Source organism: Bacteroides pyogenes (assembly GCF_014196225.1).
GTDB lineage: Bacteria > Bacteroidota > Bacteroidia > Bacteroidales > Bacteroidaceae > Bacteroides > Bacteroides pyogenes_A.
In genome coordinates this window covers 1-57,671 of the sequence record NZ_JACIDI010000004.1, presented here as the reverse complement: position 1 = coordinate 57,671, position 57,671 = coordinate 1, and the positions used below count along the sequence as shown (strand labels likewise).

Genomic DNA, 57,671 nt, shown 5'->3' with positions numbered 1-57,671 from the left:
AGAAAGCTTAACAGATGATGAGGCCGGAAAGCTTTGGAAGCGAATCGAAGTTCAAATAGCAGCAGAACAAAAAAAACAAAGAATCAAAAAGCGCTTTACATATGCGGCAAGTATTGCGGCATGCATTAGTGTGTTGATATTAGGAAAATATTTATTCTCACCATCGCAACCTTTATTACACAAAGACATTTTTTCTGCGACTTCAGACAGTATCTCCTATTTCAATATTAACAATGATGTACAATTAATACTCTCGAAAGGAGAGAAAATGAGCATTGCAGGCAAAGAAAACAGCTTGCATTATGAAAAAGGAGGAAGCATATCCATCCAGTCTGACACAACGTATCACAAAGAAGGAGAAGAGGGATATAATCTTTTAATAGTTCCTGCCGGGAAACGTTCTTCCATCACTTTTTCAGACGGTACGCAGATGGCTGTAAATGCCAATACACGTGTAAAATATCCGGTCGATTTTCTAAAAGAGAAAAGAGAAATTTATGTAGATGGCGAAGTTTACCTGCAAGTATCACGCGATAAGAAAAAGCCTTTCACAGTAATAACCAATCAAATGAAGATAGCTGTTTTAGGAACGGAGTTTAACGTTTGCGCTTATGAGCAGAGAAAAGAAAACTCTGTGATTCTTGTTTCGGGTAAAGTAGAAGTGAAAGTCCATAAAAGCTCCAAGTACGTTCTTTCTCCCAATGAAATGCTAATTTATAACGAGAAACAGGAGAATCCTATACAAATAAATACCGTCGATGCAGCAAAATTCATAAGTTGGGTAAAAGGTTATTATTATTTCGAACTGGAAAAAGTAAAAGTGATAACTGAGAGACTTTCTCGATATTATGGACAGCGTATAACAGCGGAACCCGAATTGGGCGATTTCACATGCAGTGGAAAACTGGACTTACGTGAAGATTTGAAAGATGTATTAGAGACATTGAGCAGAACAATACCTGCGAGAATAGAATATAAAGAAGACCATATATTATTAATGACCTATTAAAAATCAATACTATGAACAGAGGACCCTGAAACGACAAACAAAAAAGGGCGGATAATAACAGCCCATTTTTATTATCCGGCCCATGATCAGATTAAACCAATTAAAACAAACTGTTAACCAAATCGTACAAATGTATGGAAAAAAAAGAAACTCTTAGTTCCCGCAGAACCGTTGCGCAAGTTTTATTATCAATAAAAAGTGTTTTTTTATTTTTATTGCTTTTATTTCTCTTCACAACAACCAGCGCTTCGAATATTTACTGGCAATCCACTTTCTTCAATATTCAAATCACACAGAAAAGTGTACACCAAGTTTTTAAAGAAATAGAGAGAAATAGTGAATTCATTATTTTCTACAGGGATGGTGTTGTAGACTTAAATCGAAAAGTAAACATAGATGTCACCAATCAACCTGTCGACAAGGTCCTGAACCAACTATTCGCCAATACCGACAACGATTTCACAATTAAGGACCGTCAGATTATTATCTATAAAAAAAGTGATTCTGACAAAAAAGACTCTTTGCAGCAAGGAGAGGAAAAGAAAAGAATAACCGGAGTCGTGACAGACGCTAAAGGAGAATCCATTATCGGGGTCAACGTAGTGGTGAAAGATCATCCGTCTATCGGAACTGTTACCGATGCAGAAGGACGTTATAAAATAATGGTTCCACAGAACGACAATATAACTTTGCTTTTTTCTTTTTTAGGTTATAATACAGAAGAGGTAAAAGTAAAAGCACGTTCGAACATCAATGTCGTGATGTATGAGGACTTAAAGACACTGGATGAGGTCGTTGTAATAGGCTATGGCAAACAGAAGAAAAACAGTGTAGTAAGCTCCATCAATGCCATCAGTCCGGCAGAATTGGCTGTCTCTTCCAATCGGAATCTTACCAATAACTTAGCAGGACAAGTGCCGGGACTAATAGCCGTTCAACGTTCTGGAGAACCGGGCTACGACAGTTCGGAATTTTGGATTCGGGGAGTAAGTTCTTTTAAAGGTGGTACTAACCCGTTAGTATTAGTCGATGGAGTTCCACGCGACATGCAAGACATCGAGACAGATGAAATAGAATCGTTTACCCTACTCAAAGATGCCGCCGCAACAGCCGTATACGGAGCAGAAGGAGCTAATGGCGTTATTCTAATTACTTCTAAACGCGGTAACTCGCAGAAACCAAGAATATCTTTTCGCGCCGAAGGAACAATTCTGACCCCCACGCGCTTACCCAAGTTTATGAACTCGGTAGAAACATTGGAACTTTTCAACGAAGCACTAAACAATGAAGGCACAGCCAGTATACGCACACCTGAAGACATAGCCAAATACGGACCAGGTGCCGACAGAGATCTTTATCCTGACACTGACTGGCTGAAAGAAATGCTTAGAGAACATACCTATAACATGCGATACACATTGAATGTCAGAGGAGGAAGCGACCGTGCCCGTTATTTCGTATCGGGAGCTTTCTATCAAGAAAACGGTATCTTCAAAGAAAACGAGAAAAACAAATGGGACAATAATATCGGATTGAAGCGCTACAATCTTCGCAGCAACATCGACTTCAACGCTACGAATACTACGCTGGTGAAAGTAGATCTCAGCGGACAATATCTGCAAACGAACTATCCGGGAGTTGCCACCAATCAAATATTCAACGCTATGTGCCGCACCCCGTCTTATTTGTTACCTGCCGTTTATTCCGATGGAACAATTGCCGGGCATCCTCGCCCATCAAGCAACCGTGTCAATCCGTATAACCTATTAGCAAACTCGGGATATACAAAAGAGTGGAGAACCGCTATCCAATCGAAAGTGGAAGTAGAACAAAAACTGGATTTCATCACCTCCGGATTAAAGTGGAAAGGCATCGTAAGCTTCGACGCAGGCATGCAGTACGTAGCCAAAAGGACCATGACACCTAACCAATACGTTGCCACCGGTCGCAACGAAGATGGGGAGCTGATTTTTAATAAAGTAGTGGAAGGAAGCGACGTTTTATCTGAAAGCCTAAGTAATAGCTCGGACAAGAAAATCTATTTCGAAACAGCATTCGATTATAATCGCTCATTCGCAGAAAAACACGAAGTGACGGGTATGTTGCTTTATATGCAAAAAGAAACACAATACCACAACAACGCTCTACCATACCGGAAACAGGGATTAGTAGGGCGTATGACTTACAGCTACGACGGACGCTATTTCGTAGAAGGTAATTTTGGGTATACCGGCTCCGAAACTTTTGCGAAAGGTTATCGCTTCGGTTTTTTCCCGGCAATAGGAATAGCTTGGTATACAAGCAATGAGCCGTATTATCCGGCGGCATTAAAGAAGATCGTCAACAAACTCAAATTTCGCACATCAATGGGCCGTACGGGAAATGACGATACCGGAGGCGCACGTTTCTTGTACAGGGGTACAATGAAACAGAATGCGGGTAGTTACAACATCGGATTCAGCAATTCCGGTCCGCTGGGAGGAATAGGAAACGGCATTGTAGAAGGACAATTCGAATCACCTTTCATCACATGGGAAATTGAAGACAAGCAAAATTATGGAATAGACATAGGCTTGTTCGACAACCGAATCGACTTACAGGTAGATTATTTCAACAATAAACGGAAAAGCATTTTGCTGCAACGAAACACGGTGTTGAACGTCACAGGCTTCCAGCAAATGCCATGGCAAAACTTCGGTATAGTGAAAAATCAGGGGGTGGACGCCAGCGTTATGATTCACGAACAAATAGGGCAAGTAAAACTTAGCGCTCGCGGAAACTTTACTTTTGCACGAAATGAAATCGTAGAATTCGACCAAGTACCACAAATATACCCTTGGCTGGAGAAAAAAGGTACACGACTCAATTCCAATAAGCTTTACATTGCTGATGGACTCTATACTTTCGACGATTTCAATATTACGGGTGAAGGACTGAACCGCACTTATGAGTTGAAGCCGGGTGTAGTAACCGGCCTATCGAGCGGTTTACGCCCCGGAGACATTAAGTATAAAGACCTAAACAACGATGGTCGGATAGACAGTAACGACCAAGTAGAAGATGTGGGTAACCCTACCGTTCCCGAAATAGTTTATGGCTTTGGATTCAACGCGGAATGGAAAGGTTTCTATGCAGGTATCTTCTTTCAAGGAGCAGGAAAAACTTCCACCATTCTGGGTACCGGAGCTTCGGCTACCTTCTTCCCGTTCCAATGGGGAATAGAAGAGTCTGCCGTACGTTCAGTAGTGAGCAACCGCTGGACAGAGCAAAACCCTTCACAGGAAGTAATGTTTCCCCGCATGCATTCCAACGGATTTACAAATAATATTACTCCAAGCACGTGGTGGATGCGCGATGCTGGTTTTCTACGCCTGAAAAATATCGAATTCGGATACAGTTTCGAAAAAAGAACTTTAAAGAAATTGAAATTAGAAGCATTGCGTTTCTATATACAGGGTAGCAATTTGTATGTATGGGATAGCATAAAAATGTGGGATCCGGAGCAAGGGAATAAAAATGGCGGGTTTGCCTATCCTTTGAATCGGACTTTTACTCTAGGACTGGATTTTACTTTCTAAAATAAAAGTATATTATGAAAACATTAAGAAAAATATCTATTATATTGGCTCTGTGCTTATGCACTTCTATTTTCACGGCTTGCAGCGATTACTTGAATGTATCCGATGACTTGGCAGCTGAACTGACTATGAAAGAAGTATTTGAAAACACATCATATGCCCGTCGATTTCATCGAAATATTTACACAGGTATACCTGATGTCTCAAATATCATAATCACCTCAGCATATGCCGGATTAAATGGGTTGGATAATCCGTGGCCTGCTGTTTCCGATGAACTGAAAGCAGCACAGAATAACGTGAAGTCCATTCCTACTGTAGGATATCATGCTGGATCAGCAGCATTAAGTCGCTGGGGACTTTACAAACAAATTCGCCAAGCAAACCAATTTATGGAGTATGCTCGCATAATCCCAGCAAAAGGCGATCAAACAGATTTTATCGACGAAATCGAACTAAGTTCTCTGAAAAATGAGGCCCGATTTCTACGTGCCTATTATCATTTCCTATTGTTCGAGCTATACGGCCCTGTACCTATAATGACCGAAGTAGTATCTCCTTCGGGCACCGACCTTGATTACTACCGGAGTTCCGTTGACGAGGTTGTAGACTTTATCGATAGCGAACTTAATGCTTGTTATGAGCAATTGCCCGAAAAAGAAGTAAACCCTGACGGAACACCTAATCAAGATAGGGCGGGAGCACCGACTAAAGGTGCAGCATTAGCAATTCTTGCAAAACTGCATGTTTATGCAGCAAGTCCCCTGCTCAACGGAGGTTATAGTGAAGCTATTGAACTGAAAGATAACCAAAACAAACAAATTTTCCCAACAGAAAAAAACTCCAAATGGGAAAAAGCACTCAATGCGCTCCAACGTTTGATAGACTATGCACACACAGGTCATTATTCGTTGTACAAAGTAATGAAAGATGGAAAGATTGATCCCGAAGAATCACTCTATTGGCTATTCCAAACAAGTATCAACAACCCAGAAGCCATATGGCAAACAAGTAAAAACAGCTGGGGAAGTTTAAATAATGAAGGGCGTGAACGCAGATGCACACCTCGCGGCATATTCAGCGGCTTCGGTTCAGTAGGCGTGCTACAAGAAGCTATAGATGATTTCTTCATGATTGATGGAAAAAGTATCAAAGAGTCTCCCCTGTATGAAGAAAACGGGATCGATGACGAAGGAGTGCCCAACATGTATAAGAATCGTGAACCAAGATTCTATCAAAACATCACTTACTCAGGAAAAGTATGGCAGAAAACAAATAAAAAAATCTACTTTTACAAAGGTACACCTGACGATAACTCCAAAGCAGACATGAGCTATTCAGGCTATTTGCTCTACAAAGGAATGAACCGTGACCTCCTGAATCAAGGCAGTAATAGTAAATCACAATTCCGCGCAGGAATGCTGTTCAGGTTGGCTGATTTTTACTTGCTCTATGCCGAAGCTCTGAATCACGTCAATCCTGCCGATCCACGAATTATACAATATGTCGACAGCGTTCGTTACAGAGCAGGAATTCCTTTGCTAAAAAATATCAAACCTGAAATTATCGGCAACCAAGAAGCACAAGAAAGGGCTATCCGCCACGAACGCCGTATCGAATTATTCGTCGAAGGACAACGATACTTCGATGTGCGTCGTTGGATGTGTGCCGAAGAAGAAGGTTACAAACAGGGTGGCCCTGTGCATGGAATGGATATGAATGCGACTACACTAGTCGATTTCATGAAGCGAACCGTATTCGAAACACGTATTTTCGAAAAACGTATGTATCTGTACCCTATCCCATTAGACGAAATACAAAGATCAAAAAAACTGATACAAAATCCCGGATGGTAAATACATATATTCTAAAGTTCTAAAAGATTTAAGCTCTTTAAATTAAGAATTTCAACATAAAAGAAGTACCACTTTACCTTGATTTTTATTTTAAGGAAAGTGGTACTTCTATGTCTTTCCAATTATTTTATTTAATTTTTGCAACGAATAATATCCAGTAAAATCAAAACCTCTTTATTGCTTAGATTACAAGCATATCTATTAAAAGCAGGAAATAAGTTTTAAACTTAGCCTCTTAGTTGAAGCAAATAATAATATTTAAGCTTAATTGTCGAGACTTTCGTAAAGGCTCACTAATCAATTGAATAAAAACGAAGGTTTACATATAACCTTAACCCGTCGGCTTCCGGTTCTTCCACCACAAACCGACCCAGACCAATCCTCCGGCAAACAGGAGCAACAAAGACAAATAAGCGATAGTCTCCGTCACATGAAGGCTTTGCGGGTCGAACCACATTTCGACGCGATGTTCTCCGGCGGGCAGATGCATTGCCCGCAATACATAATCGGCTCTGGCGATATCGACGGGATTGCCGTCGACCGTCGCCTGCCAGCCGGGGTAATAGATTTCGGAGAATACCGCCACGCCGTCTTTCGCCGTCGAAGTCTCGTACACCAGGCGATTGGGCTCGTAGCTCACAAGGCGGATGGACGAGAGAGTATCTTTATATCCATCGGTAACGCCTTTCAGCTGATTCCTGAACTTCGTGTCGACCACAGCTGTTTCCGTCGGCACGATATGCGCCAACGCATCAATCTCTTCGTTCGCGTTATCGACATATTGCACTTTATCCACAAACCAGGCATTTCCGTACGCATAAGGGTTCTCAACGGGAACAGTCTGTCCCTGATTTCCGGCAGGGAAAATGAAATACTTCGTATTCAGCATATTCAGCACCCGGAACTTGGAAGCATCCACGCTATCCATCCTGCCGGCTGCGGAAGCAACGGCACGATACGTCTCCTGCATCTCGGGCGCGATGTGACGCTCGATCAGCTCCTGATAGCGACGCAGTTTGGCGGCATGATAACCGCCTACGCTCTTGTGCCAATAGGCCGTGTTGTTTTCGTTGAATGTATTGGTGGCGAAGTTCAGCACGCGATAGTTCAAACCGGAATCCCGGAGAATCAGTTCATCGGTCTGTGTCTTGCGGAATACGTCCGTTTGCCGGGATTTGGGGATAAACTCCTCATCATACAGATACCGTTTGTTGATTCCCCACATGTCGATGAGGCAAAGCAATGCGATGCCCGCCACCGTATAAGCAACCTTCAGCTTACCTTGACGATAGAGAAGCAGCAGTCCGCATCCCAACACGACAATGAACAGGCTGCGCCAGGCATCGGATGTCAGCAAGGCTTCGCGCATCTCATTCAGGTTGGCAAGCACAGGAGCCAACTGCTCGGCAGGTATTCCCTGTTGCAGCGCCGCCATCTCCTGAGCAGGCACGTAGCCGGAAAAGAAAATACCCGGAGCCACTGCCAAAATAAAGGCAACGCCTGCGGTAAGAGCGAAGCTCACTATCAGTCCGGTACGGTTTTCTTTCCATTTCAACGCGTCGGGACGGGTGAATACCTCTTTCAAAGCCAGCACCGCCAGCAAGGGAATGGTAAATTCCGCCACCACCAGGATGGAAGACACCGCCCGGAATTTGTTGTACATCGGAACGTAGTCGATGAAGAAGTCCGTCAGCCCCATGAAGTTCTTTCCCCACGAAAGGAGAACGGAGAAGAGGGTAGCTCCTATCAACGCCCACTTCAACGGACCTTTGACGATGAAACACCCCAGAAAGAAAAGGAAAAGGACAAAGGCGCCCACATACACGGGGCCTGCCGTCATCGGCTGGTCGCCGAAATACTGCGTCAGTTGCGAATACAGTCCGCCGTACATCGGATTCGCCTTTTCCATCGCAGTCTTGCTTTTCGACAGAGGAACCGACGCCCCACCCTTTACGTTAGGTACAAGGAAAGTGAGCGTTTCATCGATTCCATAGCTCCATTGCGTGATATAATCGCGGTTGAGCCCGCTGCTCGTTTGAGCGGCGGCAGCTCCTTCATGCTTCAGCTCGCTTTTTCCCCGCATGGTTTCCTTGCTGTACTCATACGTATGGTACAGGTTCGACAGGTTGGCGCATACGCCAATCAGCCCCGCCAGCACAAGCACGGCGCTCGCTTTGAAAAAATGGGGCAGTTCTTTGTTTCTGTAAGCCTCTTCGAAATAGGCTCCCACCATAAACAAGATGAGAAAAAAGAAATAATAGCTCATCTGAATGTGGTTCGACTGGATTTGAAGGGCGACAAACAAGGCTGTAACGATGCCCCCCAACAGATATTTCTTCCTGTAGGCCAACACCATCCCGGCAATCGTAGGCGGGATATAAGCCAGCGTTACGAACTTCCAGATGTGCCCCGCCGAAATGAGGATAAAGAAGTAGGAGGAAAAGGCCCAGATCACCCCGCCCAAGCCGGACAGCCAGGGCGACAGGCCGAACGCCCGCAACAGGATGTAGAAGCCGAGCATCATGATGAACGTCAGCACCACGTAAGGAGGAAGATAGAGTTGATAGATATTCTCTATCCACTTCAACGGCTTCGTAGAGTCGTAGCTCGGAGACATCTGGTAAGTGGGCATGCCTCCGAAGATGGCGTTCGTCCAACGGGTGCGTTCGCCCGTGCGCTCGAAATATTCCGTGGCTTCCTGCCCGGCTCCGACTCCCGCCACCGAATCGTGCTGAAACAAAACGCGTCCTTCGATATTCGCCGGAAAGAAATAGGCAAAAGAAAGAATGACAAAAGCCAGAACGGCAATCAGGTCGGGAAGGATTCTCTTCATATACACTCGCTTTTTACACATCCTCGTTGAATTAGTATCTATAATGTTCAGCCTTATAAGGCCCGTCCACCGGAACGCCGATATAAGCAGCCTGAGCGGGAGTCAGCTTCGTGAGCTTCACGCCGATCTTCTCCAGATGCAGGCGGGCCACCTCTTCGTCGAGATGCTTCGGCAGGCGGTAAACATCTACTTCGTACTTCTTGTTGAAGAGTTCGATCTGCGCCAGCGTCTGATTGGTGAATGAATTGCTCATGACGAACGACGGGTGGCCGGTGGCGCATCCCAGATTGACAAGACGCCCGTCAGCCAGCAAGATGATGCTATGCCCGTCGGGGAAGAAGTAACGGTCTACCTGCGGCTTGACAGTTACGCGGCGGATACCCGGATAACGCTTCAGGGCGTCTACCTGTATTTCATTATCGAAGTGCCCGATGTTGCATACGATGGCCTGGTCTTTCATTTTCTCCATGTGGTCGATGCGAACGATGTCGATGTTGCCCGTTGTGGTGACAAAGATATTTCCTTCCGTACATGCCTCTTCCATGGTCACCACTTCAAATCCTTCCATGGCTGCCTGCAACGCGCAGATGGGATCGACCTCCGTCACCAGCACGCGCGCGCCGTAAGAACGCATCGAGTGAGAGCATCCTTTGCCCACATCGCCATAACCGCACACAACCACTACCTTGCCCGCAATCATCACGTCGGTAGCGCGCTTGATACCGTCGGCGAGCGACTCGCGGCATCCGTACAGATTGTCGAACTTCGACTTCGTCACAGAGTCGTTTACGTTGAATGCCGGGAAAAGCAGCTTGCCTTCTTCCTTCATCTGATACAGGCGATGAACACCGGTCGTCGTCTCTTCCGATACGCCGCGCACTTCGGCTGCCACCCGGCGCCAGCGGTTTCCATCCTCCGCCAACACTCTCTTCAGGATGGCGTTCAGCTCTATCTCGTCTTCGGCATGCGCCTCTTTGTCGAGTACCGCAGCGTTGCTTTCGGCTTCGAAACCGACATGAATCATCATCGTGGCGTCGCCTCCGTCGTCTACAATGACCGTAGGCCCCTTGCCGCCGGGGAAGCTCAATGCCTGCAACGTACACCACCAGTAGTCCGCCAAAGTCTCGCCTTTCCATGCAAAAACGGGAACTCCCGAAGCGGCAATCGCCGCCGCCGCATGATCTTGCGTGGAGTAGATATTGCAAGAACACCAGCGCACATCGGCTCCCAAGGCCACCAGCGTCTCGATGAGCACCGCCGTCTGGATGGTCATGTGCAGCGAGCCCATGATACGCGCGCCTTTCAACGGTTTTGTTTCTCCGTACTTCTCGCGCAATGCCATCAGGCCCGGCATTTCTTTTTCCGCCAGTTCAATCTCTTTGCGCCCGAAATCGGCAAGACTCATATCTGCCACTTTGTAAGGCAGTGTGGTAAACAATTCTTCTGTAGACATATCGTTTTCTTTTCTTGATTTATATCGTTTCTTTTTTGCGATTATTGCGTCGCTGTGCCGCCAAGTATCTCTTTATACTTCACCGGGTGGCCCAGTATCTTCAATGCCGCCTGCAGGTCGGCGTCATCCCTCAATTGCTGTATGATGCTTCCTCTCTGGTAATAATAACGTTTCACGATTTCGTTGTTTATCATCTTCCTGATGCTCTTCGAGAAATAATCCAAGTCGCGGTCCAAGTCATGGCTCAGCTTCTTTTCCAATGCGCCGAACTCCGCCGAAGCATCTTTCATATATCCTTCGAATTCCGCCGCTTCCTTCAGCGTTTTCAATATCTTTTCGCTCTGCTGGTCGTATTTGAATCCGGCTTTCTTCACCATTGCCTTGAAATCGCCGTAGTCGGCATCGGTTATTTCGAATTTTTCCGGCGCAGCTATCGACGCGTGCTTCAGGCAATAGCGGGTAGCATAATCGAAAATCAGGTTATCGCGCATGAGATAGAACAGAATGTTCGGAAGCTTTTCCTGCTTCACCACCGTGTCGGGCAGAATGCCGCCTCCGTCGCGCACTTCCCTGCCGGCAGCCGTATGGAACACTTTGGTCAGGCTGTCGGGTATGGCTCCCACGCTTCCATCGGGATTGCGATGTTTGTAGTCGATGGCCTGCACGCACCGTCCGCTCGGAATATAATATTTGGATGTCGTCACCTTCATCGTTCCTCCGTAGGGCAGCGAACGCGGCACTTGCACCAATCCCTTCCCGAAGGTGCGGTTGCCCACAATCACGGCACGGTCGAAATCCTGCAAAGCCCCCGAAAGGATTTCGGAAGCCGATGCCGTGGCGCTGCTCACCAATACGGCAATCGGGATATCCGGATCCAGCGGTTCACGCAACGTTTTGTATGTGTTGCCTGCCTGTTTGATCTTTCCTTTCGTGGTGACGATGGTCTTGCCGCGGGGCAAAAAGAAATTGGCTACCTCCACCGCCTCATCCAGCAGTCCTCCGCCATTGGCGCGCAGGTCGATTACAAGCGAAGCCGCCCCTTGTTTCTTCAGGTCGAGAAACGCCTTTTTAAAGTCTTTGGAAGGGTTGCCGGAGAAGGTGCTCAGGTTGATATAGCCCACATTCCCTTCCATCATGGTAGTATAAGGTATAGGAGGAGTCTGAATAGTCTGCCTCACGATTTCGAACTCCATCGGCGTGCGTCCGCCTTTCTCGTTGGGGCGTTCCACCTTCAGCTTAAAGCTCGTCCCAACCTGTCCCCGCAGCATCTGGCTCACTTGGGCGTTGTCTTTCCCGGCGAGGTCTTCTCCATCGATCTCCATCAGAATGTCTCCCGCTTTCAGCCCCGCCTTTGCTGCCGGAGTACCCTCGAAAGGTTCGGCAATCATCGAACGTTTCAACTTCGTGTTGTAAGTGATCAAAGATCCTATGCCTCCGAAGCTGCCTTTTACCATTTGCTCCAATTCACTCTGGTCTTCTTCCGGGAAATACTCCGTATAAGGGTCGAGCGAGAGAAGCATGTGGTCTATTCCCTCGCGGACGGTTTTATCCGGATTGATCGTATCCACGTAGAACATGTCCAGCTCCTTCACTATCGCATTGAAGATATCCAGATTCTTGGCTACCCGGAAAACCCGGTCGTCGCCGCTTTTGAAGCTGAAAAAGACAATAACGGAAATCACGACGGCAACAGCAGCGATGATCCGCATATTCAGCAATTTTTTCATATTTCTTTCCTTAAAATGAGAAGTAAAAATAACTCAATCCGTGGCTATTCCGTCAAGATGCGGTTTATATTTAACTTTATTTCATCCCAGCGTTCCTGAGGCATGGTTGTTCCAACCACCTGAATCACGTTGCCGGAAAGAATCGAACCTATCTTGGCACACTTCTCCAGAGAATAGCCGCACGTCAATCCGTAGAGAAAGCCCGAAGCGAAGTAGTCTCCGGCACCGGTCGTATCTACCACATTGCCCACCGGAATGGCGGAAACCTTAATTTCCTCCGTCCCCTTGCGGATATACGACCCTTTCGCGCCGATCTTGACAACAGCAATGCTGCATTTCTTTCCCATCAGCTTCAACGCTTCTTCCGGTTCTTTGCCGGTAAATGCCTTCGCTTCTTCTTCGTTGGCAAAAACAATGTCTACATATTTATTGATAAGCAAAGCAAAGAACTCCATATCGGCGGCAACGATATTGTAACTCGCCATATCCAGACAAACCTGCAGCCCCTCCTCCTTAGCCAGTTCGATGGCGCGGATAATCATCTCATGATTCTGCACCAGATAGCCTTCGATGAAAAGATATGAATAACCCTTAAACATATCCAGCGTCAGATCTTCCGCCTTCAATGCAGAGGCCGCCCCCAGATACGTGCCGAATGTACGTTCTCCATCGGGCGAAATAAAGGTAGAGGCAACTCCCGAAGGCAATTCCGTAGAAGTGAGCAACTTATCTTCAATGCTGTTTTTCTGCAGATTCTTCCGGAAAAACGCTCCATACTCATCGTTTCCCACCTTTCCGATGAAACCGGTGCCTGCTCCGAGGCAAGCCAACCCCAGGATAGCGTTTCCTGCCGACCCTCCTGTGGCTACATGGGTTTTCATCTGCGAGAACCTGAAATTGATCTGCTGCAACTTATGATCATCGATCAATTGCATGCTTCCTTTGGGCAACCCCATTTCATGCAGAAGCGAATCGTCTTTCAAAGTGGCAAGCACATCTACAAGGGCATTTCCCAATCCTATTATTTTGTCCATTATCCATATTTTTTTGCAAAGATATTGCATATTTCAAAATATCCTATTACTTTTGCAGCGCAATTGAGAAAAACATTCTTCCTTAGCTCAGTCGGTTAGAGCATCTGACTGTTAATCAGAGGGTCCTTGGTTCAAGTCCAAGAGGAAGAGCCAAACGGATTCAATTGCAACATTCTTCCTTAGCTCAGTCGGTTAGAGCATCTGACTGTTAATCAGAGGGTCCTTGGTTCAAGTCCAAGAGGAAGAGCAAAAAAGGTTCGCTTACAAAGCGGGCCTTTTTTATTGCCTTTTCATTCTGCCGCCACAGCCAGCGTCAAGATACTCACGCGAACATTCCCCGCTTCAACCAGCGAACAGGCACACGCTGCCGTGGTAGCGCCGGTGGTCAGTACATCGTCTATAATCAGCACATGCTTTCCTGCAAAACGCCCGGGACGAACGACACTGAAAATCCCATCCACATTCTCCCAACGTGCGAAAACCGATTTGCCGACCTGCGTTGCCGTATGCTTGCAGCGCACCACCGAATCCGTTTCGACAGGCAGGCCCGTCACACCGGATACGCCGCGCGCTATCCATTCGCTCTGGTTGTATCCTCGCGCCCGATGCCTCTTCCGATGAAGCGGCACCGGAACTATCACATCTATTCCCGAGAAGAAGCCGGAGCTTAGCAGTTCGGACGCCATGCAACGCCCCATCGCTTCGCCTGTCTCTTTCTCTCCGCGATACTTCAGACGATGCAGAATGTGCCGGTAGTCGCTCCCTTTGCGGTAGAAAAAGAAAGAGGAAGCCCGCTCCACCGGTATCTTTCCCCAGAAAAGCCGTTCTGCCGGATTGTCTTTACGAAGATGATAGCCCGTGCGGGGCAGATTGATGTTGCACATCGTGCAAATGCACGCTTCGCCCTGCGCCAACGGACCGCCGCATACCACGCAGCAGCGGGGAAACAAAAGGCTCACAAAAGCTGCAAGCCACTTTTTGATGACGGACGTACATGTTATCATAGCATTCATGCCTGCGATTTCTTATTTTCTGTCATTTTCCGATTCATCGACTTCCGGCTTATATTCCACCGTAAAAGTAGTGCGCCCCGGACGGCTTTCCGACAAATAGAAAGCGCCTTCATGCCTTTGGATTATTTCACGACACAGACTAAGCCCGATTCCCATTCCCTCCTTCTTCGTAGAGAAAAATGGAACGAATATCTTCTCCCGTATTTCATCCGGAATGCCCGGCCCGTTGTCTGTAAAAGAGATAAGAAGCGGATCCGTACCGTCGATACGCACGAGTATCTCTCCCGCATTGTGTCCGGAGAGTGCCTGAACGCTGTTTTTCAACAAGTTCAGAAAAACCTGCGACAATTGTTTCTTATCGCCCGATACGAAGACTTCGGACGAAGCGTTTAGGGTGAAGCGAATCTGCTGTCTTTCAAAATCGGGTTGCAACAGATACGACAGCTCGCGCAACAAGCCGGTAAGCGAAAAGCGTTCTTTCCGGGGTGCGGGCAAACAGGAAAACTTTCGGTAAGAAGAGGTAAATTCCAGCAACCGCTCGCTTTGCTCACGGATAACAGAAAGTCCCCGCATGGTTTTTTCATCCACGCCCGGACGCGAAGTGAGCGTCTGCGACAAGGACACGACGGGAGCTATGGCGTTCATAATCTCATGCGTAAGCACACGGGTCAGCTTATTCCACGAGTCGCTCTCCTTATCGCTCAGCTGGCGGCTGATATCTTTGATCGACAATAGGGTAACAACCTCCTGCTCCAGCATCATTGTGTTCAACGAAAGAGAGAGCTGCCTGTGGTGAACGGATGTCAGCAGGCAAGAGCGCAACTTCTTATCCTTCTGCCTCACATACTTGCCCAATTCCGGGTAAAGACGTTCCAGCTGATGAAAAAACACCAGCTGCTCTATGCCCAGCAAACGAAGCGCGGAGGTGTTCGCCAGAATAATCTTTCCCTCTCCGTTCCAAGCCAAAGCCCCGTCGGGGAGTTCCTCAAAAAGAGAAAAGTAAAACCGCTCCTGTTGCCGCACTTGTTTCTTCATGCTGCCCAGCAAGTCGTTGACACGATTCAGAGAACGGCAAAGCTCATTCATATCGGCATCAGAAGAAGATCCGTCGAAACAAAGCGTATATTCTTTATCTTCTATGGCGTCGAAAAACAGCTTCAGCTTCATCTGAAACGCATTCAGCCGGCGCACCAAAGCAGCCGCCAAGAACAAAGAAGAGACGATCAGGAGAATACCTATTATTATAGCCCGCTGCGTAAACACCAGATACATACCGCAAAAGGCCGCCGCCGATATCAGCGACACATACCCCAGAATCATTCCATATACCCGTCGGTTGAACTTCATCGTCAGCTTTAAAGTTTGAAACGTTTGATTTTGTTGTACAACGTCTGCCGGCTGATACCCAGCTGCCCGGCTGTGGCGGTGAGGTTGCCGTCGTTCTGCCGGATTGCCGTTTCGATGGCGCGACGCTCCACCTCCTCCAGATTAGGCACTGTCGCAGACAATGGCGGAATCCAAGTCTGCTTCACGAGGACATCTTTCGGACGGATCACGTTGTCCTCACACAAAATCACAGCTTTCTCGATGGTGTGCTGAAGTTCGCGGATATTTCCCGGCCAATGATAAGCGCATAATTTTTCGAGAGCATGTTCGTGCAGCGACAAATCTTTCCGTTGATATCCGGCGGAATAATGCTTCAGAAAACAATCGGCAAACAGAGGAATATCCTCCGCCCGCTCCCTCAAAGGGGGAAGTACCAGATGAATGGTGTTCAGCCGGTACAGCAAATCTTCACGAAACGTACCGTCATGCACCATCTCATCGACAGGGCGATTGGTGGCGGAGAGAAGACGGATATCCACAGGGATTGCCTTGTTGCTGCCTATACGAGTCACACGACGGCTTTGCAACACTGTGAGCAACTTAGCCTGAGCCGTCGCAGACAGATTGCCTATTTCATCCATGAACAGGCTGCTGCCCGATGCCGCTTCGAACTTTCCCGGACGGGCCTCATAAGCATCGGTAAACGCGCCCCGTTCATGTCCGAAAAGTTCGCTTTCAAATAAACTCTCGCTGATAGCGCCCATATCCACAGTCACCATTTCGCGCCTGCTTCGTCCCGAAAGGCGATGGATTTCGCGCGCCAGCATCTCTTTTCCCGTGCCGTTTTCTCCGGTTATCAATACATTGGCATCGGTCGCCGACACCTTACGCACTACCTTCATCAACTGTTGCATGGCAGCAGATTTCCCGACAATCATCTCCGACTTACACGAAGAAACCGCCGGCACTTCTTTCCTCTTTCGGCTGTCGAAAGCTTCCTTCACTTTCTCTATCAGCATTCCATTGTCCCATGGTTTCAGCAAAAAATCCGCCGCTTTGTTCTTCAATGCTTTTACGGCAAGCTCCACATCCCCGTAGGCCGTGAGCATAATCACAGGAAGGTCCGGCGCCTGCTCGTGAATCCGGCTCAACCAATAAAGCCCTTCGTTGCCGCTGTTGATACCCGCCGAGAAGTTCATATCGAGAATCACCACGTCTACCTGCTCTTTCTGAAGCACAGGCAATATCCTGCCCGGATGAGCTACTGTCTTTACATCGCTGAATTCCGTTTCGAGCAGCATTTCGAGCGAAGCAAGCACCCCTTTATTATCGTCCACGACGAGAATGGTTCCTTTTTTCATCATTTTTTGCGTTTTCAGCCGTAAAGATATCGGCTTTTCAAAGGTTCTCCAAGAGTGGCGTCCAATTATTGGACAGTTTTCTCCAACTTCTTCGGATTGTATTTTAATTTATATTCACTCCGGACATAGTGCCTTTTGCAAAAATAGACAAAATAGTCTGAATTGACAGAGCATTACAGACAAATCCGCATTGAATCGCTCCCCCAAAGAGACACAATGGACTTTAGAAAAAAAGGCCGCGGGCTTTGAAACAAAGGCGGCGGGCTTTAGAAAAAAGGCGGCGGGCTTTGAAATCAAACACGCTGATGTTTGAAATGAAAGGCGGCGGGCTTTGAAAGGTAAAGAGCCATAGAGTTTGCACGAATAAAGGGAAGCGCTTTTCAAGCTTTGCTTTAAACCTGAAATGATCCTAATTTGTAAATATAATATACCTATCCAATCCTTGTTTGCAAAACATTTCTTGTGTCAGAATCCGCCGGTTTTCGAGGTTTTTAAAAACGTCAAAACGCCAAAACGCCCTTATGACTGTTTTAAAATGACACCTTCCATTCAGAAGAAGGGATAAATAATTAATTATCAGCAAATAGCAGAACAAATCAGCCTTATAAAAGAAAGATTTCGCACTTGGCTTTTTGACGCGACAGCATCGGATGATTTGACGGTCCAAACAGGGAGAAAGCGAATAAAAAAGAACATTGTATTGTAAATATTATTCACCTTTTAATAAAACAGCTTTTTTGCGCAATATATTATGGCATTTTTATCCGAATTTTCAACAAACAGTTCCAAAGAGAAGAGGCAATGGATCACATAAATCCGACTTTTCAAACGCCCCCTGCATTCAACTGTTGCATAAAAAAACAGTTATAAGGGCGTTTTGGCGTTTTGACGTTTTCGAGAGAGAATATTTTTGCAGACCACGCTTCGTCTATTTATTTATAAACAACTGATAATCTTATATATAAAAAGAAAATCAATCGCTTGGTCAGCTCTTTCCTTCACTTATTCGGGCAAAAAGTAGACGTAAACAGGTTTCCCGATAGGTCCGTTCGAACAGGCGTCGAAAACAAAATTGAAGAGAGCGGAACGGGACGTTTACCGGCAAAAAACAATTAAGAAAACTCATGACAATATGAGCAATAAATGAACTCCCGTAACCCCTCCCCAACTTTTCAGCCGATAACTTTTTTATCCGGCGAAATTATGTAAGGCAGGAAGGCAGGCTCCTGTCTTGGAAAAAGCATAAAGAAACAGCATTTCCTCCATCGCTTATTGATCTGCTGAAGCAACTATCGAAAGCGACATAAAAAGAGGAAATCGGTTTCATCCCCCCATGCAGTTTATGGAAAACAAAGGACGACTAATACTCATCGTCTCATTCCTGGACGACGGAGCGTCTAAGATTTGGACATTCTGCAAACCATACAAAATAGTAACAGTCTAATTATCAAACAGAAAACGATTTCGGCACACCGCTTGCTTCTCTTTTTCCGGAATGACAATAAAAACAACAGGAATATAATGAATAAATGCTTATCGATTGTGTGTTTATGGTTGGGTGCGGCGACGTCCCCGAACTTGCAGGGACAAGCCACACCGGACGACTGCATCCGCTATGCCTGGCAGCACAACCTGTCTATCCAAAGACTGCAGATCGCTACAAAAGGGGCTCGCACCGATTATGTGTCGGCCATAGGGAAGTTTCTCCCGCAAATATCGATGAAAGGGGAAGTGGGAAGATACACCGGGCGTTCCATCGACCCGCGTACCAACGGCTATACATCCGAAGCTTACAATCAGGGAACAGCCGGACTGGAAATCACTCTTTCTCTGTTCGAAGGATTCTCGCGCATCAACCTCCTGAAGTTGAGAAGCCTCAACTGCGAAGAGAAGAAGTGTGATTTGGACGCAAGAAAAAACGAGCTGGGCATCCAAATCACAGAGGCTTATTATAAGGCTGCACTGAACGAACAGCTGTACTTGCTTGCCGAAGAACAGTTGGAGTTGGGAAATCAGTACCTGAAACAGGCGCACGCTTACTACGAGCTGGGACTGAAGTCCGCCGCGGATGTCCGGGAGATAGAAGCGCGGAGGCAAGGAGACCTCTTGCGCTACACCGCTTCTCTGAACAACCGGCGGCTTTCTTTGCTTTACCTGAAAGAGTTGATGGGCATGGAGGCAACAGACTCGCTCGGCATTATCCCCATAGCGGCGGACAGTCTTCCTCCCCGCTTGCAAGAGACCGATCCGGAAACATTATACCGGCAGGCCGTGATCGTGCTGCCTGAATACAAAAGCATGGAGATAAAAGAGCGCGCCGCGCGCAAAGATTACGCGATGACCCGGGGAGAGTTCTTGCCTGCCGTGTACGCGCGCTTCTCCCTAAACTCCGATTATTACAACTCGCTGTATTCTCTCCGCCAGCTGCGCGAACATCGCAGCAATTACATCGGGATAGGTTTCTCTTTTCCTCTATTCACCGGATTGGAGCGATATACGCGGCTCAGGAAGAAACGGTTGAACATGCTGCGCATGCAGAATGACCTCACGGAGAAGCGACTCAGGCTGCGCACGGAGACGGAACGCCTGTCGCACAGTTTGCGCACGGCTTGGGAAGAGCATCGGCAACTCTGCTTGCAGGCGGACGCGGAGCGACAAGTGCTGCAAGCAACGAAGAGGAAATGGGAGGAAGGAGCATCCTCTACACTGCAACTGATGGAAGCCCGTAGCCGGTGGTTGTCCGCCCGCAGCGAACAGGTGCGCGTACAGGCTCAATACGAGTTGCTCAGGCGATTAATCGCTTATTATCAAACAGGAACTTTTATACATACCGATCATGAATAACGGAATGGATACGAAAATAGAGCGTAAGCGGCAACGTTTCCCGCGCCGGAAGATCGTAAGCGGAGCAAGTATTCTGGCAATAGCCGGATGCGCCCTTTATCTTTTCTTCCGCGACAGCGCGGCCTCGCTTACCGTAGAACGCAGCCGCATCACTGTGGGAAGCGTCGAGAAAGGAGAGTTCAACGATTATATCCAAGTCATCGGCCAAGCGGTGCCTGCCCGCATGGTCTATCTGGACGCCATCGAGGGCGGAAAAGTGGAAGAACGCCTGTACGAAGAGGGAGCCGTCGTCAGGCAGGGGGATGTCATCCTCCGCTTAAGCAATCCGTTGCTCAACATCGGCATACTGCAAAGCGAAGCGGATCTCGCCTATCAGGAGAACGAACTGCGCAACACCCGCATCCGCATGGAGCAGGAGCGGCTCAGCCTGAAGCAAGAGCGCATCGGCATGTGGAAAGAGTATCTGATGAGAAAACGCAGGCGCGAACAATGCCGAAAGCTAATGAATGAAGACCTCATTGCACGCGAAGAGTATCTCCGGGCAAACGAGGCGTTCGACGCCATACACCAACAGCTTGCCACGCTCGACGAACGCATCAGGCAAGACAGTCTGTTCCGCCTCGCACAAGTAAGCAGCCTCGACGAGAACATCCGTCACATGAAGCAGAGCCTTGTACTGATTCGCCGGCGGTTGGAGAATCTGAAAGTGAAAGCGCCCATCGACGGACAGGTGGGCAATCTCGACGCACAGATCGGGCAATCGATCGCTCCCGGTGAACACATCGGGCAGATGATAACTCCCGATTTGAAGATTCAGGCGCAGATCGACGAACATTACGTAGAGCGGGTAGTTGCCGGACAGCCTGCCGATTTCACACGCGACGGCAACGCATACAGGCTCGAAGTGACGAAAGTGTATCCGGAAGTAAAAGCAGGACAGTTCCGAACCGATCTCGCCTTCACTTCCTCTCGCCCCGAGAATATACGGGCAGGACAAACGTACCACCTGAATCTGCAATTGGGCGCTCCCACACAAGCGCTTTTGCTGCCGCGCGGCAGTTTTTTCCAAAGAACAGGCGGACGCTGGATTTATGTTCTGGACAAAAGTGGTACATTTGCCCTCAGGCGGGAGATAAAGACAGGCAGGCAGAATCCCCGGTATTACGAAATCTTGTCGGGCCTGGAGGAAGGAGAAGAGGTGATTGTTTCAGGATACGAGTCTTTCGGCGATTACGAGAAAATAAAACTAACTTTTTAAAACATATCCAATGATTAAGATAGAAAATCTCTCTATGCTCTTTGCCACAGACGAAGTGCAAACCAAAGCATTGAACAATATTAACCTGGAAATAAAACAAGGAGAGTTTGTTGCCATTATGGGTCCGTCGGGCTGCGGAAAATCGACGCTGCTCAACATTCTCGGCACGCTCGATACTCCGACTTCGGGCTCTTACTCATTCAACGGCTACCGGGTGGAGGGCATGAACGAGAAACAACTGACTGCCTTGCGGAAAGGGAACATCGGATTCATCTTCCAGAGTTTCAATCTGATAGACGAACTGACCGTGTATGAAAATGTGGAACTGCCGCTCATATATCTCCATGTGAAGCCGGCAGAACGCAAACGAAGGGTGATGGAGGTATTGGACAAAGTCAGCCTGACCCACCGTGCCGGGCACCTGCCGCAGCAGCTTTCGGGCGGGCAGCAGCAACGCGTAGCCATCGCCCGTGCCGTAGTGACGAACGCTCCGCTGCTGCTTGCCGACGAACCTACGGGTAATCTCGACTCCACCAACGGGATGGAGGTGATGGAGTTGCTCCGCACGCTTAACAACCGGGGCACTACGGTCGTCATCGTCACTCACTCGCAGCGTGACGCCATGTATGCGCACCGCATCATACGCCTGCTCGACGGAAAGATTATCGCGGAGAACTTCAACCACCGTCCCGATACGGACGATAAAAGCGAAATGTTATGATACGGAGCTATTGGAACAGCGCAGTGCGCCGGCTGACGAAGCGAAAAAAATTCAGTTTCATACACATCCTCGGACTGGCATTGGGAATGGCTTCCGCCTTGCTCATCCTTACCTATGTGGCATTCGAGTTCAGCTATGACGGGATGCACCGGAAAGCCGCCCGCATCTACCGGGTGGAAAGCACTTTCCGTGAGAACGGGGTGCTGACGGACTATTGGGCAACGAGTTCGTTCGGGTACGGATCGGTCATGAAAGAGAACCTGCCCGGAATAGAAGACTATACCCGCATAGGAAGCATCATACAGCCCGAACAGCTGGTCAGCCGCAATGACCTCACGATGCGTGAGAGCGGCATCGCTTATGCCGATGAGGGTTTCTTCCGAATCTTCGATTTCGAGCTGGAAAGAGGCGATCGGAAGTTCTGCCTGTCGCGCCCCGGACAAGTAGTGATAACGGAGCATATCGCCCACAAATACTTCAACGACGAAGACCCGGTGGGGAAAATACTGGTATTCAGCAGCAACGTAGGGAGAGCGACATGCGAAGTCACGGGAGTCATGAAAGAGATGCCTCACAACTCGCATATCCGGTACGACATACTTATCTCCTACAAAACCCTCCCCACATGGGTACAAGAGTATTGGTACAAGCACGAAGCATACACATACGTACAGCTCGACTCTCCGGAACGTGTGGCGGAGATAGAACAGGCATTCCCCCGACTGGCCGAAAAATATAAGACCGAGGAGGCATTGAGGAATAAGACATGGGGAGTACGGCTCACCCCGCTCAAAGAGATTCATCTGAATCCGCAGACCGGCTATGAAGCCGAACAGAAAGGAAACCGCTCCATCCTTATCGCCCTCATCTTCGCAGCCATTTCCATCCTTCTCATCGCATGGATCAATTATGTGAACCTCACGGTGGCGCAGTCGATGGAACGGGCAAAGGAAGTCGGCATACGCCGAATGGCGGGCGCTTTTCCCCGACAGCTTGTCGGGCAGTTTCTGTTCGAAGCGTTACTCATGAACCTGATTGCCCTGATACTGGCAGCCGGACTGGTAGAAGCGGTACTTCCCGCTTTCAACAATCTGGTAGGGCGCACCGTAAGCTTCCGCATCTGGTTCACCGGCTATTGGGGTATTGGCGTCGTGTTTCTTTTGGCAGCCGGCATCTGCCTGTCGGGTTATTATCCCGCACGGATATTGCTTCGCTATCGCCCCGTCGTATTGCTGAAGGGCAAATTCCTGAACAATCGCCGGGGCAACCGCATTCGCGAGCTTCTTGTCGTAGTACAATACGCCGCTTCCATGATTCTATTGTGCGGCACACTGGTAGTATTCGCGCAACTCAGCTTTATGCGCAGCCGTCCGTTGGGAGTGAACACCGAACGCATTTTGGCAGTCAAATATCCTGCTCCCTCCGAAGGGATGCCGCAAAAGATAGAAGCCTTGCGAAAAGCGCTGAAACAGATTCAGTCTGTCGACAGAGTTACTTCGTCGGGCGCTGTGCCAGGCGAAGAGGTGGCCACGTTCCTATCCAACCACCGCACCCGGGATGCGCTCAAGCAAAACCGGCTGTACGAAATGCTCAGTTGCGACGCCGATTATATAGACACGTACGGACTGGAAGTGATAGCCGGGCGCGGGTTTTCCGAATCATACGGCAACGATGTCGACAAGCTGGTGGTCAATGAATCGGCTGTCCGCACCCTTGGCTTTGCGACCAACGACGGAGCGCTGGGAGAAGAGATAACGGTAGAAGGCGCGGAATCGCCCATGCAAATCATCGGTGTGATAAAAGACTACCACCAACAGTCGCTGAACAAAGGCTACACCCCTATCATGCTGATTCATAAAGACAAAATAGATTGGCTGCCCCAACGCTACCTCTCCATCCGCTTTCATCCAGCAGATCCCGCCACAATCGTAGCGGAAACGGAGAAGAGATGGAAAGAGTATTTTGCCGATTCGAGTTTCGACTCTTTCTTTCTCGACCGGTATTACGACCGGCAATACAAGAGCGACAAGGCTTTCGGCATTATTATGGTCGTCTTCGCAGGCCTGGCTATCTTTGTTTCCTGTCTGGGACTGTGGGGACTGGCGGTGTTTTCATGCACCATCCGCACCAAAGAGATGGGCATCAGGAAGGTACTGGGCGCTTCCCACGGGAGATTGTTCCGCCAGTTGGGAGAAACTTTTCTCTTTCCCATCCTCACGGCTGTCTGCATCGGCTTTCCGGTGGCCTGGTTCGGCATGGAAGCATGGCTGGAACATTATGCGTTCCGCACGGAAATGAAACCTTGGTTTTTCTTGTTGCCCATCGGGCTCTTGCTGCTCATCTCGTTCGCCACTGTATTCCGCCAGGTGGTGAAAGTAGTGGCGGGCAAGCCTGCGCGCTCGCTGAAATACGAATAAGTACCCAATCGGTTAATGGAAATTCCGAACTGCCGGACCTGTCAAATATACGCTCCGCTGTATATATATATACATCACAATCGCATCTTCGGTGGGAGGCTCACTCCATGCCAAAGATGCGATTCAACGGTTACCGTCAAGGTAATTCTACCGCAACTCCTTTATTTATTTTTTGCAGCAGCTTTTCTTTGCGCCGGCATTCTTAGGACACTCTTTCTTGCAATCCTTCTTCGTGCACTCTTTCTTTGCGCAATCTGACGGATTCTTGCAGCAGTTGCCCGTTGCTTTCGTGCATTCGGCCTTCGTCTTTGTGCATTCCTTCTTCGCACAGTCTTTCTTCTTTACTTCTTTCTTGCAGCACTTGTCGGCCTTTTTGTCGCACTGCTCTTTCTTTGCGTCGCACTTCTTCACGTCCTGAGCCTGAAGGTTGGCTGCTCCGAAACACATTACAGCCGCAAGGCCGGCAGCAAAAATAAACTTTCTCATACCTTTTTCTTTTTTTGATTTTACCAATAATAAAATTAACCGGACAGCCTTAGAGATGCCCTGTAGGAAAAAACGTTTTTTACCCCCAAATATGTTGCGCACAAAATCTTATTATTTGTTAAGACAAAAACGAACTGAACAGGCAAACGAGGCCCAATTGCGTTGGAACCTCCAATTGAAAACGGTTCACTGCTTGCCGGCAAACGATATCTGTGCACAAAAAGAACATGCCACCCCGATACAGGCCCAAAGAGCTGAATGCTCAGAAAGCATGATTTGCCTTTTTCGGGCAACAATCGTGAAGCACGTCAGGAGAAAAAAGGAGGCGCCTTCGCATACGGCTAAATCACTCCGCGTATACGGTCGTCGAAAGCCGAAAGCGCAGCCTTGGCTCCCTCGCCCATCGAAATGATGATTTGCTTGTAGGGCACGGTCGATACGTCGCCGGCGGCATAGATGCCCGGCACATTGGTGCGGCAGTGCGAATCGGTCACGATTTCTCCCATGCGATTGGTTTCCACCACATCGCGAAAAGCGGCGCTATTGGGCGAAAGGCCGATCTGCACGAACACGCCGTCCAGCTCTGCCAGACGCTCTTCGTCCGTGCGGCGGTCTTTGACGCGCAATGCCGTGAGTTTGTCGCCATTGCCCACCACTTCCGTGGTCTGCACGTTGACAAACACCTCTACGTTGGGCAGCGTTGCCAACTTCTCCTGAAGTACGCGGTCGGCCTTCAGCTCGCCCATGAACTCAAACAACGTCACCTTCGAGCAGATTCCCGCAAGGTCGATGGCAGCCTCCACTCCGGAGTTCCCACCACCTACCACAGCCACGTGCTTGCCTTTATAGAACGGCCCGTCGCAATGAGGGCAGAAGGCTACTCCCCGTCCGATATACTCCGCTTCGCCGGGCACATTCAGCCTTCGCCAACCCGCTCCCGTGGCAATGATCAGTGCAGGAGCCAGCAGCCGCTCGCCTACTGAGGTAACAATTAGCTTGTCTGCTTTCGCCGCCTGCGGACTTTGATCTGCCGCTCTATCTGCGGAAGCAGACGCCCGGTTTTCCGGCTCCACCGTTTCCACGCTCTCGATGCGGCGATGTTCGAGCAAATCTACCGGATAATGCGACAAATGCGTACGCAGGTTATCGGCCAATTCCCTACCGGTCGTTTCGGGTACGGAAATCAGATTCTCTATGCCTACCGTTTCCTTCACCTGACCGCCGATGCGTTCGGCAACCATAGCCACCTTCAACCCCTTGCGCGCGGAATAGATGGCGGCAGACACCCCCGCCGGACCGCCTCCTGCTATAATCACGTCGTATCTCTTTTCTGCCGTATCTGCGAGAGACGGTTCTGCTCCATAGCGTTCTTCGAGCTTCGCCAGCAGTTCGCCCAACTCGCCGCGCCCTACATGCAGCAACTTTCCGTCGGCAAACACCGAAGGCACACCCTGTATCTTCAGCGCGTCCACCTCTTCCTGATAGAGAGCGCCGTCTACCATCTGATGAGAAATGGAGGGGTTCAGCACGCTCATGAGATTCAACGCCTGCACCACATCGGGGCAATTGGTACACGTAAGAGAAACGTAGGTCGTCAGCGCTACAGGTCCCTTCAACGCTTTTATCCGCTGCGCCACAGCCTCATCGGGAAAGTTCTTTCCCTTTCCGTCCAGATTGAGGACAGCCAGCAGCAAGGAAGTGAATTCGTGTCCGTTGGGAATGCCCCGGAAGCTGATGCCCGAAGGCTCTCCGTTTTTCAAGATATCGAATTCCAGCCGGTCGGACTCCTGTACGTGGCAACTCAGCCGCTCGGAACAAGCCGCCACTTCCTCCATCATTTCTATCAACTCTTCGCGGCTCTCATGCCGGGCAGACACCCTGATGTCAAAAATGAAATCGGACTCCAAGGCGGCGAAGATGGTCTTTAACTGTTCTTTCAATGCAATATCTAACATATCTGTTGCGCTTTATCGAAAAAAGGCCGGCAGCGTCTCGCGCCATCGACCTTTTCTCACATTTACATGATTACCTGTTATCAAATCTTACCAACCAAATCGATGCTCGGCTTCAAGGTAGATTCTCCTTTTTTCCATTTAGCCGGACAAACTTCTCCTTCGTGGCTTGCCACAAACTGGGCAGCCTCTACTTTGCGGAGCAGCTCGGAAGCGTCGCGGCCGATGTTGTTGTCGTTCAGTTCCACCACCTTAATCTGTCCTTCGGGGTTGACAACGAAAGTGCCGCGGTAAGCGATACCCTCCGATTCGATGTACACGCCCAACGCACGGCTCAGCGCACCTGTGGGGTCTGCCAGCATGGGGTATTGAATCTTACGGATGCTTTCGGAAGTGTCGTGCCAAGCCTTGTGCACAAAGTGAGTATCCGTGCTTACGGAGTAAACCTCTACGCCCATCGACTTGAACTGTTCGTATTTCTCAGCCATATCCACCAACTCGGTAGGGCATACGAACGTGAAATCGGCAGGGTAGAAGAACAGGATGGCCCATTTGCCTTTCAGGTCGTTGTTGGTCACTGTCTTGAAAGCGCCGTTATGAAAAGCCTGTACGCTGAATTCCGGGAGATAAGAGTTTAAAATCGGTTCCATAATCTTTTTATTTTTTAGAGTTCTACTTACATTTATTTTTTTATCCTGATGCAAAGATAACAAGCAGAAAACCTTTATCGAAGAAAAAGCCAATCGAATAAATCTATCCTCCGATAGATACGATTTATTAAAGAACGCGGATTAACACAGCCTTATGCGATTCGGTAGCGAATCGTCGGGTAATGCTGTATCAATCCGCATTTGTCTGCCGTCTATGATCGAACTCCGGCTACACCTTTCGGATCCAGGCGGGTAGCAGATCAGTAACGGTTGCGGTTGTATCCGCCGCCGTTTCCGCCACGCGAGCCATATCCTCCGCCGCTTCTTTCCGTACGGGGACGCGCCACGTTCACGTTGATCGTTTTACCGTCGAAATCGGTTCCGTTCAATTCGGATATTGCCGATTCGCCCTGCACGTCGTCCGGCATTTCAACAAACCCAAACCCGCGCGATCTGCCGGTTTCTCTATCAGTGATAACGTTAGCAGAAGCCACTTCTCCATACTGCGCAAATAACTCCTGTAAACTTTCACTCACCGTGCGAAAGTTTAGATTTGATACATAAATGTTCATCTTTTTTTCTTTGTTGTTTATTATTAATTATCGGTTACCTTTGTCGACAAGAACGATGTTGACGGCATTCATGCCCTTCTGACCGCGTCCCAGCTCGAATGTAACCCTATTTCCCTGTTCGATGGAAGCCGGTGCGTTGCTGATGTGAAAAAAGTATTTCTCCGTGCTGCCGAGGTCTTTTATAAAACCATAGCCTTTACCGGAGTTGAAATGTTCCACACGCCCCTGCATCACTTCCTCTTCCACCTCTTCCTTGACAGGAGTAGAAACCGCTATGTCTTCCACATCGATCTCCTGCCTCTTGCTCATGTCCGGAGGCGTACTCGTAATATTTCCGTTTTCATCCACGTAGGCAATCATATCCTCGAAAGAAGCGCTTCCTTCGGCTTTACGCTCTTCTTTACGTCGCTGCTTCTCCAGTCTTTTCTGTTGTTTCAGTTTTTCTTTCTCTCTTTTATTGAATGATATCGCCATTGGCTCTCCTTTTCCTGTTTTATGTATTCGTAAATTACGCCGATACCGGCACTACCTTCAGCTTTTTCCCGATCAGCTTCTGAATGCTTTTAAGTTTCGCGTCCTCATCCTGCGAGCAGAAAGTCAGGGCGGTTCCGCTGTTTCCGGCACGACCCGTACGGCCGATACGGTGCACATACGTTTCCGCCACATCGGGCAGATCGTAGTTTATCACCAGTTCCAGATGAGCTATATCGATTCCCCTTGCGGCAATGTCGGTGGCTATAATCACGCGCGTCTTTCCCGATTTGATGTTGCCCAACGCCCGCTGTCTGGCCACTTGCGTTTTATTTCCGTGAATGGCTTCGCAGCCGATGCCTTCTCTTTTCAGAATTCTGGCGATTTTGTCCGCCCCGTGCTTGGTGCGCGAGAAAACCAGCACAGTCTTTTCCTGTTCTTTCTGCAACAGATGAACAAGAAGTTTGCTCTTCTGCGGCTTCTCCACCCAATACAGATTCTGCCTGATGGTATCCACCGTAGACGAAACGGGAGCTACTTCCACTTTTACGGGACGGTGCAGCATCGTCGCCGCAAGATTCGCGATGGCATCGGGCATGGTTGCCGAGAAGAAAAGCGTCTGACGCAGCTTCGGCAGCAAGGGAATCAGGCGTTTGATGTCGTGCACAAAGCCCATGTCGAGCATGCGGTCGGCCTCATCGAGCACAAAGTGAGCCACAGCGTCGAGCGTCACATACTTCTGCTTTATCAGGTCGAGCAGGCGTCCCGGAGTGGCGACCAGCACATCGACTCCCGCTTTCAGTTTCTCTACCTGGCCGCTCTGTTTCACGCCACCGAATATTACGGTATGCTTCACATCGGTATGCCGGGCATAATCTCTGAAGCATTCGTCTATCTGAATCGCCAGCTCGCGTGTAGGAGTCAAAACAAGCGCGCGTATCTTTCTCTTTCCCGTTGTTGCGGGTTTCCGGTTGAGCCATTGAATGACCGGTATGGCGAAAGCCGCCGTTTTACCCGTACCTGTCTGGGCGATGCCCAGCAAGTCGCTACCGGACAGGGCAACCGGTATAGCCTGTTCCTGAATAGGTGTCGGCTTTTCGTATCCTTTTTCGGACAGAGCCTTCAATACAGGCTCCTGTATGTTTAATTCTTTAAATGTCATAATGCTGCTGTATCGATATACAGTCTTTTTAATTTACAGATTGATGCAGGCAAGAGAGAAGCGCGAAAAACGAACACAACGGAATGGGATGATGTACTTTCGCAACCTGCCGGCTTATATAAACAAGGAAGTTAATTGTGAAGTCGGTTTGACGATGAGAAGCGCTGCCAAACAACGGCAGATCGAAACATGGCTAAGGAAGATACAATATAAACTCAATTGTTTTACGGCACAAAGGTAGACAATAAATCGGACTATCCGGCCATATTATGTTATTTTATGAGAATAACCGGTGTTTTTCCACCCAACATACCAAATATGCAAGCATATCTTTTCGCAAGTCGCCTTTTCCTCCTATTTTTGTCCTGTCAATACAAAAACGTTCTCTTGACTATGAAACATCCTCTCTCACAATTCGGATATTGCCCCAAATGCGGCTCCGCAGATTTCGAAACCAACGATGAGAAATCGAAGAAGTGTGCCGGATGCGGCTTCGTATATTACTTCAATCCCTCCGCCGCCACCGTAGCCCTGATTCTCAACGAACGGCAGGAACTGCTGGTTTGCCGGCGCGCGAAAGAACCCGCCAAAGGAACCCTCGACCTTCCCGGAGGCTTCATCGATATGGATGAAACGGGCGAAGAAGGTGTTGCGCGCGAGGTGCGGGAAGAGACAGGACTCGAAGTGGAACAGGCCTCCTACCTGTTCTCGCTTCCCAATATTTATATCTATTCGGGGTTTCCCGTACACACGCTGGACATGTTTTACCTTTGCAAGGTGGCAGGCGACGGTCGGCTCTCTGCCATGGACGATGTGGAAGAGGCTTTCTTTATCCCGATCGGGCAAATACGGGCGGAGGAGTTCGGACTCGATTCCATACGAAAAGGACTTAAAAAATTCTTATCGGGCGGTCTATTCGTTAATTTATAACAAATAGCCGATACATATTCCCCTTTTTGGGTTTTATTAAGTCAGGGAATACTTAATTTACCATCCGGAGATTCTTCCGACGGAAGATCCGGTTTTATTTAGTGCAAACACTTCGATTATGAAAAAAGAAATTATCCGGCTTGTGTGTGCTGCCCTGTTCAGTGTATCTGCAACGGGCTTTGCGCAGACAAACGAAAAGATCACTTCCCCTTATCATTTATATAAAGAAGGGAAAGCCTTGTTTCACGAGAAACACTATGCCGCCTGTGTGCCGGCATTGAAAGCATTTGTAAAGCAGATGCCTTCGGAAGAGTATCGGCAGGATGCCGAATATATGCTGGCGGCAGCGGCTTATGAACTGCAAGACAAAAACCGTATCGGGATTCTCAGGAAATACCTGAACCGCTATCCCGACACGCCACATGCCAACCGCATCTACGGACTGCTCGCTTCGTGCTATTTTTACAACGGAAACTACGATGAGTCGCTGGCGCTTTTCAATGCTACGCGCCTCGAACTGCTACCCGACGAAGAACGAGGCGAACGCACCTACCAGTTGGCAACGGGGCAGCTGAAAACGGGTAATCTGAAAGAGGCGGCCGTATGGTTCGAAACCTTGCGGAGCACAAGCTCCCGCTATTCGGAAGACGGCAACTACTACCTCTCTTATATCCGCTATACACAAGGAAGATACCGGGAAGCTCTGGACGGATTTCTCGCTCTGCAAAACAACGCCAAGTACAAGGCACTCGCACCTTACTACATCGCAGAGATTCACATCATTCAAAAAGAGTACGACAAAGCGTTGAAGGTGGCGCAGAATTATCTGTCGGCTTATCCCCGGAACGAGCATACCGCCGAGATGCACCGCATCTCGGGCGACGCTTATTATCATCTCGGGCAATACCAACGGGCAACCGAAGCGTTCGGCCTTTACTTAAACCGACATCCGGACACTCCTCGTCGCGACGCGCTTTACCGCTTAGGCATCTCCTACTATCAAACGGGAGTTTACTCGAAAGCGGCGGAAGCGTTGGGCAGAACGACCGCAACGGATGATGCCCTGACACAGAACGCCAATCTGCATCTGGGGCTTTCGTACCTGCAACTGGCGGAAAAGAACAAGGCCCGCATGGCATTCGAACAGGCGGCTGCATCGGATGCCAACCGGCAAATCAAAGAACAGGCGGCATACAACTACGCGCTGTGTCTGCACGAGACTTCCTACTCCGCTTTCGGAGAGTCGGTGACAGCGTTTGAGAAGTTCCTCAACGACTTCCCCACATCTCCGTATGCCGAAAAGGTAAGCGGATACCTGATAGAAGTGTATATGAACACACGCAGCTACGAAGTCGCCTTGAAATCGATCGACCGCATCGCCCGTCCGAGCGCACGCATGCTGGAAGCGAAGCAGAAGATTCTGTTCCAGCTCGGAACGCAGGCGTTTGCCAATGCCGACTTCGAACAAGCTCTCCAGTACCTGAACCGGTCGATTGCTCTCGGACAATATAACCGCCAGACAAAAGCCGACGCTTACTATTGGTGCGGAGAGTCGTATTACCGCCTCAACCGGATGACGGAAGCCGCCCGCGACTTCAACGCCTATCTGCAACTGACCGCGCAAACCGACAGCGAAACGTATGCGCTCGCCAATTATAATTTAGGTTATATCGCTTTTCACCGGAAAGCCTACACGGAGGCCAAAGATTATTTCCTGCGGTTCGTCCGGCTGTATAAGGCAAACGACCGAACTGCCCTGGCAGACGCTTACAACCGGCTCGGCGACTGCCACCTGCACGTGCGCCGCTTCGAAGAGGCCAAGCAATACTACTCCCAAGCCGAACAGATGAACACTCCCTCAGGCGATTATTCGTTCTATCAGCTTGCGCTTGTGTCGGGGTTGCAGAAAGATTATGCCGGAAAGGTGACGTTGCTGAACCGCCTCACCGGCAAATATCCTTCTTCTCCGTATGCCGTAAACGCCCTTTACGAGAAAGGCCGCTCGTATGTATGGATGGACAATCAGAACCAAGCTATCCAGTCGTTCAAAGAGTTGCTGGCCAAATATCCCGAAAGCCCGATGAGCCGGAAAGCTGCCGCCGAAATCGGACTGCTGTATTACCAGAAGGGAGATTACAGCCAAGCCATCGATGCTTACAGGCAAGTGGTGGAGAAGTATCCCGGAAGCGAAGAAGCACGAATGGCGATGCGCGATCTGAAATCCATTTATGTCGACCTGAACCGTATCGACGAATTCGCCGCGCTGGCAAACTCAATGCCGGGACACATCCGTTTCGATGCCAACGAACAAGACTCACTGACGTATGCCGCTGCCGAAAAGACATATATGCGTGGCAGACCGGAAGAGGCAAAGAACAGCCTGAACCGATACCTGCAAGCATTTCCCGAAGGGGCTTACAGCCTGAACGCCCATTATTATCTCTGCCGCATCGGACAGGAGCAGAAGAATTACGACATGGTGTTGCTGCATTCGGGCAAACTGCTGGAATACCCGAACAACCCGTTTGCTGAGGAAGCCCTCATAGCGCGTGCGGAAGTACAGTTCAACCAAATGCAGATGGCAGACGCGCTGGCGAGCTACAAGATGCTGAAGGAAAAAGCGAGCACTTCGGAACGCCGCCTGCTTGCCGAGACAGGCATCCTCCGCTGCGGGCATCTGCTGAAAGAGGACGCGGAAACCATTCATGCCGCTACCGCCCTGCTCGCCGAAGCCAAACTTACTCCCGAATTGAAGAGCGAAGCGCTCTATTACCGGGCAAAGGCATACCTGAACCGGCAAGCAGGCAAGAAAGCGACGGACGACTTGAGGGAATTGGCGAAAGACACCCGCAACCGGTATGGCGCGGAGGCCAAATATCTGTTGGCTCAATCGCTTTACGACGCGAAGGAATACGCCGCCGCCGAAAAGGAGCTGCTCGACTACATCGACCAAAGCACGCCCCACGCCTATTGGCTGGCACGGAGTTTCATACTCCTTTCGGATGTGTATGTCGCCACGGGCAAGCCGGTCGACGCGCGCCAATACTTGCTGAGCCTGCAACAAAACTACCGGGGGAATGATGACATCGGGAGAATGATCGAGAGCAGACTGAAGAAACTAACCCATTAAAAGAACCGACACGATGATGAAAAGAACTCTTTATATACTCGGAGGAGCGGCATGTGTCATGCTGCTGCCCCATAGCCTCCGGGCACAGAACGTACAACCGAAGGATACGACCGTGAGCCGCACCGTGGTTGTAGAGCAGGAATACAATCCCGACATACTCGATGCCGCGAAAGTGAACGTGCTTCCCAAAGTAGAAGCGCCGACGGTGGGAAAGAAGAGCGCGGAATACGCCACCACGCTTTTCCCCGCCACTTCCATCCCGGGATTTTCCATGAACCCTTATTCGGGAGAAGAGCTGCAACCGGCTTTCACACCCGGATACGTGCGCGCGGGATACGGCAACTATGGCAATCTCGATCTTTTTGCCAACTATCTGTTCCGTCTGTCCGGTAAGGACCGGCTGAATATCGGGCTGCAAGTGGATGGGATGAACGGAGAACTGGACAAGCTGTCTCAGGCGAACCCGGAAAGGAAGAAATGGGATGCCCATTACTACCGTACACGAGCGGGAGCGGATTACACGCACCTGTTCGACAGGTTCGAGCTGAACGCGAACGGTAACTTCGGACTGAGCAATTTCAATTACCAACCGGGGGGCATTCACGGCAAACAAAAATTCACTTCGGGGGATGTGCAGACAGGTATCCGCTTCACCGACGAAACCGCTCCTTTCCGTTTCAACGCCACAGCCGGAGTATTGATGTACGAACGCCGGCAAAACGGACCGAAACAGCCGGGGAATGAAGACTATGCCATCAAAGAAACCATCCTGCGCTTTGCGGGAGGTGTGACGGGGATGATAGGCGACCGACGGAACATCGGTATCGGTTTCGAGCTGAACAACTTTCGGTACGGAGGATACACGAAAGATCCGCACACGCAGGAAACATTGCTGAAAGGGTATACCGCCCTTCAACTAAACCCGTCATACGAGTTGGATACGGATGACTGGCGACTGCACCTGGGCGCGAAGGTCGATCTCTCTTTCGGTTTCGGAAGCTCGTACCGCATTGCTCCTGACGTAGATATACAATACGTGTTTGCCGACAGCTACGTACTGTACGCACGGGCAACGGGCGGACAGCGGATCAATGATTTCCGCCGGATGGAGCAGATCAATCCGTACAGCGAACTCCCGGTATCGATGGAAGCAGCGGGCGAACCGCGCATCGCCCAGCTTCGGGGCACTCATGAGCAGGTGAACGGATCGTTGGGATTCAAAGCCGGTCCCTATCCCGGACTATGGTTCCATGTGTACGGCGGTTACCAACGGCTGAAGGACGAAATCTTCACCGAATCCGTCACCATCCCTACCGGTGCGGAAGAGGCTTCTTTCTTCCATTTCGGACAGGCCGACGCCAACAACTTCTATGCCGGCGGAGAGGCGACATACGAATACAAAGACCTGTTTGCCGTATCGGCACGATATACCTACCGCAACTGGAAATGCCGGACGAACGAACACCTTTTGGCAGTGAAACCTGCCGGAGAACTCTCTTTCAATACGCTGTTACGCCCCATTGCCAACCTCACCCTGAAGCTGGGCTATACCCACATCGGGCGCAAAGAGGTGAAGAATTACATGAAGATGCAGGCGGTGAACGACCTCCATGCTGGAGCCGACTACAACCTGTTCAAAGGCATCAGCGTTTATGCCCGGGCGCACAACCTGCTGAACAAGAAATACCAGTATCATCCGGGTTATTCCGCCGAAGGGTTGAACGTTCTGGGAGGATTGAGCTTCCGCTTTTAAGCACAGGGGTTTCCACAGTCGACAAGAGGTCACTTGATGCGCGCGCAAAACCGAAGAAAGATGAACCGGAATGTTGATTCCGCAACAGGGATATACAAGCGCTCCGGTAAACATATATAGTCAGCGTGGTAGGCATATATACTCATGTATGGTAGATATATATGGCTACCACGGTGAGTATATATGGCCACCGAGGCGAATATATATTGAACGGTTCGGTAGGCAGATAAACCGGCATGACACGCCTTATTGCAACCCTCTTATACCTTATACAGCTCCTAATGAAATTCCTGTTGCTTGTTTACCATGAACTTCGTCTTATTGCAACTTTCACACCGTTTCCTAAAAGAAAGTCTTGCAACTGTTTATCATGAACTTCGTCTTAGCGCAACCCTCTTATACAACTCCCTCCCCCGAAAAAGCTTTTCGCAAGAAGTGTTTTCGGAATAAAAACAGTTGAAAAGGAACTTTTTTGATAAAAAAATCAGTTTCTCCGCTTATTTATTAAGGTAAGAGAATCTTTTTTCCTACTTTTGCAGCCGATTATTGCAATACAAGCTATTATAAAAGAAAGAATTATGCAGAAAAACCTTGTCATTGTCGAATCTCCGGCGAAAGCCAAAACGATTGAAAAGTTTCTTGGAAAAGACTTTAAGGTGCTTTCCAGCTACGGACATATACGCGATTTGAAGAAAAAAGAATTCAGTATTGACGTAAAAAAGAACTTTAAACCGACTTATGAAGTTCCGGAGGACAAAAAGGATTTGGTAGACACGCTGAAAGCAGAAGCCAAGAAGGCAGAAACCGTATGGCTCGCATCCGATGAGGACCGCGAAGGAGAAGCCATTTCGTGGCATCTGTACGAAGTGCTTAAGCTTAAACCGGAAAACACAAAGCGAATCGTCTTTCACGAAATTACCCAGGCAGCCATTCTCAAAGCCATCGAGCAACCGCGCAGCATCGACCTCAATCTGGTGAATGCCCAGCAGGCACGCCGCATATTAGACCGCATCGTAGGTTTCGAGCTCTCGCCCGTGTTGTGGAAAAAAGTACGCCCCTCGCTGTCGGCAGGCCGTGTACAGTCGGTGGCGGTGCGCCTTATTGTGGAACGCGAACGTGAGATACAGAACTTCGAAGCGGAAGCCTCTTATCGCATCACAGCCACTTTCCTCGTACCCGACACGGACGGCAAAACGGTAGAAATGAAAGCGGAACTGGCACGTCGTATCAAGACAAAACAGGAAGCCAAAGCTTTCCTCGAAGCATGCCGGGGAGCCACATTCTCCATCGAAGACATATCCACCCGCCCTGTGAAGAAAACGCCTCCGGCACCGTTCACGACTTCTACCTTGCAGCAAGAGGCGGCGCGTAAACTGGGTTACACGGTGGCGCAGACCATGTCCATCGCCCAGCGGCTTTACGAGTCGGGACTGATCACCTACATGCGTACCGATTCCGTGAACCTGTCGGAATATGCCATAGCCGGAAGCAAAGAGGCTATCGCCCGGATAATGGGAGAGAAATATGTGCACACGCGCCATTTCCAGACGAAAACCAAAGGAGCGCAAGAGGCCCACGAAGCCATCCGTCCCACATACATGGAGAATCAGACCATCGACGGAAAGTCGCAGGAAAAGAAACTCTACGACCTGATCTGGAAGCGCACCATCGCTTCGCAAATGGCGGACGCGGAGCTGGAAAAGACCACCGCTACCATTGCTATCAGTAACAATAGCGAGGTGTTTGCGGCTACCGGAGAAGTGATTAAGTTCGACGGATTCCTCCGCGTATACCGCGAATCGTATGACGACGAAAACGAGCAGGAAGACGAAAGCCGCCTGCTGCCGCCACTGAAGAAAGGTCAGCCTCTTGAACCGGGCTCCATCGTAGCGACCGAGCGTTTCACCCAACGCCCGCCGCGATATACGGAAGCAAGCCTTGTACGCAAGCTCGAAGAACTGGGCATCGGCCGCCCGTCTACTTATGCCCCTACCATCTCCACCATCCAGCAGCGCGAGTACGTGGAAAAAGGAAACAAAGAAGGCGAACAGCGAAAATACTACGTGCTCACCCTCAAAGACAACCGGGTGAAAGAAACCAGCCATACGGAAACCACCGGCGCGGAAAAAGCGAAACTCTTCCCCACAGATACCGGAACTGTGGTGAACGACTTCCTGACCGAGTATTTCCCGGATATCCTCGACTACAATTTCACCGCCAGTGTGGAAAAAGAATTCGACGAGATAGCCGAAGGCGAAGCCCAATGGACTTCTATCCTTCAGAACTTCTACACCCAGTTTCACCCCTCGGTGGAAAAGACACTGGCCATAAAGACAGCGCACAAGGTGGGCGAACGTATCTTAGGCGAAGAGCCCGGAACCGGCAAAACGGTATCGGTGAAAATCGGACGTTTCGGGCCGATGGTGCAAATAGGAAGCGCAGAGGATGAGGAAAAGCCCCGCTTTGCCCAGATGAAGAAAGGACAGTCGATAGAAACCCTTACGCTCGAAGAGGCGTTGGAGTTGTTCCGGTTGCCGCGTCATTTGGGAGAGTATGAAGGAAAGCCGGTGACTATCGGCGTGGGTCGCTTCGGCCCTTACGTACTTCACAACAAAGTGTATGTCTCGCTGCCCAAAACACTCGATCCCATGGAAGTGACTCTGGAAGAAGCGGAGCAGGTCATTCTGGAAAAACGGGCAAAGGAAGCCGAGCGTCACATCAAGCAGTTCGACCAAGAACCCCAACTCGAGATTCTGAACGGAAGATACGGGCCTTATATCGCTTATCAGGGCAAAAACTACAAGATTCCGAAAGAGTTAGTCCCCCAAGAGATGACACTGGAAGCCTGCATGGAGGTAATCAAGCAGCAAAGTGCAAAGGCATCTGCCTCTCCGCGGGCCAGACGTACGGCCAAAAAGAAATAAGAGCATCCCCTTGCTTTATCACTACGTTACTGCAAACTTGCAACGCTCATTCGCGTCGGGACAGTAGAGTAGTGATAAAACAAGGGGATTCTTCATGTGTTTTCCCCGACGAGAAAGTTGATTTTCACCTTATTAGCAATAACGGTCGAGCTATTCTTCACGTATCTTCCCTGATGCAAAAGCCAAAATTATATGCTTAATCCCCTTAGTTTGTCGGGTGAGCCATAATTACCCCCTACAGACAAGGTTTGTGGCCATGGATATTTTTTCCATCTATCCTCCCCCGAGGCGTGCTCTTTCTTTCCCATACCGGTAGTGTCCTGTTATTTTAAACCGGAACAGACAGTCTTCCAACACCTGTCCCGCACCGATATTATGAACAATCAGGAAGCGCCTCCCGTCTATCGACTTCTTATTCACCACCAGCCCGATATGCGTCATCCCGTTATCGAGCACCCATGTCACAATATCTCCGGGCCGATAAGCGGAAGAATCGGAAGAAACCTTCAAAGCTTCGCCCTTACGCGCAAAGAAAACCCTCAGGTTAGGTACGCGCCGGTGATCGATATTCGTATCGGTATGTTTCATTCCCCAAAGGCGGGGATACTTCCCGAAATTGGCTTTCATATCTTCATGTACTTCTTTCTGCAAATCAATGCCGAGTTTACGATAAGCGCGAATCACGACATCGGTACATACGCCTCTGCCGGCTGGTACATCTCCATTCGGATAGTCGATCCGCACATAAGCCGGATCATAAACCACACGTTCCTTCGTAAGCAGAAGCGCCGCATCGGAGAGCTTCTCTCCGAAAGTCTTCTGCTGTCCGAATGCCGTGAGAGAACCCAGACAGATAAAAATTACGACTATAAAACGCCTCACACACATAATGCTATGCTATTTAAATGCTATGCTATTTAAATATTTATATCTGCAAACATAATCTTTCCGGCCATACTTTCTCCGGAATTCTCCTTTTTTAACTTTCAATGCAGTGTCGGCTCATCCTGAGCGTTCTACTTTTAGAACTTACAGATACGCCTCCTTTGAGAAATATCTTATTCCGGACTAATACCTTGATTCTCTCTCAAAGCGCTTCTTTATTTTCATAAAAAACGTATAAATAATAGTTTTATATAAAAATACATTTAAAAGAAACGCCTGTTATAATAGCATAAGCAACAAATCAGTTACATTTGCAACGAAATTAAAGAATAATTAATTAAGAAAAAAGAATGAAGAATTTAAAGATGATTTATGTAAGTGCTTTTACTTTTTTGGCACTTAGTCTGAATGTAATGTTATCCTCCTGCGGAAAAGGTGGAGTAGGAATTGATGAAAAAGAGTTGAATGAAAAAGAATTGAACAAGAAGGTTGAAACAGAAAACTCTCAAGAGTTGGAGCAAGGAAAAGAAGAAGATACAGAAAACAATAAAGACAACCGGAATGAGTGGAGGGCACTCTATCCCAACATTGCACCGTTTATCGACCATTCGCAAGAATTGCAGCGTGGCTTGCTATCAGAAAGTTCGATTAGTAAAGAAGAATTGCTTAAGGTAATTCAAGAATGGGAAGACCTGAATGAGGAAATGAAGAAGCTTCAGCGACCGCTACCCCTTTTTCCCGAATATTCGGTGCAGATCAAACGCTGGATTGCCGTTTCCATAGCATATTCGGAAAAAGAATATAACGCCAAATATGAGACATCGGACGCTTCTTCAATCATAAGTTCATATAAAGATTTTCACGATGCCGTCGTATATGCAAAAATCAATTTCTTATTTGTAAAAGCTCATCAGATCAAGGAAACATTGGCAAACTCTCATCCGGACTTATCGACTTTGGCACAAAACTTTATCGGGAAAATTAAGGATGTCGAATACGTGAAACATGAAGGAACCAAGTTTGTGAAGGTAAAAAAAGAAGAGGAATTAGTGAAGCTATTCAACGATTCCTTTGGAAAGCCTTATAACCAAATGATCGAACAAGTAAAAGCCGGATTGAACAACAAGCAATAAGCTTCTGTCGTTATGAGTAGGAGCAAAAAGAGAAGAACTCACAGATTGAACAACGAGCAATAAGCTCCTGCCGTTATGAGTAGGAGCAAAAAGAGAAGAACTCACAGATTGAACAACAAGCAATAAGCTCCTGTCGTTATAGGTAAGAGCAAAAAGAGAAGGGCTCACAGATTGAACGACGAGCAATAAGCTCTTGTCGTTATAGGTAAGAGCAAAAAGAGAAGAACTCACAGAGCGAACAACGAGCAATGAGTTCCTGTCGTTATGAGTAGGAGCAAAAAGAGAAGAGCTCACAGATTGAACAACGAGCAATAAGCTCCTGCCGGCGTATATGAGAGAATGATTGGGCGGAATTCTCCGAAAGGATTCTAAAAGAAAGTAACTCTTGCTTTCACAATCACCGTGAAGCTATAAAACCTTCGGAAGCAGGCTTTCCGGAAATCCGGAGCTTTTGGAGAAGCTTTCCATAATACCGTTCAATCAGTATCTACAAACCTTATCACAAACGCGGGTTGACATGTATGTATACAAATAGAAACTCTCTGTATACATGCACGTTAACTCGCGTTCGGCATAATAAAAAATGATTCTTAATTTGCCGGATGCACTATCTTTTCAGACCGGTAATAGGTTTAAAAACAAAAAACTTTCTTATTTTTGTATGAACCATTGCCAAAGAGTCAACCGACAGTCCGGAATCGTATCGAATCGCGTTATTCTCCCGACTCTCCAACTTGATAGATCCGCGGTTGGAGAAATCATGGGATGTTTCATTGCCCGTTTAATGATAAAAGCCGATAATCGGTGTGACCTGTTCTACAGCTTCAGAATTCTTATGCCTTATAAACAAAATGAATCACTTAATACTTAAAATACTTTCTCTTCTTCTGTTGCTTGGCGGAAGTGCAGGGATACTCCGGGCACAACCTCCTTACTACTATTACAAACAGCTCGGTATAGGTGAAGGCCTTTCGCAATCGAGAGTACAATGCATACTGAACGACCACAGGGGCTATCTATGGGTCGGCACGGAGTCGGGGCTGAACTGCTACGACCGCGACCATCTGAAACAATACCTTCATCAGCCGGGAAACGAGAAAACCCTTCCGGCCAATAACATATTCTTCATCGCAGAAGACTCTCTCTACAACCTTTGGGTAGGCACAACCACGGGAATCTGTCTGTACGACAGGGAGAATGACTGCTTTAAGACCTTGCGGAACAACGGCAAGCCCGTTTTTGTCGCCTCCTGTCTCCGGGTAGAAGGCGGAATGCTACTGGCCGGGTCGGGATCCATCTACAAGTATGCCTACGACAACAAAGAGATCGAAGCTTTATACTATGCCAGCGATCCCGCTTTCTATACCCCTTTTTGGCAGATGGAGCGTTGCGACAACGAGCAAGTACTGCTCAATTCGCGCTGGCACGGCATTTATTCGTTCAACCTGAAAACTCATGAGCTTAAAAAAATCGACTCCTTTACGGAAAAGAATTACACCTGCATGTACCTCGACTCGCGGAAAAGACTTTGGATAAGCTCTTATGGCAACGGACTGTATTGTTACGAAAACAACAAATTGCTGAAACACTTTACCACATCGAACTCTCCGCTGACGTATGATGTGATACACGATATCACGGAAAGGGAAAATCAACTCTGGGTGGCGACAGACGGCGGGGGAATCAATATTATCTCTACGAACGACTTCTCATTCACCCATATCCACCGGATGCAGGACGACGTGCATTCATTCCCCGCAAACACCATTTATCGCCTTTACTCAGACCCGGCGAACAATATGTGGGCAGGTAGCATCCGGCACGGACTCATCGGTATAAAGAACGTATATGCGCGCTCCTTCCGGAACGTACCTTTCGGCAATCTGTACGGACTGAGCAACCAGACCATCAACAGTTTTTTTCAGGATGAGGAAGGGATGATCTGGATCGGAACGGATGGCGGCGGCATCAACCGTTTCGATCCGGTAACAGAAACATTCAAGCACTACCCTGCCACACAACACGAAAAAGTTGTCTCCATCGTAGCTTATACGCCCGACGAGCTACTGTTCTTTTCTTTCAACAGAGGGCTGTTCGTTTTCAACAAACATACTGGGCAGATGCGCCCTTTCATACTGATGAACAAAGAGATGAACGATAAAACCTGTATCAACGGCTTTTCCGTCAACATTGAAAGAATAGCGAAGCATAAGATTCTCTTCAGCGCCCAGCACATCTTCGTGTACGACACCCGGACCCGGAAGTTCGACATCGTAGCCAGTATGAGAAAGGACTATGAAAGAAACTCACCATTGGTTATCAAGACTGTCGGAACCCAAACATATCTTTCCGATTTAAAGAATATTTGTGTGTACGACTCTTCGGATAAGAGTTTCCAAACAATTTATCGGGGAGAACACATCATCAACGACGCATGTATGGACAGCAACGAAATCTTTTGGCTGGCTTCTGCCGAAGGGTTGGTACGCTACAATCCCCAAACAGGAAAAAGCGAGTTGATACAAACCGGCTTGTTTCAGGAAGCCACTTCGGTGGTGGCCGACAGTCGGAACCGGATATGGATCGGAACAAGACGCCATTTGTATGTCTACTCTTCGCTTACCCATAATTTCGTCAAGCTGGACGAGGTAGACGGGGTGTTGCCGAACGAATACATTTTCCACGCAACCCTTCCGGCTAAGAATGGGGACATCTTTATGGGAGGCACTACGGGCATGACGGTGATAAACGCCTCCGTTCACTTCGACGCCGATGCCGGGCATGCGATAGAACTGCTGGATGTGCTCTTGAACGGCTTGCCGGTATCGCTTGGTGAGGAATCCGGCAGAACTTCCGGAACCATAGAGATTCCCTGGAACTTTTCTTCTTTACAGTTGAAGGTGTTGCTGAAAGAAGATGATGTGTTCCGCAAGAACATCTTCCGCTTCAGTATCGACGGGCTCGATCCGGGCTTGCCGATATCCGGGTCCAACTCTCTGGTCATCAATCACCTTCCCATAGGAGAGTATGCCATAAACGCCTCCTATTATACACGAAGCGGCGAATGGAGTCCGAAACAGCAGGTTCTTTATCTCATCGTCACTCCTCCCTGGTGGAAGACAGGATGGTTTTATGCAGCATTAATCTTGCTGACCGCCCTGCTGGTCTACGGCACCGCGTATTTCTTCTACCGAAAGAAAAGAACCCGGCAAAAACAAGAAATCATTCGGCTGAAAAACAAAATGTATGAAGAGAAAATCAATTTCCTCACAAACATCAGTCACGAACTTCGCACTCCTCTCACTCTGATTTGCGCACCCTTGAAGCGAATCATCGACCGGGAGCCGGAAAATAAGAGCATGGAGAATCAGCTGGTCCCTATCTACAAACAAGCCCGGCAGATGAAGAATATCATAGATATGGTACTGGACGTAAGAAAACTGGAAGAAGGAAAGGATGTATTGCATATCCTGCCTCACCTTCTGAACGAATGGGTACGGTCGGTCGGCGATAAATTCGCTCTTGAATACGAAGTGAAAGGCATCAAGCTGGTTTATGAGTTGGACGAGCGGATAGGTAAAGTTCCTTTTGATAAAAACAAGTGTGAGTTCGTTCTTTCCAACTTCCTGATGAATGCGTTGAAGTTCAGTGATTCAGGCAGCACTACCACGTTGGTCACCACTCTTTCGCAAGAGGGAGACCGGGTACGGGTTTCCGTAAAAGACGAAGGAATGGGACTGAATATGGTAAATACGGACTCTTTATTTTCCAGCTTCTATCAAGGGGAACATGACAAGGGTGGCAGCGGCATCGGATTGTCGTATGCAAAAAGTCTCATAACCCACCACAGAGGACATATAGGCGCGTTGAACGCTCCCGGAAGAGGCGCCGTGTTTTACTTCGAACTGCCTGTCGTAACCCATGCGGGCGAAGCGGCAATCAACGCTTTTGCGGAAACGCCGTCAGACGTCGAAACGAAAGAGCCATACGACATAGACCTTGCCTTTTTACGAAAATTCGCCGTATTGATAGTCGAAGATACGGCTGAATTACGAGGTTATCTGAAGGATACGCTGAGCGATTACTTCGACCGTGTATATACCGCAAAAGACGGTAAAGACGGACTGGAACAAATCAAAGAGCGATTGCCGGATATCATTATCAGCGATGTAATGATGCCCCGCATGAACGGCTTCGAGCTCTGCCGGCAAGTGAAGACGGACCTCGACATCAGCCATATCCCTTTTATCTTATTGACAGCTTACCATGATTCGCAAAACATGTATACCGGCTACAAAACAGGAGCCGACGCTTTTCTGCCGAAACCTTTCGAGGCAGACGGCTTATTGGCCTTGATCAACAATCTGCTGAAACAACGCGAACAAGTCAGGAAAAGATATAAAGAGAACAACCTGCTCACACATAAAGAGATGAGCTTCAGCAATGCGGATGAGAGCTTTCTTTTGAAGCTCGACACCCTTATAGCAGAACACATGAGCGACCCGAAACTCAACGTCGCCTTTCTGGCCGCCAACATGTGCGTCAGCCGTTCCCTGCTGTTCAACAAAGTCAAGGCCATCACGGGAATGGGCATCGTGGATTATGTGAACAAGCAGCGCATTGAAAAATCAATCGTGCTGCTCACAACAACCTCGATGAATATTACCGAAATATCGGAAATGACGGGATTCTCCTCCTTGCGCTATTTCAGCAAGGTTTTTAAATCGATGAAAGGAGAAACGCCCTCCGCATACAGGAAACAAGACAAAAAGGAATAATGAGAAAAGGCTTCGAACGGCAAGAGATACATCCTGTACGCAAACCACGAAACAGTAAGGCCGGGATAAATGTCTGTGAGGATGACCTCGTCAAGCAGAGTACGCTAACCACGAAACAGCAAGGCCGGGAAATGGCGGAAAGTATGCACAGATTTGTGTTTCAACCGAAAAAAGTCGTTATCTTTGCATGTTTGTAACTCGGAAACAACAAAATACACACTCAATAAATGGAAAAGCAATTCAAAAGAACCACCGTGACATCGGCACTTCCGTATGCCAACGGTCCCGTTCACATCGGTCATCTGGCCGGTGTATATGTACCCGCGGATATCTATGTACGCTATCTGCGCCTGAAGAAAGAAGACGTGTTGTTCATCGGCGGATCGGACGAGCACGGAGTGCCCATCACCATCCGTGCCAAGAAAGAAGGAGTCACGCCGCAAGATGTGGTAGACCGCTATCACACGCTCATCAAGAAATCGTTCGAAGAGTTCGGAATTTCATTCGATGTATACAGCCGTACTACCTCGCCGACTCATCACCGGCTGGCTTCGGATTTTTTCAAAACATTGTACGAGAAAGGCGAATTCGTTGAAAAAACATCGGAACAGTACTACGACGAAGAGGCGGGTCAATTTCTTGCCGACCGCTACATCATCGGCGAATGCCCGCACTGCCACTCGGAAGGAGCCTACGGAGACCAATGCGAAAAGTGCGGAACTTCTCTCTCGCCTACCGATCTGATCAACCCCAAAAGCGCCATCAGCGGAAGCAAACCGGTGATGAAAGAGACCAAACACTGGTATCTCCCGCTCGACAAGCACGAAGGATGGCTCCGCCAATGGATACTGGAAGACCATAAGGAATGGCGTCCCAACGTATACGGACAATGTAAGAGCTGGCTCGACATGGGCTTGCAACCGCGTGCCGTGAGCCGCGACCTCGACTGGGGGATTCCTGTTCCCGTAGAAGGCGCCGAAGGAAAAGTGTTGTATGTATGGTTCGACGCACCTATCGGATACATTTCGAATACGAAGGAGCTGCTTCCCGACAGCTGGGAGACTTGGTGGAAAGACCCTGAAACACGCCTCGTTCATTTCATCGGCAAAGACAATATCGTGTTCCACTGCATCGTGTTCCCTGCCATGCTGAAAGCCGAAGGAAGCTACATTTTGCCGGACAATGTGCCCAGCAACGAGTTCTTGAATCTGGAGGGCGACAAGATCTCCACCTCACGCAACTGGGCTGTATGGCTGCACGAGTATCTGACCGACTTCCCCGGCAAGCAGGATGTGCTTCGTTATGTGCTCACTGCCAACGCTCCGGAAACAAAGGACAATGATTTTACGTGGAAGGACTTTCAGGCCCGCAACAACAACGAGCTGGTGGCGGTATACGGCAACTTCGTGAACCGTGCCATGGTGTTGACACAGAAATATTTCAACGGATGTGTGCCGGTCTGCGGCGAACTGACGGAGTACGACCGGGAAACACTGAAAGAGTTTGCCGACGTAAAAGCCGAAGTGGAGAAACTGCTCGATGTATTCAAGTTCCGCGACGCGCAGAAAGAGGCCATGAATCTGGCACGTATCGGGAACAAGTACCTTGCCGATACCGAACCGTGGAAGCTGGCTAAAACAGATATGGAGCGTGTGGGCACCATCCTGAACATCTCTCTGCAGTTGGTTGCCAACCTTGCCATCGCTTTCGAACCGTTCTTGCCTTTCAGTTCGGAAAGACTTCGCAAAATGCTGAATATGGACAATTTCGAATGGGGCGAACTCGGACGAAGCGACCTGCTGCCGGTGGGACATCAGCTGAACAAGCCGGAACTCCTGTTCGAAAAGATCGAAGACGCTACCATCGAAGCGCAAGTGCAAAAACTGCTCGATACCAAAAAAGCCAACGATGAAGCCAACCATAAAGCAAATCCCGTAAGGGCAAACATCGAGTTCGATGATTTCCTGAAGCTGGATATCCGCGTGGGAACAGTGCTCGAATGCCAAAAAGTGCCGAAGGCGGACAAGCTGCTTCAATTCAAGATAGACGACGGGCTGGAGACGCGCACCATTGTTTCGGGCATCGCCAAATATTACGCTCCGGAAGAACTGACAGGCAAGCAGGTTTGCTTCATCGCCAACCTGCCGCCGCGCAAACTGAAAGGTATTGTCAGCGAAGGAATGATTCTGAGCGCCGAAAATCACGACGGCAGCCTGGCCGTTATCATGCCGGGAAAGGAGGTAAAGCCGGGCAGTGAAGTAAAATAACGAAATGACGGAACAGTCACTGAAACAAAAAACAGCCAGAGGACTCTTCTGGGGAGGATTCAGCAACGGCGTTCAGCAATTGCTGAATCTTCTCTTCGGTATTGTTCTTGCCCGCCTGCTGGACGATACCGACTATGGAATGATCGGCGTGCTTGCCATCTTTATGGCTGTGGCAAACACGCTTCAGGAAAGCGGATTCACCGCCGCCCTCGCCAATAAGCGAAACATTACCCACGAAGATTACAACGCTGTCTTTTGGTTCAGCCTGCTCATGGGAACAGGCATGTACATCGTACTGTTCTTCTCCGCTCCGCTGATAGCCCGCTTCTTCAAAGCCCCCGAACTGGTTCCGCTTTCCCGCTACCTGTTTCTGGGTTTTGTTTTTTCAAGTTCCGCCACAGCGCACAGCGCCTACTTATTCCGGAATCTGATGGTGAAGCAGAAAGCCATCTCACAGATTCCTTCCCTCATCCTGTCGGGAACGGTCGGCATCCTGATGGCATACCACGGAATGTCTTATTGGGGCATCGCCACACAAAGCCTCGTTTATATCGGAACCATCAATCTTTGCTTCTGGTACTTCTCTCCGTGGAGGCCAACTTTCAAAATAAACTTCCGCCCGATTAAAGAGATGTTCGGATTCAGCAGCAAGATTCTTGTGACGAACATCTTCCTTCAAATCAACAACAACCTGCTTTCCACCATATTGGGACGCTTCTATTCGAAAGCGGAGGTGGGAACCTACACCCAGTCGAACAAATGGACAGCCATGGGGTTCTCACTGATCGGAGGCATGGTAAACAGCGTCGCGCAACCCGTACTCGCCGAAGTATCCAACGACAACGAGCGGCAGCAGAACGTGCTGCGGAAGATGTTGCGCTTTACCGCGTTCCTGTCTTTTCCCGCCATGTTCGGACTGGCGCTGATTTCGGAAGAGTTCATCATCATCACCATCACCGAGAAATGGGCTGCCTGTATTCCCGTTCTTCAAGCGCTTTGTTTATGGGGCGCATTCGTTCCCGTCACCAACCTCTATTCGAATCTGATCCTCAGCAAAGGGAAATCCGATATTTACATGTGGAATACCATCGCGCTGAGCCTGCTTCAGTTAGGCGTGATGCTTGCCGCCCACCCCTACGGCCTTCAAACAATGATTCTCTTGTTTGTGCTCATCAATGTGGGATGGCTGGGCGTCTGGCAATATTTCGTATGGAAACTCACCGGGCTCAGCGTATGGAAAGCGATGAAAGACATTCTTCCGTTCGCGCTGATTGCCGCCGCCACGATGATTGCCACCTATTATATCACGATGTCCATCGGCAACAGATACCTGATGCTGGGAGCTAAAATACTGACGGCGGCCGCCATCTACACATTCGCCATGTGGATAAGCCATGCAGCCATCTTCAGAGAGGTAATAGCCTACATCCGCCGGAAAAGCCCGGTATAAATAAACGAACCGGAACGATCCGATCGAGCTCCGGTTCCATTCAATCAATCAGTAAAAGAAGAAAGGAAAAGCCATGCCAACCGTTCAGAACTACATCGCCACCTGGTTTTACAAAGAATCGAAAGAGGAAGCCAGTTTCTATCCGCAAGCCGGAAAAACCGGAGATTCGGAGCTGGTGCATTCCATCTACATGCAGATACAGGTCCCGTTCTTTACCACGTTCAGACATTACAACCCGGACGCGAAGCTGCTGTTCTTCACCAACGTAGAGCAATTGCCTCATTATCTGGACGAACTGTTTGCCGGGCTCGATGTCGAAATCGTTCGCCTTCCTTACCGGTGCATCCCCCCAAAAGGATGGTACAAAGCATGGAGAAACCAGTTCTACCTGTACGATATATGGCAATATATGGGCGGGCGGATGCAGGCGGCCGACAACCTGCTGATATGCGATGCCGACTGTCTGTGCACCACCTCCCTGACGCCTTTGTTTGAAGAAGCCTCCGCTTGCGGAAGCGCGCTGTACGAGTTTACAACCGATGCCGGGACGATGGTAAACGGCATCACGCTGAAAGAGATGAACGAGCTTTACGAAGCCTGCTACGGCGAGAAGCCCTCGACTCCCCTGTACTATTACGGCGGCGAGTTCATCGTTCTTCGCGGCGACAAGGTGAAAGCGGTGAATGAAGCTTACCGCCCGCTTTGGGAATACAACCTGCAACTCTTTGCCGATGCACGCCCGAAGCTGAATGAAGAGGCTTTGTTCTTCAGCGTATTGGCAGAGCGCCTCCACATCCGCAACGACATTGCCAACCGATACACCAAACGTATGTGGACTTCCCCCCGATTCAACAATGTGAAAGAGGGTGACGAATCGCTTGCCGTATGGCATCTGCCTTACGAGAAGAAGCGCGGGCTGTATTATCTTTACCGGCTCTTGCGCAAGCAACCTCTCATTGCCGACGAAAAAGCCTTTTGGAAAAAAGCCGCTTTCTACACCGGCATTCCGAGAATCAGCGCGCGCAAGAAGCTGAAAGACCTGCAAACCGCTCTGTGGCAAAAAATAAGATTCTAACAACGAAAAAAGAAAAATGAGAATACTCGCAATCATCGTATCGTACAACTTCGAACGCTGGATAGACCGATGTCTGGGAAGCATCCGCGAAAGCGAACACCCCGCCGACGTGGTGGTGATAGACAACGCTTCGCACGACCGCACGCCGGAATTGATAGCCGCCCGCTATCCGGAGGTGCGCCTCATACGCAGCCCGAAGAATCTGGGGTTCGGGAAAGCCAACAACATCGGCATGAAGATTGCTCTCGAAGAAGGGTATGACGCTGTTTTTCTGCTGAATCAAGACGCCTGGGTAGATAAAAAGACAATCGGGACACTGGCACGGATGCTCCGCCGTCAACCGGCATACGGCATACTCTCTCCCGTTCATCTGACGGGCAACGGCGACAAACCCGATCCGGGATTCGCCCAATACGCCCGGATTTTCTCCTTAGAAGATTTGCCCAAAGAAGAAAAAATAACCGACGTCCCCTTCGTCAATGCCGCTTTCTGGATGATTCCGGCCGATGTGCTACGCACCGTAGGCGGTTTCTCTTCGCTGTTTTATCATTACGGCGAAGACAAAGACTACATCAACCGCCTCAGCTTCCACGGTTACCGGACAGGCTACGTGCCTACCGTATGCGGTTGCCACGACCGCGAATACAGAGAAGTCACCCGCAAGGCCTTTCTCCGCTCCGAACAAGTATATCTGCTTTCGGAGTATGCCAACATCAACCATTCTCTTGGGAAAGCCTTCGGATACGGAGTGTTGGCAGGAATAAAAAAAGCGGCGGAAGCGCTCGCCAAAGGGGAGTTCTCCAATGCCGGAGTCTTTCTCTCCATCAGCGGTGAACTGCTTCTCCGGAGCAGAGCAATCATGCAGGTGCGGAAAGCCGTGCGTCAACCCTCTCCTCACTTCATACGGCAGGCAGAACTTCCGTCGTCCTGCTCCGATGAAGGCAAAAACGAAGAATCCACCTTGTCGAACCCGAAATATAAAAACCGATGACGACTCTATCTCCCATCCTTCTGTTTGTCTACAACCGCCCCGAACATACGCGCCGTTGCATTGCCGCGCTGAAAGCAAACGCTCCGGCGGCACAAAGCATGCTGTTCGTCTACTCCGACGCCGCACGCTCACCGGAAAACCGCGAAGCGGTGGAAGCCACCCGTCAGTTCATTCGCAGCATCGACGGATTCGCGTCGGTCACTATCATCGAACGGACAGAGAATTGGGGCTTGGCAAAGAACGTGATAGACGGGGTGACGACACAGGTGAAACGCTTCGGACGTGTCATCGTGCTGGAAGACGATTTAATCGTGGCGCCTTACTTCCTGCAATTCATGAACGACGCGCTGGAAACCTATCGGGACGAACCGCGCGTGGGACACATACAAGCCTGCGATTTCACCAAAGAACCTTCGCTGCCCGATACCTTTTATATCAAATGGACGGGAAGCTGGGGATGGGGAACTTGGGAAAGGGCGTGGCGGCTCTTCAACCCCGACGGGAAAGAACTGCTGCGCCAACTGGAAGAGCGGAAGCTCACCCGCACGTTCGACTTCGACGGTACGTACGGATTTACACGCATGTTGCGCAGGCAGATAGAAGGAAAAAACAATTCATGGGCCATCCGCTGGAACGCCAGCCTGTTTCTCGCCGACGTGCTATCGCTCAATACCGGTCGCTCTCTCGTACGGAACATCGGGTTCGACGGCAGCGGAACGCACTGCGGAAGTGAAGGACTATACGACTCCGACCTTTGGATGCAGCCTTTGCCGGTAGAGAAACTGCTTCCGGTGGAAGAGAACAAGGAAGCCCGGAGGGTATTCGCCCGCTACTACCACCGCACCAATTCGTTCCTGCCCAAAGCCATCAGAAGGATAAAACGAACGCTGAAAGGAGATTTCGGGGCGTAAAACTCTCGATTAAGCATAAAAAAGAGTACTTTTGCCTAAACTTTCTTCCGAACATTATGAGGGTACTCATCATCAATACGTCCGAACGGACAGGCGGCGCGGCGGTAGCTGCCGGTCGTCTGCTGGAAGCGCTGAAGAACAACGGCGTAAAAGCCAAAATGCTGGTACGCGACAAGCAGACCGACCGCCCCAGTGTGGTGGAGATTAACCGCAATTGGTTGCAAGTATGGCGGTTTGTGTGGGAACGTGTCGTGATCTGGAAAGCCAACCGCTTCCGGCGAAACAACCTTTTTGCGGTGAGCATCGCCAATACGGGTACGGACATCACTTCGCTGCCGGAGTTTCAGCAAGCCGACATCATTCATCTGCACTGGATCAATCAAGGGATGCTTGCGCTGACCGATATTCGCAGCATATTGGAAACGGGAAAGGCGGTAGTGTGGACGATGCACGACATGTGGCCCTGCACGGGAATCTGCCACCATGCCCGCGAATGCACCCGTTATGAAGAAGAATGCCGGCACTGCCCTTTCCTGTATGGAGGAGGAAGCAGGAAAGACTTGTCGACACGCATATTCCGGAAAAAGAAAAAGCTGTACGAAGCGGCTCCCGTCACATTCGTCGCATGCAGCCGTTGGCTCGAAGAGAAAGCAAAAGCGAGCGCACTGCTCGCAGGTCATCGCATTGTCAGCATTCCGAACGCCATCAATACGAATTTGTTCAAGCCGCACGATAAGAAAGAAGCCCGCCGCAGATGCAACCTTCCTTCAGAAGGGAAACTGCTCCTTTTCGGTTCCGTAAAGATTACCGACAAACGAAAAGGGATAGACTATCTGATCGAATCGTGCAAGCTGCTGGCCGAACAGCATCCCGAATGGAAGGAGTCGCTGAATGTCGTTGCATTCGGCAACCGGTCGGAAGAACTTCAAGACCTGCTCCCTTTCCGTGTACACGCATTGCCGTATGTGAAAAACGAACACGAGCTGGCGGATATTTACAATGCCGTCGACCTCTTCGTGACTCCTTCGCTCGAAGAAAACCTGCCTAACATGATTATGGAAGCCATGGCGTGCGGCGTGCCCTGCGTAGGATTCAACACGGGAGGCATCCCCGAGATGATAGACCACCTGCACAACGGATACGTGGCGCAATACAAATCGGCGGAGGACTTCGCCAACGGCATTCACTGGGTATTGACGGAGAAGGACTACGCCGAACTCTCCGCACAGGCGTGCCGGAAGGCAATGGGCAACTATTCGGAAAGCGCGATAGCCAAAAAGTACATCAACATATACAACCAAATAACGGGACAACATGAGTGACAACCGGACTAAAGCCCCCATATTCTCCATCATCACGGTGACCTACAATGCCGGACAGGTGCTGGAACCGACCATACGGAGCGTAATGTCGCAGACGTATCCGCACGTGGAGTACATCATCGTAGACGGGGCTTCGAAAGACAATACCCTCGCCTTGATAGAGAAATACCGGGAGCGGATACAGACCGTGGTAAGCGAACCGGACAAAGGCCTGTATGACGCAATGAACAAAGGAATCGCCCTTGCGCACGGAGATTATCTCTGTTTCCTGAACGCGGGCGACTGCTTTCACTCGGAGCATACGCTGCAAGAGATGGCGGACAGCCTGCCCGACGGAGCGTTGCCCGATGTGTTATATGGAGAAACCGCCATTGTAGACGCGAACCGGAATTTCCTGCACATGCGCCGTCTGTCGGCTCCCGAACGGCTTACATGGAGAAGTTTCAAGCAAGGAATGGTGGTTTGCCATCAGTCCTTTTTCCCGAAACGCGCGCTGGCGGAGTCGTACGATCTGAAGTATCGCTTCTCTGCCGATGTAGACTGGTGCATCCGCATCATGAAGAAAGCCCGACTGCTGCATCATACGCACGTCATCATAGTCGATTACCTCGACGAAGGAATGACTACCCGCAACCGCCGCGCTTCGCTGAAAGAACGTTTCCACATCATGGTGAAACATTACGGATGGGCGAGCACGCTGGCGCATCACGCATGGTTCGTGTTGCGGGTAATCGTCAAAAGGAAGTAGCGCAAGCTCGGCGACGAAAGCTCATCTGCTTTTCCGAATGCCCGGTTTAGGAGACATCAAAGGCATCGCGTCGCCCATCAAGTTCCCCAACCGCAGTGTTCCTTCTATGGCAACAGGATCGACCTCAGTTCCGCCATACCTTCCGAAGCTCCTTTGGCTATCACGTGCACCCTTCTCGACGAATGCGTATCCACCGGCTTAGGGTCGATGAGATAAACTTCCGCTTCATGCGGGACATAATGCAGCAGACCGGCGGCGGGATACACATTGAGCGACGTGCCGATGATGACGAACACGTCGGCTTTCTCCACATAGCGAATGGCGGTCTCTATTTCGGGCACGGCCTCGCCGAACCACACGATAAACGGTCGCAGTTGCGTTCCGTCGCCCGCAAGGTCGCCAATCTTCACTTCATACTCCTCAGGCTTCAGCTCCTTCACGTAACGCGGATTATACGGGTCGCGGCTCGAACACACCTTCGTCAGCTCGCCGTGCAGATGAATGACGTGAGAGCTTCCCGCCTTTTCGTGAAGATTATCCACGTTCTGCGTCACCACCGTCACACGGAAGTCCTTCTCCAATTCCGCCACCAGCTCATGCCCCCGGTTCGGCTTCACCTCGAGCAACTGCTTCCGGCGTTCGTTGTAAAAACGAGTCACCAATGCCGGATCGCGGGCATACCCCTCAGGCGTCGCCACCTGCTCCACCGGATAACGGTCCCACAATCCGCCCGCATCGCGAAACGTACTTATTCCGCTTTCGGCGCTCATCCCCGCGCCCGACAAAACAACCAGATTTTTCATAAACAATCCTCCTGCATATTTATTGCGACATTCATTCTACACGCGAAGCTCCGCGCGCCTTCACGGCAGGCTGACCTGCCGAACGCTCACCGCCTTTGTCGGAGCACGGGCGCGAAACCATACAAATATACGCAGAAAAGGCGGAAAAAAGAAACACTTTGCGCCTTATCCGTTTCCGCCGCAACGGCCGTTCGCCTGCTTAACAAACAGCTGCTATCCGAAGTTCCAACTGCTGCTACCGATACATTCGTCATCGAATCCATCTACACTGCCTATACCCTTTTCAACATCATCCGGTTGCTACCAATATATCCGTCATTGAACAGCTTTTGTCCGAGAACGTTCGCTTCCTTAACCAACAGTAGCTATCCGAAGTTCCAACAGCTGCTATTCAATATTCCCAAAGTCCTCTTTCAATGTTTCAGCAATCCCTCTTCGGTTTCCACAGAAATGCTCGTGGCTTCCGCAGGAACGCTCGTGGGGTTCCGCCAGTTCACAACGGAAATCAATACCGTCTTCACCTCGTTTCCACAGGAATACTCATAGAGTTCCGCAGGAACGCTCTTCAATATTCCCAAACTCCCCATTCTGTGTTTCAAAAGTTTCCCATTAGTGAAACAAAAGTTTCCCATTGGGGAAACTTTATTTTCCCAAGCGGGAAACTTTTGTTTCCCCAGTGGGAAACTCGACGGGCGCTATACATACAGCAACCTGTGCATAGCAGCTTAGTATGATTGGGCATACACGGCGGAGTTTTATTCCGTCTCGATTTGCAAGCGGGCGACAGCGGAACATCAAGCAGCAACTCGACGGAGTGGGTTTTATTCCGTCTTGATTTGCAAGCGGGCGACAGCTATTCATTGTTGCGAAGTATATCGTAGTATGTTTTATTCCGTCTTGATTTGCAAGCGGGCGACAGCGCACGCAAGACGCAAATGCGAAGGGAACCAACTTTTATTCCGTCTTATTTGCAAGCGGGCCCGCCTGCGGCTAATGCGGTTTCCATTCAAGGGGGGGGCTCTTTTCTCCTTTCGGGGCGAAATAGCGAACGAAAACCCACGAACTTTCGGCGATATAAGAAATTTTAAAGACCAAATGCCGAATCATTCAAATAAAACATGTACTTTTGTCGTTCGTAAATTTGCAACCGATTGAAAGTTAAAACCATGAAGGCGAAAACTTCAATCTACAACAACAACAGAAAATGGATAAATTCAGTTATGCAATCGGGCTCGGTATCGGGCAGAACTTATTGAGCATGGGAGCCAAGGGCATCGAGGTAGACGACTTTGCACAGGCGATAAAAGACGTATTGGAGCACAACCCGACAGCAATCAGCCATCAGGAGGCCCGCGAAATAGTAAACAAATACTTCGAAGAATTGGAAACGAAGGTGAACGCCGCCAACATCGAACAAGGAAAGGCTTTTCTGGAAGAGAACAAGAAGAGGGCCGGCATCGTGACCCTGCCCAGCGGATTGCAGTACGAAGTAGTCACCGAAGGCAAAGGAAAAAAGGCAAAGGCTACCGACAAGGTAAAATGCCACTACGAAGGAACGCTGATAGACGGCACACTGTTCGACAGCTCGGTGAAGCGCGGACAACCCGCCGTGTTCGGGGTAAACCAAGTGATTCCGGGATGGGTGGAAGCCCTCCAACTGATGCCCGAAGGTTCGAAATGGAAACTTTACATCCCTTCCGATCTGGCTTACGGAGCGCAGGGAGCCGGAGAAATGATCCCCCCGCACAGTACCCTGATATTTGAAGTCGAACTAATAGAAGTATTATAATATAAAACAAAAATTCTAAGCAACATGAAAAAAACCAGCATTTTTATGGCAATCGCAGCCGCAGCGGGACTCGCTTCCTGTACGGCTCAATCTCCGAAAGCAAACCTGAAAACAGACATCGACTCATTGTCTTACTCTATCGGTATGTCGCAGACACAGGGCCTGAAAGGCTATTTGGTCGGCCGGTTGGATGTAGACACTGCTTACATGGCAGATTTCATCAAAGGCTTGAACGAAGGAGCTTCTAAAACCAGCAAAAAAGACGTGGCTTATATGGCAGGTCTGCAAATCGGGCAGCAAATCAGCAACCAGATGATGAAGGGCATCAATCAGGAGCTGTTTGCCGGAGATTCTACCAAGACCATCAGCAAAGAGAACTTCATCGCAGGTTTCATTGCCGGAACGTTGGAGAAAACCAACGTAATGACCATGGAAGCCGCACAAGAATACACCCGCACGGCAATGGACGCCATCAAAGAAAAAGCGATGGAAGAGAAATATGCCGACAACAAAGCCGCCGGCGAGAAATTCCTCGAAGAGAACAAAGCCAAAGAAGGCGTGCAGACAACCCCGAGCGGATTGCAATACAAAGTAATCACCGAAGGTAAGGGTGAAGTTCCCGCAGACACTTGCAAGGTAAAGGTACATTATAAAGGTACGCTGATCGACGGAACAGAGTTCGACAGCTCTTACAAACGCAACGAACCTTCTACGTTCCGCGCCAACCAGGTAATCAAAGGATGGACGGAAGCCCTGACGATGATGCCCGTAGGTTCTAAATGGGAACTTTACATCCCGCAGAATCTGGCTTACGGATCGAGAGAGTCGGGACAAATCAAACCGTTCTCTACGCTTGTGTTCGAAGTGGAACTGCTGGGAATCGAAAAAGAGAAATAATAAAAACGGTTCCAGATAAGAACGAAACGAAGGGGCCGTGTCAAAACATGGAATTGGGAGAAGTTCCCTTTCATATTGATAACTACCACCCTTTCTAATCAAATAAAACAATCGCTATCATTGAGTTTTTAGCTCTTTGATAGCGATTGTTCTTTACAAATG

38 protein-coding genes and 2 tRNA genes (1 of these 40 running past the window's edge) are annotated in these 57,671 nt (G+C 49.3%); 24 read left to right on the top strand and 16 right to left on the bottom strand.

Going from position 1 to position 57,671, the window contains the following annotated elements; genetic code table 11:
• The 3 genes from GGR07_RS03685 to GGR07_RS03675 all read left to right on the top strand — a co-directional run.
• Positions 1 to 1,009, top strand: the 3' portion of a protein-coding gene (locus GGR07_RS03685; RefSeq protein WP_256680547.1) for a FecR family protein. The gene continues 191 nt to the left of window position 1, outside the view; only the last 1,009 of its 1,200 coding nucleotides appear in the window; its start codon lies beyond the left edge, outside the window; the stop codon is at positions 1,007 to 1,009.
• Between the two features lie 134 nt (positions 1,010 to 1,143).
• Entirely contained in the window at positions 1,144 to 4,587 is a 3,444-nt protein-coding gene (locus GGR07_RS03680; protein WP_051990559.1) for a TonB-dependent receptor, read from the top strand.
• A 14-nt stretch (positions 4,588 to 4,601) separates the two neighbouring features.
• Positions 4,602 to 6,443 (top strand): RagB/SusD family nutrient uptake outer membrane protein, encoded by a 1,842-nt coding sequence (locus GGR07_RS03675; RefSeq protein ID WP_122056463.1) that lies wholly within the window; start codon positions 4,602 to 4,604, stop codon positions 6,441 to 6,443.
• A gap of 331 nt (positions 6,444 to 6,774) precedes the next feature.
• Here the strand turns inward: GGR07_RS03675 and GGR07_RS03670 are convergent, their stop codons facing one another.
• From GGR07_RS03670 to GGR07_RS03655, 4 genes are read right to left on the bottom strand one after another with little or no spacing between them, the layout of a single operon-like run.
• Positions 6,775 to 9,276 (bottom strand): YfhO family protein, encoded by a 2,502-nt coding sequence (locus GGR07_RS03670; protein ID WP_034542770.1) that lies wholly within the window; start codon positions 9,274 to 9,276, stop codon positions 6,775 to 6,777.
• A 31-nt stretch (positions 9,277 to 9,307) separates the two neighbouring features.
• A complete protein-coding gene (gene ahcY / locus GGR07_RS03665; protein WP_122056462.1) occupies positions 9,308 to 10,729 on the bottom strand; it encodes an adenosylhomocysteinase in 1,422 nt (473 codons plus the stop codon).
• Between the two features lie 41 nt (positions 10,730 to 10,770).
• Complete coding sequence (locus tag GGR07_RS03660) at positions 10,771 to 12,456, bottom strand: S41 family peptidase (protein WP_034542715.1); 1,686 nt, start codon at positions 12,454 to 12,456, stop codon at positions 10,771 to 10,773.
• A gap of 44 nt (positions 12,457 to 12,500) precedes the next feature.
• Positions 12,501 to 13,490: an adenosine kinase gene (locus GGR07_RS03655; RefSeq protein ID WP_021645956.1), complete on the bottom strand. Its 990-nt coding sequence runs from the start codon at positions 13,488 to 13,490 to the stop codon at positions 12,501 to 12,503.
• A 76-nt stretch (positions 13,491 to 13,566) separates the two neighbouring features.
• Here GGR07_RS03655 and GGR07_RS03650 point away from each other — a divergent pair.
• Both GGR07_RS03650 and GGR07_RS03645 read left to right on the top strand, forming a co-directional pair.
• Positions 13,567 to 13,643, top strand: a tRNA-Asn gene (locus tag GGR07_RS03650).
• Positions 13,644 to 13,663: 20 nt separating this feature from the next.
• Positions 13,664 to 13,737, top strand: a tRNA-Asn gene (locus GGR07_RS03645).
• Positions 13,738 to 13,780: 43 nt separating this feature from the next.
• Here the strand turns inward: GGR07_RS03645 and GGR07_RS03640 are convergent.
• Genes GGR07_RS03640 through GGR07_RS03630 form a run of 3 tightly spaced genes read right to left on the bottom strand, consistent with a single transcriptional unit; the run spans position 13,781 to position 17,190 of the window.
• The gene (locus GGR07_RS03640) at positions 13,781 to 14,503 is read right to left on the bottom strand and encodes a ComF family protein (RefSeq protein WP_034542713.1); all 723 of its coding nucleotides are present in this window, start codon (positions 14,501 to 14,503) and stop codon (positions 13,781 to 13,783) included.
• 12 nt (positions 14,504 to 14,515) lie between these two features.
• On the bottom strand, positions 14,516 to 15,850 hold the full coding sequence (locus GGR07_RS03635; protein WP_122056461.1) for a sensor histidine kinase: 1,335 nt from the start codon (positions 15,848 to 15,850) through the stop codon (positions 14,516 to 14,518).
• An 8-nt stretch (positions 15,851 to 15,858) separates the two neighbouring features.
• Positions 15,859 to 17,190 carry a sigma-54-dependent transcriptional regulator gene (locus GGR07_RS03630; RefSeq protein WP_034542766.1) on the bottom strand — a complete coding sequence of 444 codons (1,332 nt, stop codon included), beginning with the start codon at positions 17,188 to 17,190 and terminating at the stop codon, positions 15,859 to 15,861.
• Between the two features lie 1,521 nt (positions 17,191 to 18,711).
• On the opposite strand from GGR07_RS03630, the gene GGR07_RS03625 reads away from it, so the two are divergent.
• From GGR07_RS03625 to GGR07_RS03610, 4 genes are read left to right on the top strand one after another with little or no spacing between them, the layout of a single operon-like run.
• Positions 18,712 to 20,034 (top strand): TolC family protein, encoded by a 1,323-nt coding sequence (locus GGR07_RS03625; protein WP_122056460.1) that lies wholly within the window; start codon positions 18,712 to 18,714, stop codon positions 20,032 to 20,034.
• A 4-nt stretch (positions 20,035 to 20,038) separates the two neighbouring features.
• On the top strand, positions 20,039 to 21,292 hold the full coding sequence (locus GGR07_RS03620; RefSeq protein ID WP_034542765.1) for an efflux RND transporter periplasmic adaptor subunit: 1,254 nt from the start codon (positions 20,039 to 20,041) through the stop codon (positions 21,290 to 21,292).
• 10 nt (positions 21,293 to 21,302) lie between these two features.
• Positions 21,303 to 22,013: an ABC transporter ATP-binding protein gene (locus GGR07_RS03615; protein WP_021644881.1), complete on the top strand. Its 711-nt coding sequence runs from the start codon at positions 21,303 to 21,305 to the stop codon at positions 22,011 to 22,013.
• Complete coding sequence (locus tag GGR07_RS03610) at positions 22,010 to 24,430, top strand: ABC transporter permease (RefSeq protein ID WP_021644882.1); 2,421 nt, start codon at positions 22,010 to 22,012, stop codon at positions 24,428 to 24,430. Before GGR07_RS03615 ends, GGR07_RS03610 begins: the two co-directional genes overlap by 4 nt.
• A gap of 165 nt (positions 24,431 to 24,595) precedes the next feature.
• On the opposite strand, the gene GGR07_RS03605 is transcribed toward GGR07_RS03610, so the two are convergent.
• The 6 genes from GGR07_RS03605 to GGR07_RS03580 all read right to left on the bottom strand — a co-directional run bounded on the left by GGR07_RS03605 (position 24,596) and on the right by GGR07_RS03580 (position 29,723).
• Positions 24,596 to 24,916 carry a hypothetical protein gene (locus GGR07_RS03605; protein WP_034542763.1) on the bottom strand — a complete coding sequence of 107 codons (321 nt, stop codon included), beginning with the start codon at positions 24,914 to 24,916 and terminating at the stop codon, positions 24,596 to 24,598.
• 341 nt (positions 24,917 to 25,257) lie between these two features.
• A complete protein-coding gene (gene ahpF, locus GGR07_RS03600; RefSeq protein ID WP_021644884.1) occupies positions 25,258 to 26,871 on the bottom strand; it encodes an alkyl hydroperoxide reductase subunit F in 1,614 nt (537 codons plus the stop codon).
• An 80-nt stretch (positions 26,872 to 26,951) separates the two neighbouring features.
• Positions 26,952 to 27,518 carry an alkyl hydroperoxide reductase subunit C gene (gene ahpC / locus GGR07_RS03595; RefSeq protein WP_039972510.1) on the bottom strand — a complete coding sequence of 189 codons (567 nt, stop codon included), beginning with the start codon at positions 27,516 to 27,518 and terminating at the stop codon, positions 26,952 to 26,954.
• Between the two features lie 260 nt (positions 27,519 to 27,778).
• On the bottom strand, positions 27,779 to 28,090 hold the full coding sequence (locus GGR07_RS03590; protein WP_021644886.1) for an RNA recognition motif domain-containing protein: 312 nt from the start codon (positions 28,088 to 28,090) through the stop codon (positions 27,779 to 27,781).
• 27 nt (positions 28,091 to 28,117) lie between these two features.
• Positions 28,118 to 28,564, bottom strand: a complete 447-nt coding sequence (locus GGR07_RS03585) for a cold-shock protein (RefSeq protein WP_021644887.1) — start codon at positions 28,562 to 28,564, stop codon at positions 28,118 to 28,120.
• A gap of 34 nt (positions 28,565 to 28,598) precedes the next feature.
• Positions 28,599 to 29,723 (bottom strand): DEAD/DEAH box helicase, encoded by a 1,125-nt coding sequence (locus GGR07_RS03580; RefSeq protein ID WP_021644888.1) that lies wholly within the window; start codon positions 29,721 to 29,723, stop codon positions 28,599 to 28,601.
• Positions 29,724 to 30,116: 393 nt separating this feature from the next.
• Between GGR07_RS03580 and GGR07_RS03575 the strand changes: the two genes are divergently transcribed.
• From GGR07_RS03575 to topA, 4 genes are all read left to right on the top strand, one after another.
• Positions 30,117 to 30,653, top strand: coding sequence for an NUDIX hydrolase (locus tag GGR07_RS03575; RefSeq protein WP_034542708.1), 537 nt, complete (start codon positions 30,117 to 30,119; stop codon positions 30,651 to 30,653).
• A gap of 118 nt (positions 30,654 to 30,771) precedes the next feature.
• Positions 30,772 to 33,783, top strand: coding sequence for a tetratricopeptide repeat protein (locus GGR07_RS03570; RefSeq protein ID WP_034542706.1), 3,012 nt, complete (start codon positions 30,772 to 30,774; stop codon positions 33,781 to 33,783).
• Between the two features lie 16 nt (positions 33,784 to 33,799).
• Positions 33,800 to 35,536: a TonB-dependent receptor gene (locus GGR07_RS03565; protein WP_122056683.1), complete on the top strand. Its 1,737-nt coding sequence runs from the start codon at positions 33,800 to 33,802 to the stop codon at positions 35,534 to 35,536.
• A 578-nt stretch (positions 35,537 to 36,114) separates the two neighbouring features.
• Entirely contained in the window at positions 36,115 to 38,460 is a 2,346-nt protein-coding gene (gene topA, locus GGR07_RS03560) for a type I DNA topoisomerase (RefSeq protein WP_039972512.1), read from the top strand.
• A gap of 273 nt (positions 38,461 to 38,733) precedes the next feature.
• Here topA and GGR07_RS03555 read toward each other — a convergent pair whose 3' ends face one another.
• Positions 38,734 to 39,342 carry a DUF1287 domain-containing protein gene (locus GGR07_RS03555; protein ID WP_034542762.1) on the bottom strand — a complete coding sequence of 203 codons (609 nt, stop codon included), beginning with the start codon at positions 39,340 to 39,342 and terminating at the stop codon, positions 38,734 to 38,736.
• A 353-nt stretch (positions 39,343 to 39,695) separates the two neighbouring features.
• Here GGR07_RS03555 and GGR07_RS03550 point away from each other — a divergent pair, with 353 nt between their 5' ends.
• From GGR07_RS03550 to GGR07_RS03510, 9 genes are all read left to right on the top strand, one after another.
• Positions 39,696 to 40,478 carry a hypothetical protein gene (locus GGR07_RS03550; protein WP_021644897.1) on the top strand — a complete coding sequence of 261 codons (783 nt, stop codon included), beginning with the start codon at positions 39,696 to 39,698 and terminating at the stop codon, positions 40,476 to 40,478.
• An 851-nt stretch (positions 40,479 to 41,329) separates the two neighbouring features.
• Positions 41,330 to 45,256, top strand: a complete 3,927-nt coding sequence (locus GGR07_RS03545) for a two-component regulator propeller domain-containing protein (RefSeq protein ID WP_021644899.1) — start codon at positions 41,330 to 41,332, stop codon at positions 45,254 to 45,256.
• Between the two features lie 227 nt (positions 45,257 to 45,483).
• Complete coding sequence (gene metG, locus GGR07_RS03540) at positions 45,484 to 47,523, top strand: methionine--tRNA ligase (RefSeq protein ID WP_034542703.1); 2,040 nt, start codon at positions 45,484 to 45,486, stop codon at positions 47,521 to 47,523.
• A 4-nt stretch (positions 47,524 to 47,527) separates the two neighbouring features.
• Entirely contained in the window at positions 47,528 to 48,973 is a 1,446-nt protein-coding gene (locus tag GGR07_RS03535) for a lipopolysaccharide biosynthesis protein (RefSeq protein ID WP_021644902.1), read from the top strand.
• Positions 48,974 to 49,046: 73 nt separating this feature from the next.
• Complete coding sequence (locus GGR07_RS03530; RefSeq protein WP_034542700.1) at positions 49,047 to 50,048, top strand: hypothetical protein; 1,002 nt, start codon at positions 49,047 to 49,049, stop codon at positions 50,046 to 50,048.
• Positions 50,049 to 50,064: 16 nt separating this feature from the next.
• The gene (locus GGR07_RS03525; protein WP_122056459.1) at positions 50,065 to 51,039 is read left to right on the top strand and encodes a glycosyltransferase family 2 protein; all 975 of its coding nucleotides are present in this window, start codon (positions 50,065 to 50,067) and stop codon (positions 51,037 to 51,039) included.
• Positions 51,036 to 51,950 (top strand): glycosyltransferase, encoded by a 915-nt coding sequence (locus GGR07_RS03520; RefSeq protein WP_034542698.1) that lies wholly within the window; start codon positions 51,036 to 51,038, stop codon positions 51,948 to 51,950. Before GGR07_RS03525 ends, GGR07_RS03520 begins: the two co-directional genes overlap by 4 nt.
• A 56-nt stretch (positions 51,951 to 52,006) precedes the next feature.
• Complete coding sequence (locus tag GGR07_RS03515; protein WP_034542696.1) at positions 52,007 to 53,272, top strand: glycosyltransferase family 4 protein; 1,266 nt, start codon at positions 52,007 to 52,009, stop codon at positions 53,270 to 53,272.
• The gene (locus GGR07_RS03510; protein ID WP_034542695.1) at positions 53,265 to 54,020 is read left to right on the top strand and encodes a glycosyltransferase family 2 protein; all 756 of its coding nucleotides are present in this window, start codon (positions 53,265 to 53,267) and stop codon (positions 54,018 to 54,020) included. The genes GGR07_RS03515 and GGR07_RS03510 overlap by 8 nt, the downstream gene beginning before the upstream one ends.
• Before the next feature lie 104 nt (positions 54,021 to 54,124).
• On the opposite strand, the gene GGR07_RS03505 is transcribed toward GGR07_RS03510, so the two are convergent.
• Positions 54,125 to 54,823, bottom strand: coding sequence for an SIR2 family NAD-dependent protein deacylase (locus tag GGR07_RS03505; RefSeq protein WP_021644908.1), 699 nt, complete (start codon positions 54,821 to 54,823; stop codon positions 54,125 to 54,127).
• Between the two features lie 413 nt (positions 54,824 to 55,236).
• Positions 55,237 to 55,455 carry a hypothetical protein gene (locus GGR07_RS03500; RefSeq protein ID WP_147298124.1) on the bottom strand — a complete coding sequence of 73 codons (219 nt, stop codon included), beginning with the start codon at positions 55,453 to 55,455 and terminating at the stop codon, positions 55,237 to 55,239.
• 572 nt (positions 55,456 to 56,027) lie between these two features.
• Here GGR07_RS03500 and GGR07_RS03495 point away from each other — a divergent pair.
• The gene (locus GGR07_RS03495) at positions 56,028 to 56,612 is read left to right on the top strand and encodes an FKBP-type peptidyl-prolyl cis-trans isomerase (protein WP_021644912.1); all 585 of its coding nucleotides are present in this window, start codon (positions 56,028 to 56,030) and stop codon (positions 56,610 to 56,612) included.
• A 24-nt stretch (positions 56,613 to 56,636) separates the two neighbouring features.
• Complete coding sequence (locus GGR07_RS03490) at positions 56,637 to 57,509, top strand: FKBP-type peptidyl-prolyl cis-trans isomerase (RefSeq protein ID WP_021644913.1); 873 nt, start codon at positions 56,637 to 56,639, stop codon at positions 57,507 to 57,509.
• Positions 57,510 to 57,671 lie beyond the last annotated feature (162 nt).

Bases quoted from the DNA above. Each gene is read 5' to 3' on its own strand.
- GGR07_RS03680 (WP_051990559.1), top strand. From the start codon at position 1,144: ATGGAAAAAAAAGAAACTCTTAGTTCCCGCAGAACCGTTGCGCAAGTT.
- GGR07_RS03675 (WP_122056463.1), top strand. From the start codon at position 4,602: ATGAAAACATTAAGAAAAATATCTATTATATTGGCTCTGTGCTTATGC.
- GGR07_RS03670 (WP_034542770.1), bottom strand. From the start codon at position 9,276: ATGAAGAGAATCCTTCCCGACCTGATTGCCGTTCTGGCTTTTGTCATT.
- ahcY (WP_122056462.1), bottom strand. From the start codon at position 10,729: ATGTCTACAGAAGAATTGTTTACCACACTGCCTTACAAAGTGGCAGAT.
- GGR07_RS03660 (WP_034542715.1), bottom strand. From the start codon at position 12,456: ATGAAAAAATTGCTGAATATGCGGATCATCGCTGCTGTTGCCGTCGTG.
- GGR07_RS03655 (WP_021645956.1), bottom strand. From the start codon at position 13,490: ATGGACAAAATAATAGGATTGGGAAATGCCCTTGTAGATGTGCTTGCC.
- GGR07_RS03640 (WP_034542713.1), bottom strand. From the start codon at position 14,503: ATGAATGCTATGATAACATGTACGTCCGTCATCAAAAAGTGGCTTGCA.
- GGR07_RS03635 (WP_122056461.1), bottom strand. From the start codon at position 15,850: ATGAAGTTCAACCGACGGGTATATGGAATGATTCTGGGGTATGTGTCG.
- GGR07_RS03630 (WP_034542766.1), bottom strand. From the start codon at position 17,190: ATGAAAAAAGGAACCATTCTCGTCGTGGACGATAATAAAGGGGTGCTT.
- GGR07_RS03625 (WP_122056460.1), top strand. From the start codon at position 18,712: ATGAATAAATGCTTATCGATTGTGTGTTTATGGTTGGGTGCGGCGACG.
- GGR07_RS03620 (WP_034542765.1), top strand. From the start codon at position 20,039: ATGGATACGAAAATAGAGCGTAAGCGGCAACGTTTCCCGCGCCGGAAG.
- GGR07_RS03615 (WP_021644881.1), top strand. From the start codon at position 21,303: ATGATTAAGATAGAAAATCTCTCTATGCTCTTTGCCACAGACGAAGTG.
- GGR07_RS03610 (WP_021644882.1), top strand. From the start codon at position 22,010: ATGATACGGAGCTATTGGAACAGCGCAGTGCGCCGGCTGACGAAGCGA.
- GGR07_RS03605 (WP_034542763.1), bottom strand. From the start codon at position 24,916: ATGAGAAAGTTTATTTTTGCTGCCGGCCTTGCGGCTGTAATGTGTTTC.
- ahpF (WP_021644884.1), bottom strand. From the start codon at position 26,871: ATGTTAGATATTGCATTGAAAGAACAGTTAAAGACCATCTTCGCCGCC.
- ahpC (WP_039972510.1), bottom strand. From the start codon at position 27,518: ATGGAACCGATTTTAAACTCTTATCTCCCGGAATTCAGCGTACAGGCT.
- GGR07_RS03590 (WP_021644886.1), bottom strand. From the start codon at position 28,090: ATGAACATTTATGTATCAAATCTAAACTTTCGCACGGTGAGTGAAAGT.
- GGR07_RS03585 (WP_021644887.1), bottom strand. From the start codon at position 28,564: ATGGCGATATCATTCAATAAAAGAGAGAAAGAAAAACTGAAACAACAG.
- GGR07_RS03580 (WP_021644888.1), bottom strand. From the start codon at position 29,723: ATGACATTTAAAGAATTAAACATACAGGAGCCTGTATTGAAGGCTCTG.
- GGR07_RS03575 (WP_034542708.1), top strand. From the start codon at position 30,117: ATGAAACATCCTCTCTCACAATTCGGATATTGCCCCAAATGCGGCTCC.
- GGR07_RS03570 (WP_034542706.1), top strand. From the start codon at position 30,772: ATGAAAAAAGAAATTATCCGGCTTGTGTGTGCTGCCCTGTTCAGTGTA.
- GGR07_RS03565 (WP_122056683.1), top strand. From the start codon at position 33,800: ATGAAAAGAACTCTTTATATACTCGGAGGAGCGGCATGTGTCATGCTG.
- topA (WP_039972512.1), top strand. From the start codon at position 36,115: ATGCAGAAAAACCTTGTCATTGTCGAATCTCCGGCGAAAGCCAAAACG.
- GGR07_RS03550 (WP_021644897.1), top strand. From the start codon at position 39,696: ATGAAGAATTTAAAGATGATTTATGTAAGTGCTTTTACTTTTTTGGCA.
- GGR07_RS03545 (WP_021644899.1), top strand. From the start codon at position 41,330: ATGAATCACTTAATACTTAAAATACTTTCTCTTCTTCTGTTGCTTGGC.
- metG (WP_034542703.1), top strand. From the start codon at position 45,484: ATGGAAAAGCAATTCAAAAGAACCACCGTGACATCGGCACTTCCGTAT.
- GGR07_RS03535 (WP_021644902.1), top strand. From the start codon at position 47,528: ATGACGGAACAGTCACTGAAACAAAAAACAGCCAGAGGACTCTTCTGG.
- GGR07_RS03530 (WP_034542700.1), top strand. From the start codon at position 49,047: ATGCCAACCGTTCAGAACTACATCGCCACCTGGTTTTACAAAGAATCG.
- GGR07_RS03525 (WP_122056459.1), top strand. From the start codon at position 50,065: ATGAGAATACTCGCAATCATCGTATCGTACAACTTCGAACGCTGGATA.
- GGR07_RS03520 (WP_034542698.1), top strand. From the start codon at position 51,036: ATGACGACTCTATCTCCCATCCTTCTGTTTGTCTACAACCGCCCCGAA.
- GGR07_RS03515 (WP_034542696.1), top strand. From the start codon at position 52,007: ATGAGGGTACTCATCATCAATACGTCCGAACGGACAGGCGGCGCGGCG.
- GGR07_RS03510 (WP_034542695.1), top strand. From the start codon at position 53,265: ATGAGTGACAACCGGACTAAAGCCCCCATATTCTCCATCATCACGGTG.
- GGR07_RS03505 (WP_021644908.1), bottom strand. From the start codon at position 54,823: ATGAAAAATCTGGTTGTTTTGTCGGGCGCGGGGATGAGCGCCGAAAGC.
- GGR07_RS03500 (WP_147298124.1), bottom strand. From the start codon at position 55,455: ATGGGAAACTTTTGTTTCACTAATGGGAAACTTTTGAAACACAGAATG.
- GGR07_RS03495 (WP_021644912.1), top strand. From the start codon at position 56,028: ATGGATAAATTCAGTTATGCAATCGGGCTCGGTATCGGGCAGAACTTA.
- GGR07_RS03490 (WP_021644913.1), top strand. From the start codon at position 56,637: ATGAAAAAAACCAGCATTTTTATGGCAATCGCAGCCGCAGCGGGACTC.